Annotated in this window: 48 protein-coding genes and 1 pseudogene (1 of these 49 running past the window's edge); 20 read left to right on the forward strand and 29 right to left on the reverse strand. The window is 69.7% G+C overall.

Translation table 11 applies throughout. The features are described from left to right. Positions 1-379: 379 nt before the first annotated feature. Complete coding sequence (locus ACWDO5_RS03320) at positions 380-1120, reverse strand: Type 1 glutamine amidotransferase-like domain-containing protein (protein WP_450527956.1); 741 nt, start codon at positions 1118-1120, stop codon at positions 380-382. 84 nt (positions 1121-1204) lie between these two features. Here ACWDO5_RS03320 and ACWDO5_RS03325 point away from each other — a divergent pair, with 84 nt between their 5' ends. Together ACWDO5_RS03325 and ACWDO5_RS03330 are read left to right on the forward strand one after the other, a co-directional pair. After that, entirely contained in the window at positions 1205-1450 is a 246-nt protein-coding gene (locus tag ACWDO5_RS03325; RefSeq protein ID WP_450527958.1) for a hypothetical protein, read from the forward strand. 270 nt (positions 1451-1720) lie between these two features. Further along, positions 1721-2110 carry a TraR/DksA family transcriptional regulator gene (locus ACWDO5_RS03330; protein WP_450527959.1) on the forward strand — a complete coding sequence of 130 codons (390 nt, stop codon included), beginning with the start codon at positions 1721-1723 and terminating at the stop codon, positions 2108-2110. A 5-nt stretch (positions 2111-2115) separates the two neighbouring features. Here the strand turns inward: ACWDO5_RS03330 and ACWDO5_RS03335 are convergent, their stop codons facing one another. The 6 genes from ACWDO5_RS03335 to ACWDO5_RS03360 form a co-directional block, all read right to left on the reverse strand. Then, positions 2116-3117 carry a formamidase gene (locus ACWDO5_RS03335; RefSeq protein ID WP_450527960.1) on the reverse strand — a complete coding sequence of 334 codons (1002 nt, stop codon included), beginning with the start codon at positions 3115-3117 and terminating at the stop codon, positions 2116-2118. Further along, entirely contained in the window at positions 3114-3905 is a 792-nt protein-coding gene (gene biuH, locus ACWDO5_RS03340) for a biuret amidohydrolase (RefSeq protein WP_450527962.1), read from the reverse strand. Before biuH ends, ACWDO5_RS03335 begins: the two co-directional genes overlap by 4 nt. Positions 3906-4003: 98 nt before the next feature. Further along, a complete protein-coding gene (locus ACWDO5_RS03345; RefSeq protein WP_450527964.1) occupies positions 4004-5461 on the reverse strand; it encodes an amidase in 1458 nt (485 codons plus the stop codon). A gap of 127 nt (positions 5462-5588) precedes the next feature. After that, positions 5589-6962 (reverse strand): cytosine permease, encoded by a 1374-nt coding sequence (locus tag ACWDO5_RS03350; protein WP_450527965.1) that lies wholly within the window; start codon positions 6960-6962, stop codon positions 5589-5591. A 252-nt stretch (positions 6963-7214) separates the two neighbouring features. Beyond that, positions 7215-8228 (reverse strand): alpha/beta fold hydrolase, encoded by a 1014-nt coding sequence (locus ACWDO5_RS03355; protein WP_450527966.1) that lies wholly within the window; start codon positions 8226-8228, stop codon positions 7215-7217. Between the two features lie 757 nt (positions 8229-8985). Next, the gene (locus tag ACWDO5_RS03360) at positions 8986-9435 is read right to left on the reverse strand and encodes a MarR family winged helix-turn-helix transcriptional regulator (RefSeq protein WP_450527968.1); all 450 of its coding nucleotides are present in this window, start codon (positions 9433-9435) and stop codon (positions 8986-8988) included. Positions 9436-9618: 183 nt separating this feature from the next. Here ACWDO5_RS03360 and ACWDO5_RS03365 point away from each other — a divergent pair, with 183 nt between their 5' ends. From ACWDO5_RS03365 to fmdA, 3 genes are all read left to right on the forward strand, one after another. After that, positions 9619-10755, forward strand: a complete 1137-nt coding sequence (locus ACWDO5_RS03365; RefSeq protein ID WP_450527970.1) for a substrate-binding domain-containing protein — start codon at positions 9619-9621, stop codon at positions 10753-10755. A 99-nt stretch (positions 10756-10854) separates the two neighbouring features. After that, positions 10855-11136: an FmdB family zinc ribbon protein gene (locus tag ACWDO5_RS03370; RefSeq protein WP_450527971.1), complete on the forward strand. Its 282-nt coding sequence runs from the start codon at positions 10855-10857 to the stop codon at positions 11134-11136. Positions 11137-11453: 317 nt separating this feature from the next. Beyond that, positions 11454-12701: a formamidase gene (fmdA, locus tag ACWDO5_RS03375; protein ID WP_450527973.1), complete on the forward strand. Its 1248-nt coding sequence runs from the start codon at positions 11454-11456 to the stop codon at positions 12699-12701. 85 nt (positions 12702-12786) lie between these two features. Here fmdA and ACWDO5_RS03380 read toward each other — a convergent pair whose 3' ends face one another. From ACWDO5_RS03380 to ACWDO5_RS03400, 5 genes are all read right to left on the reverse strand, one after another. Continuing rightward, positions 12787-13797 carry a metallophosphoesterase gene (locus ACWDO5_RS03380; RefSeq protein WP_450527975.1) on the reverse strand — a complete coding sequence of 337 codons (1011 nt, stop codon included), beginning with the start codon at positions 13795-13797 and terminating at the stop codon, positions 12787-12789. Positions 13798-13972: 175 nt separating this feature from the next. Next, complete coding sequence (locus ACWDO5_RS03385) at positions 13973-14446, reverse strand: anthrone oxygenase family protein (RefSeq protein ID WP_450527976.1); 474 nt, start codon at positions 14444-14446, stop codon at positions 13973-13975. A gap of 61 nt (positions 14447-14507) precedes the next feature. After that, positions 14508-16121 (reverse strand): YfbK domain-containing protein, encoded by a 1614-nt coding sequence (locus tag ACWDO5_RS03390; RefSeq protein WP_450527977.1) that lies wholly within the window; start codon positions 16119-16121, stop codon positions 14508-14510. Between the two features lie 158 nt (positions 16122-16279). Beyond that, positions 16280-17137, reverse strand: a complete 858-nt coding sequence (locus ACWDO5_RS03395; RefSeq protein WP_450527979.1) for an ABC transporter permease — start codon at positions 17135-17137, stop codon at positions 16280-16282. Next, a complete protein-coding gene (locus ACWDO5_RS03400; RefSeq protein ID WP_450527980.1) occupies positions 17134-19914 on the reverse strand; it encodes an alpha/beta fold hydrolase in 2781 nt (926 codons plus the stop codon). Before ACWDO5_RS03400 ends, ACWDO5_RS03395 begins: the two co-directional genes overlap by 4 nt. Before the next feature lie 145 nt (positions 19915-20059). Here ACWDO5_RS03400 and ACWDO5_RS03405 point away from each other — a divergent pair, with 145 nt between their 5' ends. Together ACWDO5_RS03405 and ACWDO5_RS03410 are read left to right on the forward strand one after the other, a co-directional pair. After that, entirely contained in the window at positions 20060-20476 is a 417-nt protein-coding gene (locus ACWDO5_RS03405) for an N-acetyltransferase family protein (RefSeq protein ID WP_450527982.1), read from the forward strand. Positions 20477-20667: 191 nt separating this feature from the next. After that, complete coding sequence (locus ACWDO5_RS03410; protein ID WP_450527983.1) at positions 20668-21855, forward strand: S8 family peptidase; 1188 nt, start codon at positions 20668-20670, stop codon at positions 21853-21855. 107 nt (positions 21856-21962) lie between these two features. On the opposite strand, the gene ACWDO5_RS03415 is transcribed toward ACWDO5_RS03410, so the two are convergent. The 7 genes from ACWDO5_RS03415 to iolC all read right to left on the reverse strand — a co-directional run bounded on the left by ACWDO5_RS03415 (position 21963) and on the right by iolC (position 29595). Then, on the reverse strand, positions 21963-22751 hold the full coding sequence (locus tag ACWDO5_RS03415; RefSeq protein WP_450527984.1) for a DUF2637 domain-containing protein: 789 nt from the start codon (positions 22749-22751) through the stop codon (positions 21963-21965). Positions 22752-22842: 91 nt separating this feature from the next. Beyond that, on the reverse strand, positions 22843-23070 hold the full coding sequence (locus ACWDO5_RS03420; protein ID WP_450527986.1) for a hypothetical protein: 228 nt from the start codon (positions 23068-23070) through the stop codon (positions 22843-22845). A gap of 176 nt (positions 23071-23246) precedes the next feature. Further along, positions 23247-24746, reverse strand: coding sequence for a CoA-acylating methylmalonate-semialdehyde dehydrogenase (gene mmsA, locus ACWDO5_RS03425; RefSeq protein WP_450527988.1), 1500 nt, complete (start codon positions 24744-24746; stop codon positions 23247-23249). Between the two features lie 26 nt (positions 24747-24772). Further along, positions 24773-26698 (reverse strand): 3D-(3,5/4)-trihydroxycyclohexane-1,2-dione acylhydrolase (decyclizing), encoded by a 1926-nt coding sequence (gene iolD / locus ACWDO5_RS03430; protein ID WP_450527990.1) that lies wholly within the window; start codon positions 26696-26698, stop codon positions 24773-24775. After that, a complete protein-coding gene (gene iolB, locus ACWDO5_RS03435) occupies positions 26695-27585 on the reverse strand; it encodes a 5-deoxy-glucuronate isomerase (protein ID WP_450527991.1) in 891 nt (296 codons plus the stop codon). Before iolB ends, iolD begins: the two co-directional genes overlap by 4 nt. Before the next feature lie 16 nt (positions 27586-27601). After that, entirely contained in the window at positions 27602-28486 is an 885-nt protein-coding gene (locus ACWDO5_RS03440; RefSeq protein WP_450527993.1) for a Cgl0159 family (beta/alpha)8-fold protein, read from the reverse strand. Then, positions 28483-29595 carry a 5-dehydro-2-deoxygluconokinase gene (gene iolC / locus ACWDO5_RS03445; protein ID WP_450527994.1) on the reverse strand — a complete coding sequence of 371 codons (1113 nt, stop codon included), beginning with the start codon at positions 29593-29595 and terminating at the stop codon, positions 28483-28485. Before iolC ends, ACWDO5_RS03440 begins: the two co-directional genes overlap by 4 nt. A 129-nt stretch (positions 29596-29724) precedes the next feature. Here iolC and ACWDO5_RS03450 point away from each other — a divergent pair, with 129 nt between their 5' ends. The 5 genes from ACWDO5_RS03450 (at position 29725) to ACWDO5_RS03470 (ending at position 34465) form a co-directional block, all read left to right on the forward strand. Then, positions 29725-30636: a sugar phosphate isomerase/epimerase family protein gene (locus ACWDO5_RS03450; protein WP_450527996.1), complete on the forward strand. Its 912-nt coding sequence runs from the start codon at positions 29725-29727 to the stop codon at positions 30634-30636. Between the two features lie 203 nt (positions 30637-30839). Beyond that, positions 30840-31037, forward strand: coding sequence for a helix-turn-helix transcriptional regulator (locus ACWDO5_RS03455; RefSeq protein WP_450527997.1), 198 nt, complete (start codon positions 30840-30842; stop codon positions 31035-31037). A gap of 298 nt (positions 31038-31335) precedes the next feature. Beyond that, positions 31336-31650: a hypothetical protein gene (locus tag ACWDO5_RS03460; protein ID WP_450527999.1), complete on the forward strand. Its 315-nt coding sequence runs from the start codon at positions 31336-31338 to the stop codon at positions 31648-31650. Between the two features lie 121 nt (positions 31651-31771). Then, positions 31772-32083 carry a heavy-metal-associated domain-containing protein gene (locus ACWDO5_RS03465; protein ID WP_450528001.1) on the forward strand — a complete coding sequence of 104 codons (312 nt, stop codon included), beginning with the start codon at positions 31772-31774 and terminating at the stop codon, positions 32081-32083. 180 nt (positions 32084-32263) lie between these two features. Continuing rightward, positions 32264-34465 (forward strand): heavy metal translocating P-type ATPase, encoded by a 2202-nt coding sequence (locus tag ACWDO5_RS03470; protein WP_450528085.1) that lies wholly within the window; start codon positions 32264-32266, stop codon positions 34463-34465. Positions 34466-34872: 407 nt separating this feature from the next. Here ACWDO5_RS03470 and ACWDO5_RS03475 read toward each other — a convergent pair whose 3' ends face one another. The 5 genes from ACWDO5_RS03475 to ACWDO5_RS03495 all read right to left on the reverse strand — a co-directional run bounded on the left by ACWDO5_RS03475 (position 34873) and on the right by ACWDO5_RS03495 (position 42673). Further along, complete coding sequence (locus ACWDO5_RS03475) at positions 34873-36162, reverse strand: citrate synthase (RefSeq protein ID WP_450528002.1); 1290 nt, start codon at positions 36160-36162, stop codon at positions 34873-34875. A 230-nt stretch (positions 36163-36392) separates the two neighbouring features. Further along, entirely contained in the window at positions 36393-38600 is a 2208-nt protein-coding gene (gene recD2 / locus ACWDO5_RS03480) for an SF1B family DNA helicase RecD2 (protein WP_450528004.1), read from the reverse strand. A 946-nt stretch (positions 38601-39546) separates the two neighbouring features. After that, positions 39547-40344: a sugar phosphate isomerase/epimerase family protein gene (locus ACWDO5_RS03485; protein WP_450528087.1), complete on the reverse strand. Its 798-nt coding sequence runs from the start codon at positions 40342-40344 to the stop codon at positions 39547-39549. Between the two features lie 38 nt (positions 40345-40382). Further along, the gene (locus ACWDO5_RS03490; RefSeq protein WP_450528005.1) at positions 40383-41525 is read right to left on the reverse strand and encodes a dihydrodipicolinate synthase family protein; all 1143 of its coding nucleotides are present in this window, start codon (positions 41523-41525) and stop codon (positions 40383-40385) included. After that, complete coding sequence (locus ACWDO5_RS03495) at positions 41522-42673, reverse strand: Gfo/Idh/MocA family protein (RefSeq protein ID WP_450528007.1); 1152 nt, start codon at positions 42671-42673, stop codon at positions 41522-41524. The genes ACWDO5_RS03490 and ACWDO5_RS03495 overlap by 4 nt, the downstream gene beginning before the upstream one ends. 156 nt (positions 42674-42829) lie before the next feature. Here ACWDO5_RS03495 and ACWDO5_RS03500 point away from each other — a divergent pair, with 156 nt between their 5' ends. From ACWDO5_RS03500 to ACWDO5_RS03520, 5 genes and pseudogenes are all read left to right on the forward strand, one after another. After that, entirely contained in the window at positions 42830-43894 is a 1065-nt protein-coding gene (locus tag ACWDO5_RS03500) for a LacI family DNA-binding transcriptional regulator (RefSeq protein WP_450528009.1), read from the forward strand. 103 nt (positions 43895-43997) lie between these two features. Next, positions 43998-44339, forward strand: coding sequence for a hypothetical protein (locus ACWDO5_RS03505; protein WP_450528010.1), 342 nt, complete (start codon positions 43998-44000; stop codon positions 44337-44339). Between the two features lie 141 nt (positions 44340-44480). Beyond that, the gene (locus ACWDO5_RS03510) at positions 44481-45383 is read left to right on the forward strand and encodes a YceI family protein (RefSeq protein ID WP_450528011.1); all 903 of its coding nucleotides are present in this window, start codon (positions 44481-44483) and stop codon (positions 45381-45383) included. 96 nt (positions 45384-45479) lie between these two features. After that, positions 45480-46415, forward strand: coding sequence for a bifunctional helix-turn-helix transcriptional regulator/GNAT family N-acetyltransferase (locus ACWDO5_RS03515; RefSeq protein ID WP_450528013.1), 936 nt, complete (start codon positions 45480-45482; stop codon positions 46413-46415). Next, positions 46412-47185: pseudogene (locus ACWDO5_RS03520) on the forward strand (sugar phosphate isomerase/epimerase family protein); the annotation flags it as partial. The gene ACWDO5_RS03515 and the pseudogene ACWDO5_RS03520, both read left to right, overlap by 4 nt. Here the strand turns inward: ACWDO5_RS03520 and ACWDO5_RS03525 are convergent. Next, the gene (locus ACWDO5_RS03525) at positions 47076-48032 is read right to left on the reverse strand and encodes an EamA family transporter (protein WP_450528014.1); all 957 of its coding nucleotides are present in this window, start codon (positions 48030-48032) and stop codon (positions 47076-47078) included. The pseudogene ACWDO5_RS03520 and the gene ACWDO5_RS03525 sit on opposite strands and share 110 nt — an antisense overlap. 100 nt (positions 48033-48132) lie before the next feature. On the opposite strand from ACWDO5_RS03525, the gene ACWDO5_RS03530 reads away from it, so the two are divergent. The 3 genes from ACWDO5_RS03530 (at position 48133) to ACWDO5_RS03540 (ending at position 51956) form a co-directional block, all read left to right on the forward strand. Further along, positions 48133-49032, forward strand: a complete 900-nt coding sequence (locus tag ACWDO5_RS03530) for a LysR family transcriptional regulator (protein WP_450528089.1) — start codon at positions 48133-48135, stop codon at positions 49030-49032. Positions 49033-49356: 324 nt separating this feature from the next. After that, positions 49357-51174, forward strand: coding sequence for a glycoside hydrolase family 3 protein (locus tag ACWDO5_RS03535; protein ID WP_450528016.1), 1818 nt, complete (start codon positions 49357-49359; stop codon positions 51172-51174). Positions 51175-51308: 134 nt separating this feature from the next. Continuing rightward, complete coding sequence (locus ACWDO5_RS03540; RefSeq protein ID WP_450528018.1) at positions 51309-51956, forward strand: hypothetical protein; 648 nt, start codon at positions 51309-51311, stop codon at positions 51954-51956. Positions 51957-52020: 64 nt separating this feature from the next. On the opposite strand, the gene ACWDO5_RS03545 is transcribed toward ACWDO5_RS03540, so the two are convergent. The 4 genes from ACWDO5_RS03545 to ACWDO5_RS03560 form a co-directional block, all read right to left on the reverse strand. Then, on the reverse strand, positions 52021-53454 hold the full coding sequence (locus ACWDO5_RS03545; protein WP_450528019.1) for a S28 family serine protease: 1434 nt from the start codon (positions 53452-53454) through the stop codon (positions 52021-52023). Between the two features lie 108 nt (positions 53455-53562). After that, on the reverse strand, positions 53563-53973 hold the full coding sequence (locus tag ACWDO5_RS03550; RefSeq protein WP_450528021.1) for a hypothetical protein: 411 nt from the start codon (positions 53971-53973) through the stop codon (positions 53563-53565). A 119-nt stretch (positions 53974-54092) separates the two neighbouring features. Continuing rightward, positions 54093-55703: a hypothetical protein gene (locus ACWDO5_RS03555; RefSeq protein WP_450528023.1), complete on the reverse strand. Its 1611-nt coding sequence runs from the start codon at positions 55701-55703 to the stop codon at positions 54093-54095. Between the two features lie 344 nt (positions 55704-56047). Next, positions 56048-57671: the end of an ABC transporter ATP-binding protein gene (locus tag ACWDO5_RS03560; protein WP_450528024.1), read on the reverse strand. The gene runs 2126 nt beyond the window's last position; the window shows 1624 of its 3750 coding nt (coding positions 2127-3750); its start codon lies off the right edge, out of view; it ends in the stop codon at positions 56048-56050.

Consider the following 57671-nt stretch of genomic DNA (forward strand, 5'->3'; position numbering starts at 1 on the left):
GCGCGGCCGGGAACTGCGCCCGGTCGTCCACCGCCCGGTCCGGCGCGTGCCGCTCCCACAGTGTCACCGACCTTTCCATCTGGGGCACTCTAGCGAGGACGGCGTAGCGGCGGTGTAAGCGCTGGGGCCACTGCTGGCGGCGAGGGCGGCAGTCCGGCCGGCCCGGTTCCGGACGGCTCTCGGCCGCTGCTCCTCCCGAAAACTTCCCGAAGTTTTGGCGCGATCTTCCTGGGCTCCGGTCAGGGCCGACGGAACCTGGGGCTGCGATACCGCGGCTCAGCAATGCCCCAGGGGGGCCGTACGTCGACTCAGGTCGTCGCCTCGCGTGGGCGGGTGTAAGGCCCGGGGCACAGGTCCGGGTACCCGGCTCTTGCCGCTTCTAGCTCCGCTGCTGCGGCAGCAGGCGCGGTTCAATGCGTTCCTCGACGGCCGAGTCGCCCTCGCGCGCAACGAGATAGGCGCCCTTTCCTGCCACCTCCGTGACCGCTTCAACGAGCTCAGTTCCCCGGTAGACCAGGCCGACCCCGTCGTCGGTGCAGTGTGTGGCAGGCAAGGTGCCGTCCGCGACGAGCTGGTGCACCAGCGGACGGCGCCCCTTGTCACTGTCGTAGTGGACACCGTTGCCGTAGGGCAGGAAGCCGAGTGCGTCCGTGAGCGGCCGTAGTTCGGGTCCGAATGAGTCGGTGGCGCCACCCTGGAACCAACAGATCGATCCCGCACTGACACCGCTGAGCACGACACCGCTCTCCCAGGCGCGACGGAAGATCGCGTCAAGCCCGTGGACCCGCCACACCGCCAGAAGGTTCGCCACCGAACCGCCCATCACCCAGACAACGTCCTGATCGAGGACGGCGCCCTCGACGTCCTCCAGGTTCGGCATGGGGAAGAGATGCAGTGGTGTCAGATCGAAACCGGCGACTCGAGCGGCCTCGCTCATGCGTGCGGTGAAGTGCTCGGCGTCGCCGATTGCCGTACCGACGTACATAACCCTTGGCCGACGTCCATTAACCCCGGACAGGTCGACGGCATGGTGCACGAGAGCATCGAAGGCCACCATTGTGCGGTCCCCGACGCGGTGACCACCTGAGGTAGCGAGAATGGTCGGCTCCGAGGCAGTCATGCCTCGCGATCCTACCCGCCCGAACCACGCGGCCATTTGCGCAGTGAACGTCGGGGCACCCAGGTTAGGAGGACACTGAGCGGTATGGCCCTACCCAAAACGCATCATTGCTCGGCCTGCTCGGACGGTGCCGCGCCGGACACAATCCTTCACGAAGACCTCGTCGTCGGAGCACCGCTGTCCATGGAGGATCTCACCGACGCACAGCGCCTCGAGCGGTTCGCCCGCAAGTATGCCCACGACGGTTGCCAGGTCAGAGAAGTCCGGCGGGTCCCGCACGACACCTTGAGCGGCTACGCCTGGTCCGTCCGCTTCACCGAGAGTTCGTGACAAGTTGATCATCGGGCCGCTCCGGGAGGATACCTGCGAGGAGGAGCCCGGCCCGGGCGCTTGAGTAGGTACTGAGCCCCGGGCAGACAGGATGGGAGCAGGGGGAGGTGAGGCAGTCGCAGCAGCACGATCGATCGGCCTGACATCCCTATTCAGCGACCGGCGGCCACTCGCGAGAACCCGCACGTCACAGGCCCTGGACAGGGATTTCGGCACCCACGGCGCGTTGCGCGCGGAATGCGAGACCCGAGTGCCGGTGTTGTCGTATTGGTGAGCGATTCGTCCAATGATGCCGTTTTCCTCCCGACCGAGCGTGAGCCCGTCCGCGAGCGGCTGGCGGTCGAACGTGCAGGCACGAGCGCGCAGATCGCGGCATTGAGCCGTGACTTCGACGGGATCGTCGAGGCGAATGCCCTGGTGGCGGTGGACGACGAGCACGACCCTGAGGGGTCGAGCACCGCCTTCGAGCGGGCGCATGTCGCCGCGTTGCTGGCACAGGCGCGCGATCATCTGGCCGATCTGGATCGGGCGCTGGAACGGCTGGAGCGAGGCGACTACGGGCGGTGCGAGGGGTGCGGCGAGCCGATCCCGGCGGAACGCCTGGAGGTGCGCCCGGCGGCGAGCACCTGCGTACGCTGCGCCGCGGCCCGCCCCCGCTGACCCGCTCATTTCGATCCGGGCCGGTAGGTCCGGGTCGGGGCGGGGAAGCCGCAGCTCGTGCCGTCGGTCACCTGCACCTCGTCCTCCCACGGCAGGCGGTACCGGCCCGCCGCGAGATCCGTCATATAGGTGTAGGGACAGTCCTGCGCGCCGCTGCGAACGGCCGTGAAGCCGCGGTGGCCGAACTGGTAGATGTTGTTCTCCACACCCCACACCCGGCGTGCCTCGTCCGCCAGACGGGGCCGGACTTCGGCGGTGATGATCTCGTCCGGGCGTCCACCACCGATCACGAGTGGGACACCGTCGAATCCGACCACCGTACCCTCGCCCATCGAGTCGAAGGTGCCATCACTGCCCGACATGCACACGTTCGCCGTGTACATCAGATTACAGAAGGAGTTGGACTGGTTGGTGATACTCCAGGCGTGCCGGATCGGCGCGGTGTATCCCGCCGTACGAAGCATCACATTGGCGCCCTTGTAGGCGGCTTCACGTGCCATCTCCGGGAACATGCCGTCGTGGCAGATGATCAGCGCCAGCTTGCTGCCGTTCGGACCGTCGCAGACAGGAATGCCCAGATCGCCCGGTTCCCACGGCTCGACGGGTGTCCAGGGGTGCAACTTGCGGTAGTACAGGCGCAGCTCACCCTGATCGTCGATGATCAGCCCGGAGTTGTACGGATTCCCGCCGGGGTTGCGCTCCATGATGGAGAAGCAGCCCCAGATGTGGTTCTCCCGGCAGGCGTCCCGGAACGCGGCGACTTCCGGTCCTTCGAGGTCGCACATGATCTCGTCGCTGGTGTCCATGGACAATCCGTGCAGCGCGTACTCGGGGAAGACCACGAGATCCATGGTCGCCATGTTGCGCCGCGCCTTGGCCACCATCGAGCAGATCTTCTCGGTCTGCGCCTTGAGGTCTCCTGGCGTGGCCACCACGGGCAGTTGGAGCTGCACCAGTCCGATGACCACGCCGTCGGGTGACTTGTTCAGTCCGCCCAGTCCGCTCATCGCGAGTTGTCCCTTCCTGTCACGCTCTGGGGCGCGGTTTCTGCCGTGCCTCCGGCCGGCGGAGACAGCAGCGCGTCGAGCAGTGCGTCAGAGGTGGCGACAGCGCCGAAGACGCCGCCCTGCATCTTCACCATCTCCAGCGCCGCGAGGTGGTTGTCCGGGTCCGTGGCGCCGGCGCAGTCCGACAGCAGCAGGCACTCGTAGCCGCGGTCGTTCGCCTCACGCATCGTGGTGTGCACGCACACGTCCGTGGTAATGCCCGTGATGATCAAGTGGGTGATACCGCGGGTGCGCAGCAGCAGGTCGAGGTCGGTGGCGTAGAAGGCGCCCTTGCCGGGCTTGTCGACAACAGGCTCCCCGGCCAGTGGCGCCATCTCCGGAACGATCTCCCACCCCGGTTCGCCGCGTACCAGGATGCGGCCGCACGGTCCCTTGTCACCGATCCCGGCGCCGATCCGCCGGGAGCGCCACATCTTGTTGGGAGGGCAGTCGGACAGGTCCGGACGGTGCCCTTCCCTGGTGTGCAGGACCGGGAAGCCGTGTTCGCGCATGGCGGCGAGCACCCGGGCCGCCGGGGCCAGGCCGCCGCGGGTGAGCGCCAGGTCGTAGCCCATGCTGTCCACGTAGCCGCCGGGACCGCAGAAGTCGACCTGCCAGTCGATGCACAGCAACGCCGTGTTCGACGGGCGAAAGGCGTCGTCGTACGGCCAGTCGTAGGGCTCGGCCCCCACCGGCCCGTAGCCGGTGGTGCCGGCCACGGGCCGCGGGGACGGGTTCGGCTCTGTCACTGCTGTTCTCCTTGCTCTCATCGTTTCCGGGGCGTCTTCCGCCGTGCCGTCCGTCGCGCGTCTCCTCGCGAGCCCGGCGCGCCCCGTGTCGGCCCGTGTCAGGACGCCGAGGCGACCAGCGAAGGCCAGCGGTCCGCCCACGGGGCCGCCTTCTCGAAGCACGCCGAGGCCCGCAGCACGGTCGCGTCGTCCAGGTGCCTTCCGATGATCTGCAGGCCCACCGGCAGGCCGTCCGCGGTGAATCCCGCGGGTACGGTCGCGGCGGGCTGGCCTGTCATGTTGATCGGAAGGGTGAAGCTCAGCCAGGCCGTGGTGGGAACGGCGCGGCCATCGATGATCTCGGGCCCCTGCATGTGCACCGGGAAGGGCGGTACGGCCAGCGTGGGGGTCAGCAGCAGGTCGTACCGGCTCATGAACTTCCACATCGCGTTGACCACGCCCTTGCGGGCCATCACCCCGTCGGTGAGCTGCTCGGCGGTCCAGTTCCTGGTCAGGACGTCGACCAGGTGCGGCGACATCCGGTCACCGTAGGTGTCGACCAGCGCCCGCATGCCGGTCAGGTCGGTCTCGTTGATGACCAGCGCCCAGAACGCGTCGAAGGGATCCTCCCATCCGGGGTCGGCCTCCTCCACCGTGCACCCGAGTTCCTTCTCGAAGACGTCCGCGGCGCGCCGGGTGATCTCGCGTACCTGCGGGTCGACGGCGGCATACCCGAGGTCGGCGCTGAAGGCGACCCTGAGTCCGGAGATGTCGCCGCTGGTCGCGGCCAGCCAGTCGACGTCGCCCGCCGGCAGCGAGTGCCGGTCGCGCGGGTCCGGGCCGGCCAGTACGGACATCATCAGGGCGGCGTCGTCCACGGTCCGGCTCAGCGGGCCGATGTGCTCCAGGCTCTCCCAGCCGGACAGGCCCGGGTAACGCTCGTCCCGGCAGCCGGGGTAGAGGGGCACCCGGCCCATCGATCCCTTGTAGCCGTAGACGCCGCAGTGCGCCGCCGGGATACGTACCGAACCGCCGCCGTCGCTGCCGAGCGCGACCGGACCCACTCCGCTTGCCACCGCCGCCCCCGAGCCGGCGCTGGAGCCGCCGGGGGTCATCGCCGTGTTCCAGGGGTTGCGGGTGGCCGGGGCGATCGGGCTGTGTCCGACGCCGCTGTAGCCGAACTCCGGCACATTGGTCTTGCCGATGATCACGGCGCCTGCCGCCTTGATCCGTTCGACCACGATGTCGTCCTCTTCCGGTACGAAGTCCTCGTACGCGGGCGAGCCCATGGCCGTGCGGATGCCCTTGGTGGCGATCAGGTCCTTCACCCCCACAGGTACGCCCGCGAGCGGGCCGACCGGCTCGCCGCGCGCGATGGTGTCGGCGACGCGACGCGCCTGATCCAGGGCGAGTTCGGGGGTGGGGGTACAGAACGCGTGGAGTTCGCCCTCCAGCGACTCCATGCGGCTGAGCACCGCCTCCACCACCTCCACGGGGGAGATTTCCGCGTTGTGGATCCGCGCCGCCAACTGGGTCGCCGGCATGCTGCAGATGGCCACTGCATCGTCCTTGTTCACTGAGGTCTCCTTGTGCCGATTCCCGGTTTGCGGCCGGGTGTTGCGGCCGGGCCTTGCCGCCGCGTGGGAAGTGGTGTTCCGTAGTGGCGCCCCCTCGCCGGAACCGAGGGACGCCATCGGGGATGAACTACTCGCTCTGCGAGGCGAGCTCCGCCCGCGGCACCGTGGCGGACGACGCCACCGGAGCCGACGGGGCGGGGCTCCGCGACCAGAGCTTCTCCGCCACCGCGTAGGCCGCAGCGGCGACCAGGATGCCCACGACCGCCTCCGCGTACGCGGGCGCGTTGTAGTGGATCAGGACGGCGGCGACCGCGCCCGCGGCCCAGCCGACGAACGCGGTCGGGCGGAAGGCCGTCACCTCGCGGTCCGCCGTTCGGCGCCGCATCACCAACTGGTCGACGATGATGACCGCACCGATCGGCGGAACGAAGATGCCCAGCAGGTTCAGCCAGGCGGCGAACAACGTCCACACCCCGGCGACAGCCGCGATGACGCCTATAACGCCGAGAATCAGGGTCAGCAGCCGCATCTTGCTGCCGGTGATGTGGCTCCACCCGACCGCGCCGTTGTAGAGGCAGTGGGTACACACCGACCCGAGGTTGATGAAGACGAAGAGGACCGCGATGGCGGACAGCAGCCAGCCGTGCGAGGACAGCAGACCGACGAAGTCCCCGCCGTTGGCGGCCGGGTTGACCGCGGCGCCGGCCGCGACGATCACACCGCCGACGGCCATCGCGATGAAGTTGGCGACCGGGAAGGCGGTCAGGCCCGCGGTGACGGCCTCCCGGCCGCTGCGGGACCAGCGGGTGAAGTCCGCGGTCATGGTGCCGGAGTCGGCAAAGCCGGCGATGGTGATGGTCACCGCCGCACCGATGGTCAACACGGTTGTATCGGCGGGCCCACCGCTGTAGGAGGTGATCTTCCCCATCGCGCCGTTCTCGGAAGCGAACCAGATGGCGACGATGCCGAGCACGACGAACAGCGGCGCGGAGATCATCCCCAGGATGGCGAGGGCCTTGATGCCGATGTATGTGATGCCGATGTACAGCGCCCCGGCGATCAGGATGACCAGCGTCTGGTTCCAGCCGAAGGTGGAGTTCAGGGTGGCACCGGTGAGGCCGGTCTGGAAGGCGAACCAGCCGATCACGATGGTGGCCAGGAAGCCCGAGGCGATGGTGTATCCGCGCCGGCCGAAGGTGGAGGTGGCCTGCAGGGCGAAGTTCCGGCCGTTGGAACCGGCCAGGTAGCTGAGAGCTCCCACGTACGCGCTCAGGGCGATGTTGCCGAGCGCGATGGCGATGAGCCCACGTACGAAGCCGAGGCCGTAGACGATGATGCCGCCGAAGACCGCATTGGTGATGATCATGGGGAAGCCGAACCACACGGCGGCCACGGATGCCCAACTGCGGCGGTGGCCGGCCGGCACGTCCTCGTGCTCAAACTCTTCTTCGAGTTCGTGCGACGACCCGTTTGGGCCATCCTTCTTCTTGACGGTGGTCATGGTTGTCCTTCTCTGTCTGGGCGCGGCGCGCAGCGCTGCTCGGGCGATCGGCCCCCTGGGGCGGAGGTCCTGGGGAAGCGGACATGGGGGCTGTTCATGACGGTCGTCGTCGGTCCGGTCGCGCCGGTCACGGCAGACGCGGGCGCGCCAAGGGCACTGTGGTGGTGGGCGCCCGAGCGGGACGCGGGCCCACGTCGGGTTCCGTCTTCCGCGAGGCGGTGGTGGCCGGGGGGGCGATGCCGGCCGGGTGCGTCAGTCGGCCAGCAGTTCCTTGAGAGCGGAATCGACGAAGGCGATGTCCACCGGGTTGTTGCCGCCACCCGCGAAGTGGCCCCATACACCCGGTATCACGCGGAACTCGGCGTCAGGGATGAAGCCGCACGCCCACTCCTCGTCCTCCGGCGGGAAGTACAGGTCCTTCTCGCCCGGCATGACAAGCGCCTTGGCCTTGATGGACGCCAGGGCCCGCTCGGTGTCTCCGTCACATCCCGGAGTCAGGCCGACATCGGCCTTCTGCCAGGTCCACAGCATCGTCAAGAGGTTATTGGCATCACGGTCGTTGAGGAAGAAACCCTCCCAGAAGCCGACAAGGAAGTCTTCCAGCGAGGTGTACCCGAGCTGCTTGTAGAGCTGCTGCCAGTAGAAGGCCTGGGAGAACCCCCATCCCGCATACACCCGCCCTGCCGCGCGCAGCCCCTTGGTCGGCTGGGTGTCGTACCAGCCGCCGCGGAAGGCGTCGTCCGCCGTCAGCGCGGCCTTGACGCCTTCGAGGAATACCTGATTGTGCTCGCTGGTGATCGAGGAACCGCAGAACGGGGCGATCCGCTCAACCATCTCCGGGTACGCGACCCCCCACTGATACGTCTGGCCCGCACCCATCGACCACCCGGTCACCAGCACCAGCTTTTCGATGCCGAACTGCTCGGTCACCAGCCGGTGCTGAGCACGCACGTTGTCGTACATGGTTACGTTGGGGAAACGTGCCCGGTCGTAGGGCGGCGGGGTGTTGCTCGGCGAGCTGGACAGGCCGTTGCCGAACATGTTCGGCACGATGATGAAGTACTTCGAGGGGTCCAGGGCCATGCCCTCGCCGATCAGCCATTCGTTGTCCCAATGACGGCCCGAGTACCAGGTGGGGTAGACGATGGCGTTGCTCTTGTCGGCGGCAAGGGTGCCGTAGGTCTGATATGCCAGTTTGGCGCCGCGCAGGGTCGCCCCGTGCTGGAGGGTGAAGTCACCCAGATCGAAGACCTGATAGTCAGTCATATGGAGAACTCCTCATCAACTGTGCTCGGCGCGTGATCCGTTCCACCTGTTTCCGGCCACGGCTGTGTCAGCCACCAGGTGTTGTGGGCGTCGATGCGGACAAGAGCTCGAAAAGGGCACTCGGTGACTTCGTTATCACCGAGTGCGTGTCACACCGTTGTGTCCGTCGGATGGGAACGTGACAGGGGGTGTACCGCTTCCAGGCGGCGCTGCGGGTCACGCATCGCCACGATGGACCGGGGACCGCGACACATCGCGTATTCCTCCGTACGATTTCGCCGGGAGCGACAGCCGCGAAACCGACCACCGCCGAGCGGGGCCGCGCCACAGCCGACGTCCGCGCCGACCTGAACATGTGCAGGCCGACGGACCGGTCGAGAGCCTGAAGCGTCCCGCCGCGAAGGGACTGAAGCGACGCGGCGAACTGCTTGAACAAAGACGTCGGACTGTGCGACCGAGCCTCGACCGGGGTAGGCGGACACGCCCAATCCTGTTGGAGGGGCGTGCCCTTATGGCACTGCCGCCTCGTTTCCGCCTCATTACGTACTGATGGGTTGTCGGTTAAGGGTTGGCCAGTTTCGGTAACGACTGGGCAAGCCGGACCACTACGGGGCGTGGCAGCGGATCATGCGCGTCCTGTGCCGCGATACGCGCGAACCTGGGCGTCCCGCCCCCGCGCGACCGGCACCTCCAGCGCTCGGAGACCACTGCGGAGGGCCCGTCAACGAACGGCCGCAGGGCAAGCGCTGACCCGGGGTCAGGTCAGTCGGCTCTCCACCAGAACGAGCAGTTCACGGAGCCGTGTGGCTTCGTCGGCGCCGACAATGGCGGTCAGGTCCGCCTGCTCACGGGCCACCGCGCGGGCGATGGACCGGTACGCGTTACGCCCGCGTCGTGTGATCAGCGCCAGGACCCTGCGGCGGTCGCTCTCGTCCACCCTGCGGTGGACCAGGTTGGCGGCCACCATGCGGTCGACGACCTTGGTCAGTGTCGGCCCTGGCAGCAGCGCGTGTTCGGCGACCTCCGTCATGGCGTGCCCGCGGCCGTCGGCCAACAGGGAGAGGACCCGCCACTGCTCAACGGTGCTGCCGGCCGACTCGAGAACCGCCGCGAGGCGGCCCGAGACCTTCCGTTCGACGGCGGCGAGCAGCCGTGCGGTATCCGTCGCGACCGTGGTGTCCGTAGTATCCGTGGCGTCCTGAACCATGGGGCCGGACACCTCCGGTGATGTGGTCTCCCTTGATGCCATCACAGCCCCAACGGTATCATTTCCCATTAAAAGTTTTCACGCCCGAAACATTGGAAGTGTGACGCTAGCCGAGAGAGCGCCGTGCGGGACGGGTCGAACCGGTCTCGAAACGCCGGAGCCCACGGCAGCGAAAGGTCGCTCATGATCCCCATCGGTGGCGCGGCTGCCCTCGACTCCGCGGGTGGCGAAACCCGGCCGGAGGCCCGCCCCGGGCGGCCGCCTTGCCGTGCGTCCGATCCGGTCCGGGTGGCGCTGGTCGTCCCCCTGCAGGGGCCGGCCGGGATCTTCGGGCCGTCCTGCGAGTCGTGCGCCCTGTTGGCGGCGGAGGAGGCGAACGCGGCCGACGGCGTGCTCGGCAGGTCGATCGAGTTCGTGGTCGTCGACGGCGGAGCGGCTCCGTCCGCCGTCGCAGCCGAGATCGACCGTCTGATCACGCTGGGCGCGGTGGACGCCGTCACCGGATGGCACATCTCCGCGGTGCGGCAGGCCGTGGCACCGCGCATCGCCGACCGGGTGCCGTACGTCTACACGCCGTTGTACGAGGGCGGTGAGCGCTCGCCATGGGTGTTCCTGGCGGGTGAGACACCGGGACGGCAACTGCGGCCGGGACTGGCCTGGTTCGCGGAGCACTTCGGCGTGCGCCGCTGGGCCGTGGTCGGGGACGACTACGTCTGGCCCCGGCGCACCGCGCTGGCCGCGCGCCGCTATCTCGCGGAGAGCGGCGGCACGGTCTGCGAGGAGGTGTTCGTCGCGCTCGGTACGGAGGGATACGACGAGGTGGTGCGGCGCCTGCGCGCGGCGGAGCCCGAGGCGGTACTGATGCTGCTCGTCGGAGCCGACGCGGTCGCCTTCAACCGGGCCTTCGCCGCGGCGGGCCTGCACGAGAGCTGTCTCCGCTTCTCCCCGCTGATGGACGAGAACATGCTGGTGGGCAGCGGAGCCGCGGCCACGCGGGGACTGTATGCCGCAGCGGGTTTCTTCGAGACCCTGAGCACCGCGGACAGTCTCGACTTCAGCGCTCGCTACCACGGACGGTTCGGGCCCTACGCACCGTTGCTCAACAGCATGGGCGAATCCTGTTACGAGGGCGTACGCCTGCTCACGGAGCTGTTCACCCGAGCCGGGAGCACGGACATGCGGGCCGTCCACCGGGTGGCGGACGGCCTGGCCTACGACAGCCCGCGCGGAGTCGTGCAGCTGCGCGGCCGCCACCTCGACCAGAGAGTCTTCCTGGCCGCCGCGGACGGTCTGCAGTTCGACGTGTTGCACCGCTTCTGACCTACGCGGATCCCGCCGTCCAGCCCTCCTCCAATCACACCCTTGACACATGTTTCCCGTAGAAATATCTTCTGTGTGAAGTAATAGAAGGGAGGTCCCGTGGCGACGTATCCCTACCTGTGCGAGGCATGCGGCCCGTTCGAGGTGGTCCGCCCGATCGGCACCGCGGAGTCCGCCGCCGGCTGCAACGGCTGTGGCGGCTCGGCACGCCGGGTCTACACACCCCCGCTGCTCGGCAAGACCCCGGCTCCAACGAAGTGGTTGCGGGACGCCGCTGCGCGCAGTGCCGACCAGCCGTCGGTCGTGAACCGCGTGCCCGCGGCGCGTGGCAAGCCACGTCCCGTGGCCGACCCTCGACAGGCCGGACTGCCGCGCCCCTGAGCACCGGCCGTGTCCAGAAACTAGCGCCGTCCGTCCCAACGACGGGCCCGGCGGCGCCCATTGCATGCAATCGCCGGCCGACGGCATCCCGCCGAGGGCTGGAAAGGATCGTCCCTGTCGATGGACTGACGTACTCGGACGACTCCGACAGCGCGGCAAGTGCCCGCCGGTAGCAAGCAGTTGATGTCAACCCGGTGTCATGGGGCTGAGGACACCTCCGGCCGAAGGCGGGGGAAGGGCCTCTCGAACACGGCCCGAGTCCATCCGACCCGAGCGATCACACCCCCAAGCCCCACCAGAACCCCCAGGAGGCACTCGTGCCCGACGTCGTATTCAGCGTCGACCAAGCCCGCTCCATGGCCAACCAGAAGGTCCCCGGCCACAACCGCTGGCACCCCGACATCCCCCCGGCCGCCAGCGTGCGGCCCGGGCAGGACTTCCGTATGGAGTGCCGCGAGTGGACGGACGGTCAGATCGGCAACAACGATTCGGCCAACGACGTCCGGGACGTCGATCTCAGCTGCGCCCACATGCTCAGCGGTCCCATCGCGGTCGAGGGCGCCGAGCCCGGCGACCTGCTGGTCCTGGACATCCTCGACCTCGGCCCGATCCCGCAGGAGCAGGGCGACGTCCCCGGCCAGGGCTGGGGCTATACAGGCATCTTCGCCCGCGAGAACGCCGGCGGATTCCTGACGGACTATTACCCGGACGCCTACAAGGCCGTCTGGGACTTCCACGGACAGCAGGCGACCTCCCGGCACATCCCGGGGGTCCGGTACACCGGCATCACGCACCCCGGGCTGTTCGGCACCGCGCCGTCCGCCGAACTGCTCGCCCGCTGGAACGCCCGCGAGCGGGCGCTGATCGCGACCGACCCGGACCGGGTCCCGCCGCTCGCCTATCCCCCGCTCGCCGAAAGCGTCCTCGCCGGTGTGCTCGACGGCGAGGACCTGGCCAGGGTCGGTGCCGAGGGCGCCCGTACGGTCCCCGCCCGCGAGAACGGCGGCAACCACGACATCAAGAACTTCACCCGCGGCGCCCGGGTCTTCTATCCGGTACACGTGGACGGAGCCATGCTCTCCGGCGGAGACCTGCACTTCAGCCAGGGCGACGGCGAGATCACCTTCTGTGGTGCCATCGAGATGGGCGGCTTCATCGACTTCCACGTCGACCTCATCAAGGGCGGCATGGAAAAGTACGGCGTCAAGACCAACCCGATTTTCATGCCGGGCAACGTGGAGCCCCGTTACTCCGAATTCATCTCCTTCATCGGAATTTCGGTCGACCACGAAACCGACACCAATTTCTACAACGACGCCACGATGGCCTACCGAAATGCCTGCCTGAACGCCGTCGAGTACCTGAAGGGCTTCGGCTATTCCGGTGAACAGGCGTACCTGCTGCTCGGGTCGGCCCCGATCGAGGGCCGGGTCAGCGGCGTCGTCGACGTCCCCAACGCCTGCTGCTCGCTCTACATCCCCACCGCCATCTTCGACTTCGACGTCCGGCCCACGGCGGAAGGACCGCGATGGGCGGACCGTGGTAGCTGCGCGGTCACCAGCTGACGGACCATCCGGTCCACCGCCCATCAAGGCATTCGGACCCGCGCGCCTGGCCGGAATCCACAATCCCGGCCAGGCGCTTGACGCTTCACGCGGTGATGGGCACCCGGGTCCACCGCAGCACCTGCTTGCTGCCCGGATCGACGGTCACCTTCAGCCAGTTGCCCACGTCGGTCGAGCCGTCAATGGTGACCCGGGTCAGGTTCGCCGCGGGGGCCGGGACACCGTAGAAGGACAGCCACTTGGACCCGGTGGCCAGTGGCTTGTCCTCGTTGTAGACATGGCTGTCGCCATTGATCAGGTACACCGGTCCGTCGAACTTCGCCGACAGGCGGGCGATCTCCTTCACGATCGGCTGGAAGGCGAAGTAGTCGGCGAACGACGGGGCGCTGACGGTCGGATCGAACATGTCCGCCTGCGTCAGCAGGACGACCGACTTGTTGTGGTTACGCTCCGCGGACTGGAAGGTGTCGCGGATCGACTCCAGCCCGGCCGCCGTACGCCCCAGCACCTCGGAGGTCTGTTCCGGGGTCGGCGCGGTCTTGCCCGTCCACGGGGCGAGGCTGTTGTTGCTGCCCACGATGTGCACGGCCGCGAAGGCCACATTCGCCCGGGTGTACCGGACGTTCTCCGGGTAGCCCGCGTCGGCCTGCGACTCGACTCGCACGGGGTCCTCGCCCAGCGTCCGGCCCGGGCCGGCAAAGAAGATCTTCCGGATCGCGTCCAGCCGCTCGAGCGGGTTGTAGCCGCCGTTGTTCGGCCGGTGGCAATCGGTCCACTCGTTGTCGCCCATGGTGTAGACGAGCGGGTCCCGGAACGTGTCGAAGTCGGACTTGATCTGCTGGAAGTAGCTGTCGCTGCAGACCGTCGAACCGTTCTTGATGTCACCGACGTGGTCGACGAGCCGGACGTCGGGGTCGGCGTTGATCTGGTCGATGACGGCCGGGAAGTGGGAGATCTGGGCATCGCCGTACGGGATGTCGCCGATCACCGCGAAGGTGTACTTCCCGTCTCCGGCGGCCGCGGGCCCGGTCGAAGCACCTGTGACCAATCCGCTCAGTGCGAGCAGAGCGAGTGCCGCACGATGCCACGACTTCATCGGTCCTCCTGGTGTGTTGGGTGCCGATCACTCTGACGGATCTTGGTGAACCGGCATCCAGCACAAGGCGGAACAGGGGTAAACACCCCACGAGATCCTCTGGCGGTACGGGCTGACGCTGCACACGGCCTGACGTGCGCGGAATGCGCCTCTCGCCGTCGGCGGGAGTTCACGGTCACTGCAGCGCGGCGCTGACCAGCAGGGCGAACGACGCGAGTGTGAAGAGGGTGCGGATCAGGTGCAGGAGGTTCCAGCGGGCCTCGAAGGCCGCGCGGACCTCGGTGTCGGGGGCTGCCGGGGAGGCGTTCTGTGCCGCGGCGAGGGCGTTGTTCAGCGGGATGTTGCCGGCGATGGTGATCAGGTGGTTGATGACCGCGCACACCAGGCCCGCGACGATCAGCCATCGCTGGGTGTCCGTGCGCCCGTCGACGGGCACGGCGAGTGCCGCGGCGGGGAACGCGATGATCCCGAGGAAGAGGAGAAGGAAGACGGGTCGCGGTACGACCTCGTTGATACGGCGCATGGCCGCCAGGAACTGATCATCCGACAGCCGGGCGAGCGCGGGCATGATCGAGATCTGGAAGGTCAGCATGAAGCCCGCGTACAGCCCCGTGAAGATGATGGCGAGGGCGAGGAGAAGGGTGGCCATGGCGCACATCATGACGCGAGGGGACGGGCGACGCAGCGCCGCGCCGCCCGTCCCCCTCCCCTCAGTCCCGTACCCGCTGCGCCTGAGCGATCGACTCCGCCAGCTCACGCACCGCGCCGTCCTCCGTCGAGCTCGCCAGTTTCCTCGCCCGGCCCGCCAGTTCGCCCAGCCCCGGCGCCCCGGGCATCGAGCCGCCCCGCAGTGACTCCGCGAAGTACGCCGCGACCGCCGTGACTTGGAGCCGCTTCGACGTCTCGTCCCACAGCGCGCCGTCGACCGCGTCCGTCTCGACCGAGCCCGTCTGTTCGTGCGGCGCCCGCGTACTCGGGTCGAGCCAGCGGACGGTCGCCGTCGCGACGTGACCGCTCGCGCCTTCCCTGAGCCGTACGGCATACAGCGCCGTCACCGTATGGCCCGGGCCGACCTCGCCGCCGTCCACCGCGTCGTTACGGAAGTCCTCGTCCGCGACCGCGCGGTTCTCGTATCCGATCAGCCGGAACTGCTGGACGGTCTCCGGGTCGAAGGCCACCTGCGCCTTGGCCTCCCGTGCGCGCAGCTCGACATGCGTGGGCAGCTCGTCGCAGAAGACCTTCCTGGCCTGCTCGCTGGTGGAGACATATGTGGTGTGCCCGTCGCCCTTGTCGGCGAGCCGCTCCATCAGCGCATCGCCGTACTGACTGCCGACGCCCACGCCGAAGAGGGTGATGCCGTACGAGCGGCGGGCCTCGTCGATCCGGTCGAGGATCGCGTCGGCCCTGGTCTCGCCGGTGTTGGCGAGCGCGTCGGAGAGGAGGACGACGCGGTTGGTGGCCCCGCGGCGACGGCCCTCGACCGCCTCGTCGTAGCCCTGCCGCACGCCTGCCTCGACATTGGTGGAGTCCGTCGGCTCCAGGCTGTCGATCACCTCGTGGATACGGTCGCGGCTGTCGTCGACCCTGGTCATCGGGAGCCGCGTCCTGGCCTCGTCGCTGAAGGTGACCAGCGCGATCGAGTCGTCGTCACGCAGTTCGTCGGTGAGGATGCCCAGCGACTCCTTGACCAGGTCGAGCCGGCCCGGCTCCGCCATGGAGCCGGAGATGTCGATGACGAAGGTGAGGGCGGCCGACGGCCGTTCACCCTTGCGGTCGGAGGGGCGGGTGGAGAGGCCCACGCGCACCAACGACCAGTCCCCGCCGCCCGCTCCGTCATCGCCCTGGCCTCGGATCTCGCCCTCCGCGCTGCCGGGCCGCGCCCCGTCAACCGTCACCGAGAAGCCGTTGCCCTTCGGCCGCGGGTAGTCCTGCCGGAAGCTGTTGACGAACTCCTCGGGCCGGATCTGACCGGGCTGCGGCCGCCGCCCGTCGGCGAGGGTGCGGCGGGCATAGCCGTACGAGGCGGTGTCCACGTCGAGCGCGAAGGTCGACAAAAAGTCGGGAGCCCGCTCGGGCTCCCGGAACGCGTCGCCCTTCTCCGCCCCGTCAGCCCCGCCGTCCACTCCCGTGGCGGGCGCGCCTCCTCCCCCGTCCGGCGCTACCGGCGCGGGACCGGGCATCGCGCCGTCGTTCGCCCGCTCCTTGGCGCTGTCCTGGGAGGTCCGGTCGGCGTGGCTGCCACCGCCGCAGCCGGCGGTCAGCAGCATGCCGCCGGCCAGCACCACGGCCAGCACTCCCCTGTACGTCCGTGCGCTGAGCTTCATCTGGGCTCCCCTGGATCGTCAGCACTTGTGAATGTGACGTCCGAGGCGGCCCCGGGGAGCAGTCGAAGGAGTTGCGGATGAATCTCAATGCGGCAACGACAGACGGGAATCGGGTCTGGGTGTAGCCAGGCCTACCCCCCAGAGGCCTACGCCGTCGGCTACGACACGATGTCCTTGCGGGAGAAGTTCCGGAAGGCGAGCGCGAACAGCACCAGGGCGTATGTCACCGAGACGGCCGCGCCCTTCACCATGCCGCTCCACTCAAGCTGCGGCTGCAGTGCGTCGATCCATGCGAACTGCCAGTGCGCCGGCAGCGCCTCACGCCACGACCCGAGCGCCGTGACCGCGTCCAGCACATTCCCGATGATCGTCAGTCCGACCGCTCCGCCGACCGCGCCCAGCGGGGCGTCGGTCTTGGTGGAGAGCCAGAACGCAAGCCCTGCGGTGACCAGTTGGGAGAAGAAGATGAACGCCACGACCAGCGCCAGCCGCGACATCGTGTCGCCGGCGGCCAGGGAGCCGCCCGTGGGCAGCTTCAGCGGCCCCCAGCCGTATGCCGCGGTGCCCACCGCCAGGCCCACCAGCGGCAGAAGCACCATCGCCGCCGCGCTGAAGCCGAGCGCCACTGCCAGCTTGGACCACAGCAGTCGGGTGCGCGGAACGGGGGCTGCCAGCAGATAACGCAGCGAGGACCAGCTGGCCTCCGAGGCCACGGTGTCTCCGTGGAAGAGAGCCACCGGCACCACCAGCAGGAAGCCGGCCGAGACGAACAGACAGGTGGCGGCGAAGTTCGCGCCCGATGCGGTGGCCGTGTCGATCAGACTGATCCGGTCGTTCCTCCCACCGTCCCCCGTGCCGCCGATCGCGAAGGCGGCGACCAGAATGAGGGGCAGCGCGGCCAGCGCCCCGGCCATCACCAGCGTCCGCCTGCGCTTCAGCTGCCTTACCGCCTCGACACGCAGCGGCAGGGTGTGCCGTGCCCGGTAGCCCGGGGCCGAATCGACCAGCGTGCTCATGCGGATCCTCCGATCAGGTTGAGGAAGGCATCCTCCAGGCGGCGGTGCGGACCGACGCCCGTCAACGGCACGTCCAGCCGGACGAGTTCGGTGATCATGCCGGTGGCGGTGGCCCCGTCGAGCCGTACGAGCAGTCCTTCGTCCGTGCGGGTCGCCGAACCGATCCCCGGCAGCGCGGCGATCTTCTCGACCACCGGCTCCGGCACCTCCTCCGCGGTGGTGACGAGCAGCGTGTCACTCTCGCCGGTGATCTCGGCGACCGGTCCTGCCTGCACCAGCCGGCCGCGGTCCATGACCACCAGATGGGTGCAGGTCTGCTCGACCTCGGAAAGGAGGTGACTGGAGACGATGACAGTCCGGCCCCCGGCCGCGTACCGGATCATCACGTCCCGCATTTCGCGGATCTGGGGCGGGTCGAGTCCGTTCGTCGGCTCGTCGAGGATCAGCAGATCCGGCATGCCGAGCATGGCCTGGGCGATGGCGAGTCGCTGCCGCATGCCCTGGGAGTAGGTGCGTACGGCGCGGGCGATGGCGTCACCGAGACCCGCGATCTCCAGGGCCTCCTCGATGTGCGCGTCGCTCGCGGGCCGGCCGGTGGCCCGCCAGTACAGCTCCAGGTTGTCCCGGCCCGACAGATGCGGCAGGGAGCCGGCGCCCTCGACGAACGCGCCGACCCGGGAGAGCACGGGTGCGCCCGGCCGGATGGCGTGGCCGAATACGCGGATCTCGCCGTCGTCGGGCCGGATGAGCCCCATCAGCATGCGAAGGGTGGTGGTCTTGCCCGCGCCGTTGGGGCCGAGGAGGCCGAGCACCTGGCCCTTCTCGACGCGGAAGGACAGCTCGCGTACGGCGTAGCGGTCGGCGGACTTGGCGTACCGCTTGGTCAACCCGGTGATCTCCAGGGGCACTTCGGCGAGCTCAGGGTCGGGCGCCGGGGCGACCGCCCGGCGGCGGGCGGTAATCAGCAGACCCGCTGCCAGCAATGCGCCCGCGACCGGGAGCCCCCAGGTCCACCAGGGCAGTCCCGCGGACTGGGTCTTCACAGCGGGCGCGGTGGGCACGGCGAGCGCGCCCGCATCCAGGAGAGAGACGGTGTACGTGGCGGGGGCGGCCGGTGAGGCATAGCCGAGGTCGGTCGCCGAGAGGACAAGACGCAGCCGGTGTCCGGCGTCGACGTTGTGGTCCACGGCGGGCAGGGTCAGTGTGACGTCCTTGCCCTGCTTGGTGTTCTCGACGCGGACCGGCGCGACGAGCTGGGAAGGCAGCACCTGTTGGCGGCCATCGGGCCCGACGTCGTACACCTTCCCGAACAGGACGGCTTCGCCGCTGCTGGAAGCGACCTTGACCCGGACGGTCGGCGAGCCCGTGATCCGCAGCGGCTGGGCCAGCGGCGCGGAGTCGAAGCGTGCGAACTGGCCGGGGAAGTCGAGCGAGAGGCCGACACCGAGAGAGGAGAGCTGGCCGAGTCCGCCGCCGAGGCCCGGGACGGCGGAGACGGCCGGCGGGGTGGCGCCGGCCGGGTTGGCGAAGCGCTGCTCGGGGCCGGTGAGCGGGATCGGCTGTGCGCCGCTCGCGAGACCCGGGTAGCTGTCGCCGGTCGCACCGCGTAGCAGGGCCTGGCCGTCGGTGGAATCGACGCCTCCGGTCCGGCTGACGCGGAAGGCGGGTCCGGTGTCCGCGCCCTTGTCTTCCTTGAGATACCGGGCGAACCAGTCCCCGATGCGGCCCTCGACGCGGCCGGTCTCCCGGTCGCCGCCGTCGTGCCCGCCGGCGATCCAGTCGACCGAAACGGGTGCGCCATTGGCGCTGATCTGCTTGGCCATGGCGTCGGCCTGCGAGAGCGGGAAGAGGGAGTCGGCCTGGCCCTGCACGATGAGCGCGGGCACCTTGATGCGGTCGCCGACGGCGGAGGGACTGCGGCTTTCGAGGAGCGTACGGGCTGCGGCGTCGGGCTTTCCGGCGACGGCGACGCGCTCGTACATGGCGCACAGCGCGGGCTCGTAGCGCCCGCAGCCGACCGGGTTCGCGGGGCCCGCGGCCGCGTCGGCCTTGGCCGCCCCGTTGGCTGTGGCCGCGTCGCCGGCAGTCGCGGGACCGGCCGGGGCGTCTCCTGCCGGGGCGTCTCCGGCGGGCGCGTCGGCGGGGGCAGCCCCGTCCGTGGCACCCACGGAGCCGGTCGAGAAGAAGATTCCGGCCCAGAGCTTCTTGAAGACGCCGTTCGGGAAGAGGGCGTCGGCCAGGTTCCAGTAAGTGATCTGCGGGGCGATCGCGTCGACGCGCTTGTCGTATCCGGCGGCGAGCAACGAGATCGCACCGCCGTAGGAGGCACCGGTGATGCCGACACGCGGATCGCCTTCCGCGTCCAGTTGAACCTCGGGCCGTTTCGCCAGCCAGTCGATCAGCCGGGAGACGTCCTTGACCTCGAAGGCGGGATCGTTGAGCCCGATCTGCCCGGTGGACGTGCCGAAGCCGCGGGCGGACCAGGTCAGCACGGCGTATCCGTCGCGGGCCAGCTTCTCGGCCTGGGCGCGTACATCGTCCTTGCTGCCGCCGAAGCCGTGCCCGATGAGCACGGCGGGCCGGCGCTCCGTGCCGCCCGTCGTGAAGAAGGAGGTGTCGATCTTCGCCCCGGGCACCTCCTGCACCCGGTCCTCACGGTGTACGGCCGGTGCGCTGTCGTCGGCGACCGCGGTCCAGGTACCCGCGCCGGCGAGGACAGCGAAGGCGGCGACGCCTGCGAGCCATCGGCCGCGCGGCCGGGGAAGTCGGATCTGCATGCTTGAACCTTAATCGGCTTCCCTGTGACCTCTCGGCTGCCGCCAGGCGGAACTCATGAGCCTCCGCAAGTAGTACGGAGTACGGTCGCCCTACACCAGACGCGGTACACACCCCCTTAGGGAAGGCGCCGGGAAAAGGACCCGTATGGACATCCGGCGCGCGACGACCGTGGCCGAGCTCACCGCGGCCGAGCACCTCTACGACGGCCCGGCGCGCGCGGAGTGGGCCGAGCGCTTCCTGTCCGCCGCAGGGCATCTGATGCTGATCGCATACGTGGACGGGGCGCCTGCAGGAATGATCTCGGGCATCGAGATGCTCCACCCCGACAAGGGCTCGGAAATGTGCCTGTACGAGCTGTCGGTGGACGAGGCGTACCGCAGGCGCGGCATCGGACGGGCGCTGGTCGAGGCGTTGCTGGAGGTCGCGCGGGAGCGGGGCTGCTACGACATGTGGGTCGGCGTGGACACGGACAACGACCCGGCGCTCGCGACGTACCGCTCGGCGGGGGCTCAGGACGACGGCGTGTTCGCGATGCTCACCTGGGAGTTCCCGGACTCATAACCTCCACAACCCGGCATTCGTGGCGTTCCACGCCCCGGCCTGACGGGTGCTCAGAGTCCGGTGGCCCGTCATGTCTTGCCCGACGCCCTCTTGTGTCGCACGTCACGTCACGAAACCCTGGTCAGTGCATATGCAACTCCTGACACCATGCACGACCGTACTTGCCCGTCCTCCGGTCAACGAAAGGTCAGGTGCACGAGATGAGAAGCACTGCCCGCCGCTTTGGGGCGCTGATACCCGCAGTCGCCCTTGCGGCCGGTCTCCAGTTCGCCGCCTCCCCCACCGCGCAGAGCGCGTCCATCGGCGATCTCCGTCTCGCTCCCACTGCAACTGCCATACAGAACAGCTGGATTGTCGTCCTGAAGGACGGCTCGACGCGCGCCGCCGATCTGGGCGTCACGCCGAAGCACACCTACCGCAACGCCCTTGAGGGCTTCTCCACGACCATGTCCCGCGCGAGGGCGGCAGAGCTTGCCGCCGATCCGCGTGTGGCGTACGTCGAGCAGAACGCCACGGTCCGCATCAACGAAACCCAGCCCAACGCGACTTGGGGCCTCGACCGCGTCGATCAGCGGGATCTGCCGCTGTCGAAGTCGTACACATACAACACATCCGCGTCGAATGTGAACGCCTACATCATCGACACCGGGATCCGCACGTCCCACAGCGAGTTCGGCGGCCGCGCGAGCGTCGGCACGGACACGGTGGGCGGCGGCCAGAACGGCCAGGACTGTCAGGGCCACGGCACGCATGTCGCGGGCACGGTCGGCGGCAAGACGTACGGCGTCGCCAAGGGCGTCAATCTCATCGCCGTACGAGTCCTGGACTGCAACGGCTCCGGCACGACGGCGGGGGTCATCGCCGGCGTCGACTGGGTGACGGCCAACGCGAAGAAGCCGGCCGTGGCGAACATGAGCCTGGGCGGCAGCGCGAACACGTCGCTGGACAACGCGGTGAAGAAGTCCATCGCCTCGGGCGTCAGCTACTCGATCGCCGCGGGCAACGGCAACATCATCGGCCTTCCGGCGAACGCCTGTAACTACTCGCCGGCCCGCGTCCCAGAGGCGATCACGGTCGGCGCGACGGACAGCGCCGACCGGCGGGCGTCGTTCTCGAACTACGGGACGTGCCTCGACTTGTTCGCGCCCGGCGTGAACATCACCTCGGCATGGAAGGACAACGACACGGCGACGAACACGATCTCGGGCACGTCGATGGCCACCCCGCACACGGTGGGCGTCGCGGCGCTCTATCTGTCGACGCACCCCACCGCCACCCCGGCGCAGGTCCGGGACGCAGTGGTGAACAACGCGACGAACGGCAAGGTCCAGGACCCGCGGACCGGGTCACCGAACAAGCTGTTGCACTCGCTCTTCTAGATCCGCTCTTCCGGTAGACCCGCTCTTCCGGCCGAGCAACTGTCCGAGGAGCGCCTTCCCCGCCGGGTACGGGCGCTCCTCGGGCACCACTCTGCTGCCGGCTTCACCTACTGCGACTCCGAATGCTCATGACCCATGCAAGCGCGCGCGGCTTTGCAGCAGCCGCCCACCCGGTCGTGTGCCGGTCGCGTGAGGGTGATGTGTCGTACGAGTTGATGGAAACAAACCATGGCCGCGACGGCGGGGAGACCGGCGACGGCCACTCCGCTGATGGTCCTGGGGGCCTCGGCCATGCACGTAATAACGGCGACAGCGCAGAAGAGTACGGCGAAGGCCCAGGAGTGCGGAGCGCTGCGGCGGTGCAGCGCGGCGCGCAGGATCGAAAGGGATGCGACCATCCAGGGTCCGTACACCAGCATCGGCCACCAGGGCGCCAGTCCGTGGGCGGCAGCACCAGGGGCGGCACCAGGGGCAGCGACGTGTCGCAGGATGTCGTGGGTGAACAGGCCCCCGAGGACGCTAACCACGGCAATGATGACCACGCTCACCGCTGCGATTGCGTAGCTGAGGGACTGGTTGCGAGTAAGCGTCCACGCTCTCGCCTTCATCCTGTGCATCGGGCGCCGGCGGTGGCAGGACGGGCCGACCGTCGGTGGCCGGGGATCCATGACAGGCTTCGGCAGGTCCAGGGGTTCGGGAGCTTCCTGCAGCAGCTGTGTCAGTTCGACGTCCGGTTCCCAGCGCCCCTGCAGAACATCGAGGTCCGGAGCGGAGATTGGTTCCTGCCCGAACGCGGAAGGGTAGCCGTCCCACTGGCCGGGGAGGGTGGCGTACGCCTCGCCGTATTGCTCAGCAGCAGTTCCGTACGCCCCGAAGTGGTCATATCTGTCATGCATGTGGTTCCTGCCGTGGACGATGTCGGTAGTAGAGGCTGTGGCCGCTCCCGCAGCGGACCGCAGCTGTAGCGTGCGAGCGCACGCTCGGCGGTCACGTGGTGCAGCGACGGGCGTAATCGGCCTCGATCTGTTCCATGGCCGCCATGAAGTCCGCCAGTTCCGGGTTCCACGGCCTGACCAGGGCGGCGGCACCTTGCGCGCTGGTGTTCATGCGCCGCAGCGGCGATACATCGGAATGCCGGTTGAGCAATTCGGGCTGTGCGATAGGCGTTTTCACAGACCTCTCAACGACAACCGTCCCCTTCCAGCTGTCGGCCACCTGGATGACAGATAAGTAGGAATTAGGGGAAATCAGCTCTCCCGATCGGCGAGGCCCTGCCCCCGGCGCGCCGGACATGAACTGCGTTCACTTGTCAGTGAGTTGGGTGAGCAGCCCAGAAACAGGCGCGGCCCGTACGGATGAAGGTTCCGTACGGGCCGGGTGCCTGGTGTCGGTCAGTGGTTGCGCGGGAAGCCCAGGTCCACGCCCGCCGGGGCCTCCGAGGGGTCCGGCCAGCGGGTGGTGACGACCTTGCCGCGGGTGTAGAAGTGCACGCCGTCGTTGCCATAGATGTGGTGGTCGCCGAAGAGCGAGTCCTTCCAGCCGCCGAAGGAGTGGTAGCCCACCGGGACCGGGATCGGGACGTTCACGCCGACCATGCCGGCCTCGATCTCCAGCTGGAAGCGGCGGGCCGCGCCGCCGTCGCGGGTGAAGATGGCCGTGCCGTTGCCAAACGGGGATGCGTTGATCAGAGCCACGCCGTCCTCGTACGTCTCCGCGCGCAGCACGCACAGCACCGGGCCGAAGATCTCGTCGCGGTAGGCGTCCGAGTCGGTCGAGACGCGGTCCAGGAGCGACAGGCCGATCCAGTGGCCGTCCTCGAAGCCGTCGACCGTGTAGCCGGTGCCGTCCAGGACGACCTCCGCGCCCTGGGCCGCCGCGCCCGTGACGTAGGAGGCGACCTTGTCGCGGTGGGCCTTGGTGATCAGCGGGCCCATCTCGGACTCCGGGTCGTTGCCGGGGCCGATCTTGATCTTCTCGGCGCGCTCGCGGATCTTCTGGACCAGCTCGTCGGCGATAGAACTGACCGCGACGACCGCGGAGATCGCCATGCAGCGCTCACCCGCGGAACCGTACGCCGCGGAGACCGCCGCGTCCGCGGCCGCGTCCAGGTCCGCGTCCGGGAGGACCAGCATGTGGTTCTTCGCGCCGCCGAGCGCCTGGACGCGCTTGTGGTTGGCGGAGGCGGTGGTGTGGATGTAGCGGGCGATCGGGGTGGAGCCGACGAAGGAGACCGCGGCGACGTCCGGGTGGGCGAGCAGCGCGTCGACCGCGACCTTGTCGCCGTGGACGACATTGAGCACGCCGTCGGGCAGGCCCGCCTCGGCGGCCAGCTCCGCGAGCAGGTTGGATGCCGACGGGTCCTTCTCGCTCGGCTTCAGTACGAACGTGTTTCCGCAGGCGATGGCCAGCGGGAACATCCACATCGGGACCATCGCCGGGAAGTTGAACGGCGTGATGCCCGCGACGACGCCGAGCGGCTGGCGGATCGCGGACACGTCGACCCGGTTGGAGACCTGGGTGGACAGTTCACCCTTGAGCTGGGTGGTGATGCCGCAGGCCAGCTCCACGATCTCGAGGCCGCGGGCGACCTCGCCGAGCGCGTCGGAGTGGACCTTGCCGTGCTCGGCGGTGATCAGCGCGGCGATATCGTCGCGGTGCGCGTCGAGGAGCGCGCGATAGCGGAAGAGGATGCCGGTGCGCTGCGCGAGCGAGGACGTGCCCCAGGTGGCGTATGCCTCCTTCGCCGTCGTGACGGCCGCGTCGACCTCCTCGGCCGAGGCCAGCGCGACCTGGGTGGTGACGGCGCCGGTCGCCGGGTCGGTGACCGGGCCCCAGTTGCCGGACGCGCCCTCGACGGTCTTGCCACCGATCCAGTGGTTGACGGTCTTCATTTCGTGCTCCTTCACAGATGGGGGCGTCACAGATGGCGGCGTCGGGCTGCGACCTGCCGGTCGTACTCCTCCCGGGCCTTGACCGCCGACGGCCGGGTCGCGGTCTCGGCCACCGGAACATCCCACCACGCCTGCGCGGGAGGCGCGCCCGACACAGTGTCTGCCGTTTCGGTCTCGACGTAGACACCTGTGGGAACGTCTGCCGCCCGCGCCTCGGCGAGCGCTTCGCGCAGGTCACGCACCGTCCTGGCGCGGATCACGCGCATCCCCAGCGAGGCGGCGTTGGCGGCCAGGTCGACGGGGAGCGGGGCGCCGGTGTACGTACCGTCGCCGACCCGGTGGCGGTAGGCGGTGCCGAAGCGCTCCGCGCCCACCGACTCGGAAAGGCCTCCGATGGAGGCGTACCCATGGTTCTGCAGGATGACCACTTTGATCGGGATGTTCTCCTGGACGGCTGTGACGATTTCGGTGGGGTTCATCAAATACGTACCGTCGCCGACGAGCGCCCAGACAGGCCGTCCGGGCGCGGCCATCCCGACGCCGATGGCCGCGGGGATCTCGTATCCCATGCAGGAGTAGCCGTACTCGACGTGGTACTGGTCGGCGGAACGGGCCCGCCACAGCTTGTGCAGGTCGCCCGGGAGCGAGCCCGCGGCGTTGATCACGATGTCGTCGCCGGTGACCAGAGCGTCGAGGGCGCCGAGCACCTGGGGCTGGGTGGGGCGGGTGTCAGGGTCCTCGGCCTCGTACGCGGCGTCGACGCGGTGCTCCCAGCGCTCCTTGTCGTCGGCGTACTCCGTCTCGTACGCGGGTTCCACGCGGAAGCGCGTGCCCAGCGCGCCGGCCAGCTCGTCAAGGGCGGTGCGGGCGTCCGCGACGAGTGAGAGTCCGGACATCTTGTGGGCGTCGAAGGTGGTGATGTTGATGTTCAGGAACCGGACGGCCGGGTTCTGGAAGAGGGTCGCGGAGGCGGTGGTGAAGTCGGACCAGCGAGTGCCGACGCCGATCACCAGATCTGCGGTACGGGCCAGTTCGTCGGCCGTGGCGGTGCCGGTGTGACCGATGCCGCCGACGTCGCAGGGGTGGTCGTGGGGCAGCGAGCCCTTACCTGCCTGGGTGGAGGCGACCGGGATGCCGGTCGCCCCGGCGAAGGACCGCAGGGCTTCCTCGGCCTCGCTGTGGTGGACGCCGCCGCCCACCACGATCAGAGGGCGGCGGGCCGCGGTCAGCGCGCGGCGCGCCGCGTCGAGGGCGTCCAGGTCGGGCCGGGGCCGGCGCACCTGCCAGACGCGCTCGGCGAAGAACTCCTCCGGCCAGTCGTACGCCTCGGCCTGCACGTCCTGCGGCAGCGCGAGCGTGACCGCGCCGGTGGCGGCGGGGTCGGCGAGCACGCGCATGGCCTGAAGGGCGGCCGGGATCAGCGCCTCGGGGCGGGTGACGCGGTCGAAGTAGCGAGAGACCGGGCGCAGCGCGTCGTTGACCGACACATCGCCTGCGTACGGGACTTCGAGCTGCTGGAGGACCGGGTCGGCGGGGCGGGTCGCGAACACGTCGCCGGGCAGCAGCAGGACCGGCAGCCGGTTGATGGTGGCGAGCGCGGCGCCGGTGACGAGATTGGTCGCGCCGGGGCCGATGGAGGTGGTGACGGCGTGGGCGGAGAGGCGGCGGGACTGGCGGGCGTAGCCGACGGCGGCGTGCACCATGGCCTGTTCGTTGCGGCCCTGGAAGTACGGCATGCCGGTGGCGGACGTGCCTGACATGCCTGAGATACCTGATGCCCCGGCCGCGCCGGACTCGAGGAGCGCCTGGCCGAGTCCGGCTACATTGCCGTGGCCGAAGATGCCCCAGGTGGCGTTGATCAGGCGGTGGCGGCTGCCGTCACGCTCGGTGAACTGGCGGGCGAGGAAGGCGACGAGGGCTTGGGCGACGGTGAGTCGGCGCGTAGTGCTCATCGGGGGCCTTCCTGGGCGTCGGCTTCGTACAGGGGCAGGCGGGGGTCGACGGGCTGGGTCGGCCAGGTGTCGCGGATCCAGCCGTGGTCCGGGTGGTCGCAGATCAGCCACTCGCGCTCGTCGCCCGGGCCGGCCATGACGTTCAGGTAGTACATATTGCGGCCGGGCGCGGCGATGGACGGGCCGTGCCAGCCGTCGGGGATCAGGACGGCGTCGCCGGTGCGGACTTCGGCGAGGACGTCGCTGCCGCCGGGCCGGGACGGGGAGACCCGGTGGTAGCCCATGCCGCCGCGGTCGATCTCGAAATAGTAGATCTCCTCGAGCTCGGACTCGATGCCTGGGCGGTGCTCGTCGTGCTTGTGCGGCGGGTACGAGGACCAGTTGCCACCAGGGGTGAGCACCTCGACCGCGATCAGCTTGTCGCAGTCGAAGGTGTCCGCGGCCGCGAAATTGTTGACCTGGCGCGAGCAGTTGCCCGAGCCACGCAGCTCGACCGGTACCTCCGGCGCGGGGCCGTAGCGAGCGGGGAGTCGTCGCTCGCACTTCGCTCCTGCCAGGGCGAAGCGGCCTCCCGCACCGGAGGCGATCTGTGCATGGGCATCGCGCGGTACGTAGGCGAAGTCCGTCACTCCGCCGAACACGCTTTCTCTGCCCTGCAGTTCAAAGATCTCGCCTTGCGTCTGCACCGTGCAACCGCCGGTGAGCGGCAGCACGATCCACTCGCTTTCCCCGGCGGCCAGGGAGTGTGAGCCGCCGGGCTCCAGCTCCAGTACACGGAGGCTGGAGTACCCCCAGCCGGCCTGCTCGGGTTCGATCCGGAGGGCGTAGGGACCACTCGCCGCGCTCCCCGCCGGCACGTACTGCTTCTGGTCGTCGGTCTCGCTCATGACTTCTCCGTACCCCCTACAGCAGTCCTACGGCCGCATCGACCGCCCCGGCAACGTCTCCGTCGACCGGATACAGCAGCGAGCGTCCCACCACCAGCCCCTGCACGGTGGGCAGTTGCAGCGCACCACGCCATTTCTCGTACGCGCCGTGCTGGTCGTCGCCGATCTCGCCTCCGAGGAGGACCGCGGGCAGGGTCGAGGTCTCCATCACGGCCGCCATGTCGTCGGGGTCGTCGGTGACGGGGACCTTCAGCCAGGAGTACGCGGAGGTGCCGGCAAGCCCGGACGCGATGGCGATCGACCGGGTGACTGCTTCGGCGCTGAGATCGTTGCGGAGCAGGCCGTCGATCCGGTGACAGATGAACGGCTCTATGAAGACGGGAAGCTGACGCGCGGCCATCTCGTCGACGGCGCGGGCGGTGGCGTGCAGCGTGTCGAGGGAGGCGGGGTCCTGGTAGTCGATACGGAGCAGCAGCTTGCCCGCGTCGAAGCCGAGCCGGTCCAGGTCCTGGGCACGGTGTCCGGTGAACCGGTCGTCGAGCTCGAACGCGGCGCCCGCGAGCCCCCCGCGGTTCATCGAACCCATGACGACCTTGTCGTCGAGGGCGCCGAGGAGGAGCAGGTCGTCGAGGATGTCGGCGGTGGCGAGCACGCCGTCGACGCCGGGGCGGGAGAGGGCCAGGCAGAGCCGTTCGAGCAGATCGAGTCGGTTTGCCATGGCGAGGCGGCGGTCCCCGACTGCGAGGGCGCCGCGGGCGGGGTGGTCGGCGGCGATGATCATCAGGCGCCCGCTGTCGCCGATGAGCCCAGGTCGCCTGCGGCGCCGGGTGGCGGCCTCGGCGACGGCCTCGGGATGGCGGGTGCGGATCCCGACGAGCTCGGCGATGTCGACGCGGCTCACGAAGCGGCTCCGGGCGGGTGTGTGTCGCCGGGCCGGTAGGGCGCGGCGGATGTCTGGGCCGGGGACGGCGGGGGCGGTGCGCTGGACGGCGGGGGCGGCGGGGTCGGGGATTGCGCGGGCGGGGTCGGTGCGCTGGGCGGCGGGGTCGGGGACGGCGGGACCGGGCCGCCGGTCAGGACCTGGTCGACCTCGGCGGCGTACGGCATCGCGGTGGAGCAGGCGAGGCGGGCGGCGACGATGGCCCCGGCGGCGTTGGCGTACCGCATGATGCGCTCCAACTCCCAGCCGGAGAGCAGCCCGTGGCACAGCGCCCCGCCGAACGCGTCCCCGGCACCAAGCCCGTTGACCACCTCGACGGGGACGGGCGGCACCTCGGCCTGCGTCCCGTCCCGGTGTACGGCGAGGACACCTTTGGGGCCCTGCTTGACGACGGCGAGCTCGATCCCGGCGGCAAGGAGCGCGCGGGCCGCGGCGTACGGCTCGCGCTCGCCGGTGGCGATTTCACACTCCTCCAGGTTGCCGACGGCGACGGTGGCGTGCGCCAGCGCCTCGGCGTAGTACCGTCGCGCCTCGGCCGGGTCCCCCCAGAACATCGGCCGCCAGTCGAGGTCGACGACGGTGATGCCGGACCGGTCCCGGTGGGCGAGTGCGGCCAGCGTCGCCGTACGGCTCGGCTCCGTGCACAGGCCGGTGCCGGTCATCCAGAAGACGCGCGCCGCGCGGATCTCCGCGAGGTCCAGCTCGTGCTCGTGAATTTCGAGGTCGGGAGCTTTCGGCTGCCGGTAGAAGTAGAGCGGGAAGTCGTCCGGCGGGAAGATCTCGCAGAAGGTGACCGGGGTCGGATAGGCGGCGACCGCGGTCACCCAGCGGTCGTCGACCCCGAACTCCCCCAGCGCCTGGTGGAGATAGTCCCCGAAGGCGTCCTGGCCGGTGCGGGTGATCACCGCCGTCCGCCGGCCGAGCCGGGCTGCCCCGACCGCGACATTCGTGGCCGAGCCGCCGAGGAACTTTCCGAACGTGTCGACCTGCGCCAACGGGACCCCGATCCGCAGCGGATACAGGTCCACCCCGATCCGGCCCATCGTGATCACGTCGTACGGCTGAGGCATGCGCGTCCCTTCGGTTCGACGCCGGCTGCCCCCAGGTCTAGTGCTCCCTCCTGAACCCTGTCAACATTTTGTCCTTACATTCGGACGAAGGCTTGACACCCTTCCGCGGCGGCCGGAAAGCTCGTCCGCATGACCTCATCCGTCCCCTCCCTGAAACGCATCCGGGTCGGCTCAGCCCCCGACTCCTGGGGGGTGTGGTTCCCCGACGACCCTCAGCAGGTTCCCTGGCAGCGCTTCCTCGACGAGGTCGCGAGTGCCGGTTACGAATGGATCGAGCTCGGTCCGTACGGCTATCTCCCGAGCGAACCCGCCCTCCTCACCGAGGAGACCGCCCGGCGCGGCCTGAAGGTCTCGGCGGGAACGGTCTTCACCGGGCTGCACCACGGGCCGGCCGTCTGGGACAGGACCTGGGCACACGTCTCCGACATCGCGGCGCTGACCCGGGCCATGGGCGCGGAGCATCTGGTCGTCATCCCCTCCTTCTGGCGCGACGACAAAACGGGCCAGGTACTGGAGGACCGCACCCTGACCCCCGCGCAGTGGCGCGATCTCACCACCCAGACCGAACGGCTGGGCCATGAGGTGCGCGAGCGGTACGGACTGAAGATCGTCGTCCATCCGCACGCGGACACCCATATCGACAGCGAGGAGAACGTCAGCCGGTTCCTCGACGGCACCGATCCCGAACTGGTCTCCCTGTGCCTGGACACCGGGCACTACGCCTACTGCGGCGGCGACAGCGTCAAGCTGATCGAGACCTACGGGGAGCGGATCGGCTACCTCCATCTCAAGCAGGTGGACCCGGAGATCCTCGCCGAAGTCGTCGCGGACGAGGTGCCCTTCGGTCCTGCGGTCGGCCGGGGCGTGATGTGCGAACCTCCCGCCGGGGTACCCGCGCTGGAGCCGGTACTGGCCGCGGCCCAGGCGCTGGACGTCGAACTCTTCGCCATCGTCGAGCAGGACATGTACCCCTGCCCGCCGGACAAACCCTTCCCGATCGCCCGGCGGACCCGCGGTTTCCTGCGCTCTTGTGGCGCCTGACGCGAACACGCCACCAGCGTTGTTGCCTCCTCGTCACGCATGTCTCCGTTCTGCGAGCCTTCCGTCACAGTCGATCAACAGCCCTCCCCTCAATCCCCTCGCAGTCGTTCAACGGGTAGCTCAGTGATCGCCAGCGTCCGCGCTGCAGCTCCCGACGGCCCCCCGCGCCGCCGCTGCCGCGCACGCACGGAGGTGCCACACAGATGACGGACAGAAGACTCTGGTCCTACAAGGACATCGCCGCGCACATCCGGGTGCAGCCGGACACAGTCCGCTCCTACCGCAAGCACGGCCTTCTCCCGCCGCCCGACCATGTGGAGGCCGGGAAGCCCTACTGGTACGCGGACACGATCCGCGTCTGGGTGGCCAATCGCCCCGGGAACAGACGCCGCAGGGAGTGAGCACCGCGCGAGACGTGCCCGGGATTGGGCGGTCCGCCGCGGTATCAGGCCCTGACGCTGTCCCGTGCCCCATCCGCGTCCGGCTCCGGCTCCGAGTCCGGCATCGGCTCCGAGTCCGGCCGGCACGGGCTGCGGTATCTCCCCCTCGCTCAGCCCGAATCGCCGATGGAACCGGCGCAGCGGCCCGGGCGCCCACCAGGCGCCGCGATCCTCGACCTCCCGCTCGACGAGCTGCTGGACGCGGTCCTCGACCCACTCTTCGCGTTCAACCACGAGAACCCGGCCTTCGCCGTCCTGAATGCACGGCCCCGACATCCCCGGCCGGATCACCCAGGAGTTCAACGCCCTGCACGCGGGGCTGCTCACCCGGATCGAGGAGATCATCGCGGGCTACCTCCCCGACGCCCCGCCCGCCGAGCTCTCCCGCACCGCCGCCACGATCTTCGCCATCGTCAAGGCCGGTCTGGATCTGGTCCTCACCCACGAGGACGAGGAGCGAGAGGCGTACATCACCGAGATCAAGAAGGTCATGTTCGGGTACCTGAACCCGCTCCTCGGCGAAGCCGTGCTCCCCATGACGGAGCGGCGAGACACGGCGCCAGGTTCACATTAATACCCCCTAGGGGTATAGTCTGGTGAGCGTCGGGGAGCCAAGGCATCCCCCCGCCTCTCCGGCACACCACGACCTCGTACGTGCACCCAGTACGTGTTGCACCCTCGAAGAGGAGAACGCCATGACCGCCGAGACGAAGACCGAGACCGCCCGGGCGACCGGCTCCTGCTGCTCGTCCACCGGCTCCTGCCACGACGGCGCGGCCGATGTCCGGATCGGCGGCGTCACCACGGTCTACCAGGTCACAGGCATGACCTGTGGCCACTGCGAGGGCGCGGTCACCGGCGAGCTCTCCGAGCTGCCGGGCGTCACTTCGGTGAAGGCGGTCGCCGCAAGCGGCCAGGTGACGGTGGTCTCCGATGCCCCGCTCGACGAGACGGCCGTGCGCGAGGCCGTGGACGAGGCGGGATACGAGCTCGTCGGCCAGGCCTGAGACCGGGCACCGAGCGCCGCACCGCTCGGCCGGCACCGGACACCGAGCGCCCCCTTCTGCCAAACCCTCCCGCCAGGCCTGCCCGACCAGTCCGATGCTGGTCGGGCACGGCCCGGCGCCCATTGTGGAGATGGAGTACTGAACGTGGAAACTTCCCAGGTCGAGCTCACCATCGGCGGGATGACCTGCGCCTCTTGCGCCGCCCGCGTCGAGAAGAAGCTCAACCGCATGGACGGCGTCAGCGCCACGGTCAACTACGCCACCGAGAAGGCGAAGATCTCCTACCCGCACGGGCTTGAGGTCGCCGACCTCATCGCCACCGTCGTCAAGACCGGCTACACGGCCGAGCAGCCCCCGCCGCGCGAGCCGGAGCCGGACCCCACTCCCGGCGCGACTTCCGACGCGGCCCCCGCGGCACACGTCGAACCGGAGTCCGCCGCCCTCCGTCAGCGCCTCACCGTTTCAGCCCTGCTCGCGATACCCGTCGTCCTCATGGCGATGATCCCCGCCCTCCAGTTCGACAACTGGCAGTGGCTCTCCCTCACCCTCGCCGCCCCCGTCGTCGTCTGGGGTGCGCTCCCCTTCCACCGGGCCGCCTGGACCAACCTCCGGCACGGCGCGGCCACCATGGACACCCTCATCTCCGTCGGCACGCTCGCCGCCTTCGGCTGGTCGCTCTGGGCTCTCTTCCTCGGCCATGCGGGCATGCCCGGTATGCGGCACGGCTTCGACCTCACCGTCTCGCGCACCGACGCCTCCTCCACGATCTATCTCGAAGTCGCAGCGGGCGTCACCACCTTCCTCCTCCTCGGCCGCTATCTGGAGGCCCGCTCCAAGCGGAAGGCGGGCGCGGCCCTGCGCGCCCTGATGGAGCTGGGCGCCAAGGACGTCGCCGTGTTGCGCGACGGAACGGAGGTACGGATTCCGGTGGGTCGGCTCGCGGTCGGCGACCGGTTCGTCGTACGCCCCGGAGAGAAGGTCGCCACCGACGGCACGGTCGTCGAGGGCGCCTCCGCCGTCGACGCCTCGATGCTGACGGGTGAGTCCGTGCCGCTGGATGTGGCCGCGGGTGACCCGGTCACCGGCGGCTGCGTCAACGCCGGCGGCCGTCTCGTCGTCGAGGCCACCCGGGTCGGCGCGGACACCCAGCTCGCCCGGATCGCCCGGCTGGTCGAGGACGCTCAGAACGGCAAGGCCGACGTGCAGCGCCTCGCCGACCGGATCTCGGCCGTCTTCGTACCCGTCGTCCTGGTGATCGCCCTCGGCACCCTGGCCGGCTGGCTGCTGACCACCGCAGACGCGACCGCGGCCTTCACCGCCGCTGTCGCCGTACTGATCATCGCCTGCCCCTGCGCGCTCGGCCTGGCGACGCCGACCGCCCTCATGGTGGGCACCGGTCGCGGCGCCCAGCTCGGCATCCTCATCAAGGGCCCCGAGGTGCTGGAGTCCACCCGCAGGGTCGACACCATCGTCCTGGACAAGACGGGGACGGTCACCACGGGCCGGATGAGCCTTCAGGGCGTGTACGTCTCCGAAACCGCCGATGAGGATGAACTGCTGCGTTTCGCGGGCGCATTGGAGCACGCGTCGGAGCATCCGATCGCCCGCGCTCTCGCGGCGGGAGCCGAGGAGCGCGTCGGCGCCCTGCCCGTGCCGACGGCTTTCGAGAACGTCCCGGGCCTCGGCGTACGAGGCGACGTCGACGGGCACCAGGTGCTGGTCGGGCGCGCGCAACTGCTCGAGAACGCCGGGGTGGAGCTGACCCGCGAGCTGAAGGCCGCTGCGGGAGAGGGACGTACCGCCGTCTTCGTCGCCCGGGACGGCAAGGCGCTGGGCGTGCTCAGCGTCGCCGACGCGGTCAAGGACACCAGCGCCGAGGCGGTGGCGCGGCTGCGCGACCTCGGTCTCACTCCGGTGCTGCTGACCGGCGACAGCAAGGCGGTCGCCGACGCGGTCGCTGCCGAGGTCGGCATCGACGAGGTGTACGCCGAGGTCATGCCCGAGGAGAAAGTGGCTGTGGTCCGTCGTCTCCAGGCGCAGGGCCGCAGCGTCGCAATGGTGGGTGACGGGGTCAATGACGCGGCCGCACTGGCCGTCGCCGACCTGGGTCTGGCGATGGGCACGGGCACGGACGCGGCGATAGAGGCCGGTGATCTGACGCTCGTACGAGGGGATCTGAGGACTGCGGCCGACGCGATCCGTCTCGCCCGTCGGACACTGATGTCAATCAAGGGCAATATTTTCTGGGCTTTCGGCTACAACGTCGCCGCACTGCCCCTGGCGGCATCAGGCCTGCTCAACCCCATGATCGCCGGTTTCGCCATGGCCTTTTCATCCGTATTTGTGGTAGCCAACAGCCTGCGGCTGCGCTCCTTCAGGTGACTACAAGTAGGCCACAAGACCTTCACAAAGAGACCTAGATCACAGATATTTAGGGGTAACCATTCAGGCTCCTCGCGAGTCTAAATTGGCGATGCCGAGAACGTCTTGGGGGACGTTCATGGGATGTCTTGGGGGACGTCCCAGGCAAGCGTTGGCCGGGGCACGTGCCCGGGGAGCTTTGAGCGGCCCTCCCGTGCGTACGTACCCCGGCAGACCGCATGAGGAGCTTCTGCGGCCAGCAGACGCCCGGCCGGATCCCGTGGGGGGAATCCGCTCCGGGGATATGGGAAGCGCCCCGCCCGCCGACCCGTGGGGGGATCGGCAGCGGGGCGCTTTCCGCTGTCTGCGCGCCTGCGACGGGACCGGTTACGAGGCGCGGACGCGCACCACGTGCCGGAGTCCTGGTGTCAGCGGGCCTCGACCGGGACGAAGTCGCGCAGGACCTCGCCGGTGTAGATCTGGCGCGGACGGCCGATGCGGGAACCCGGCTCCTTGATCATCTCGTGCCACTGGGCGATCCAGCCGGGCAGTCGGCCGATCGCGAAGAGCACGGTGAACATCTCGGTCGGGAAGCCCATGGCCCGGTAGATCAGGCCCGTGTAGAAGTCCACGTTCGGATAGAGGTTGCGCGAGACGAAGTAGTCGTCGGAGAGCGCGTGCTCCTCCAGCTTGAGCGCGATGTCGAGCAGCTCGTCGGACTTGCCGAGCGCCGAGAGGACATCGTGCGCCGCGGCCTTGATGATCTTCGCGCGCGGGTCGAAGCTCTTGTAGACGCGGTGGCCGAAGCCCATCAGGCGGACGCCGTCCTCCTTGTTCTTCACCTTGCGGATGAAGGAGTCGACGTCGCCGCCGTTGGCCTTGATGCCCTCGAGCATCTCCAGGACCGACTGATTGGCGCCACCGTGGAGCGGGCCCCACAGGGCACTGATGCCGGCGGAGATCGAGGCGAACATGTTCGCCTGCGAGGAGCCGACCAGACGCACGGTGGAGGTCGAACAGTTCTGCTCGTGGTCCGCGTGCAGGATCAGCAGCTTGTCGAGTGCGGAGACCACGACAGGGTCCAGGTCGTACTCCTGGGCGGGGACCGAGAAGGTCATCCGCAGGAAGTTCTCCACGTACCCGAGGTCGTTGCGCGGGTAGACGAAGGGGTGGCCGATCGACTTCTTGTAGGCGTACGCCGCGATCGTCGGCAGCTTGGCCAGCAGCCGGACCGTGGAGAGGTGGCGCTGCTTCTCATCGAACGGGTTATGGCTGTCCTGGTAGAACGTCGAAAGAGCGCTGACCACGGAGGACAGCATCGCCATCGGGTGCGCGTCGCGCGGGAATCCGCCATAAAACCGCTTGACGTCCTCGTGCAGCAGCGTGTGCTGGGTGATCTCACCCCGGAAGCTGGAAAGCTCGTCGACCGTCGGAAGCTCGCCGTTGATCAGCAGGTACGCCACCTCAAGGAAAGTGGAGCGCTCGGCCAGCTGCTCAATGGGGTAACCGCGGTACCGCAGGATGCCCTGCTCGCCGTCGAGATATGTGATCGAGGATTTATAGGCGGCGGTATTGCCGTATCCACTGTCCAGGGTCACCAAACCGGTCTGGGCTCGGAGCTTGCCGATGTCGAAGCCCTTGTCACCGACGGTGCTCTCGACCACCGGGTAGGTGTATTCACCGTCCGCGTACCGCAGTACTACAGAGTTGTCGCTCACGTCATCCCTCACCGACGTAGTGCCTCTTCTTCGAGGTGCCCTGACTGTCTCTACCATCCCCCATTTGGCTGTGGAGAGTGCACTCGGGGTCGACCATTGGGCCTATCGGCGGCACTCAGTGCCGCCAACCTGCTCATCTTGCCCCGTTCGCCCAGGTTCCGGAAGCCGGGGTGGCTTATCCCACTCCGCGGGGCCGGGAGGGCTTCCCCCGCGCGGCGGAGCCCTCCGCGTCAGCCGCCGGCCAGCCGGTGGTCCACCGCGGTGAAACGTCTGCCCGCGGAAACAGTGCGTACTGCCTGCCCTATCGCCTTGCGGGAGCCCACCAGCACGACGAGCTTCTTGGCCCGGGTCACCGCCGTGTAGAGAAGGTTCCGCTGGAGCATCATCCAGGCTCCGGTGGTGACCGGAATCACCACCGCGGGGTACTCGCTGCCCTGCGAGCGGTGGATGGTGACGGCGTACGCGTGTGCCAGCTCGTCCAGCTCGTCGAAGTCGTACGGAACCTCCTCGTCCTCGTCCGTCAGCACCGTCAGCCGCTGATCGTCCAGCTGGAGCGAGGTGACCACGCCGACCGTGCCGTTGAAGACGCCGTTCTTGCCTTTCTCGTAATTGTTGCGAATCTGGGTGACCTTGTCGCCGACGCGGAAGACCCGGCCGCCGAATCGCTTCTCCGGGAGGTCGGGCCGCGCGGGCGTAATCGCCTGTTGGAGCAAGCCGTTGAGGGTGCCGGCACCGGCCGGGCCTCGGTGCATGGGTGCGAGTACCTGCACATCGCGCCGCGGATCCAAGCCGAATTTGGCGGGGATTCGGCGGGCCGCCACGTCCACAGTGAGCTTTCCCGCGTCCTCCGTCTCCTCCTCCACGAAGAGAAAGAAGTCGGGGAGACCGGAAGTGATGGGCTGCACACCGGAGTTGATGCGGTGGGCGTTGGTGACGACGCCGGACTGCTGAGCCTGCCGGAAGATGCGGGTCAGCCGGACATTCGGCACCGGGCCGCCGTCCGCGAGCAGATCGCGCAGCACCTCGCCGGCGCCGACGCTCGGCAGCTGGTCCACGTCCCCCACCAGCAGCAGATGCGCGCCGGGGGCGACCGCCTTGACCAGCTTGTTGGCCAGCAGCAGATCGAGCATGGATGCCTCGTCGACCACCACCAGGTCCGCCTCCAGCGGTCTGTCCCGGTCGTACGCCGCGTCCCCGCCGGGCCTCAGCTCCAGCAGCCGGTGCACGGTGGACGCCTCCGCGCCAGTGAGCTCGGCGAGCCGCTTGGCCGCGCGCCCGGTGGGGGCAGCGAGCACGACCCTCGCCTTCTTGGCGCGGGCCAGCTCCACGATGGAGCGGACCGTGAACGACTTGCCGCAGCCGGGGCCGCCGGTCAGCACCGCGACCTTCCGGGTGAGGGCCAGCTTGACCGCCTGCTCCTGTTCGGGCGCCAACTCCGCGCCCGTACGGTCCGCCAGCCACGCCAGTGCCTTGTCCCACGCGACGTCCTGGAAGGCGGGCATCCGGTCCTGCTCGGCCCGCAGCAGTCTGTTCAGCTGGGCGGCGAGTGAGATTTCGGCACGGTGGAAGGGCACGAGATAGATGGCGGTCAGGGGGTCTCCTCCGTCCGGGGCCGGGACCTGTTCCCGTACGACACCCTCCTCCTCGCCCGCGAGTTCGGCGAGGCACTCGATGACAAGGCCGGTGTCGACCTGGAGCAGCTTCACCGCGGCCGCGATCACCTGCTCCTCGGGCAGGAAGCAGTGCCCCTGGTCGGTGGACTGCGACAGGGCGTACTGCAGGCCCGCCTTGACCCGCTCCGGGCTGTCGTGCGGTATGCCGACCGCCTGGGCGATCTTGTCAGCGGTGAGGAAGCCGATGCCCCAGACGTCGGCGGCCAGGCGGTACGGCTGGTTCTTGACGACCGAGATCGAGGCGTCGCCGTACTTCTTGTAGATGCGCACCGCGATGGACGTCGAGACGCCGACGCCCTGGAGGAAGATCATGACCTCCTTGATGGCCTTCTGCTCCTCCCAGGCGACACCGATCAACTTCGTCCGCTTCGGGCCGAGTCCTGGGACCTCGATGAGCTTCTTCGGCTGCTGCTCGATGATGTCGAGGGTGTCGATCCCGAAGTGTTCGACGATGCGCTCGGCGATTCTGGGGCCGATGCCCTTGATCAGGCCCGAGCCGAGATAGCGGCGTATGCCCTGGATCGTGGCCGGCAGGACCGTGGTGTAGTTCTCCACCGTGAACTGCTTGCCGTACTGGGCGTGGGAGCCCCAGCGGCCCTCCATACGCAGGGACTCGCCCGGCTGCGCGCCGAGCAGCGAGCCGACCACTGTGAGGAGATCGGCTCCGCCGCGGCCGGTGTCGACACGGGCGACGGTGTAGCCGGTCTCGTCGTTGGCGTATGTGATCCGCTCGAGGACGCCTTCGACCACTGCGAGATTGGACATGATCCGACGCTACCGCCGGGGTCCGACAGTACGGGTGGCCTGTGGACAACTCCGGGTCGGGCTGTGTCGGGGAGGCCTGCGGGGTGACCGGGAACTGTCGAGGGGGCCCGGTCCGACGACCGGGCCCCTCCTGTTCCCCTCCGTCAAGGGCACCCTGATCCCCCCAGATCCCCTCCCCGGGAGCCTTGACGACAGGTACGACCCTCGTCACCCGGAAAGGGTTGCACGACAGCGGGGAGTTGTTTTCTTGCGGCTCGTGCGGGGGTCCGCGAGTTCGGGTCTTGGCCGACCCGGGGCGCGGGGGTCCGCGAGTTCGGGTCTTGGCCGTCCCCGGCGTCCGGGTGCGCGGTGCTGGGTCCTTGGGCCGTCCCGGCGTCCGGGTCTCCGCAGTGCGGGTCCTTGGGCTGTCCCGGGCCCGGGACCGTGGGGTGGCCGTTTGGGGCCGCTCCGGGGCTCGTATCCGGGACTGCTTTCCTCACCGCGCTTCGCGCGAGCTGCGCCGCTTTACGTCCCGGACACGACCCCTGCGCGTCCCCTTGCCCACTGAACGATCCGGGTGGCCCCGTGTGCCGCACATGGTCCGCGTGAGGGGGGACGGGGTCGTAGGAGGGGGAAAGCCCGGACGTAAAGCGGCGCAGCCGGGACCGCAGCGAGGAACGAGCGGAGGTCCCGCGAGGAAAGCAGTCCGGGCGCGCCCTCCGGAGGCCCCGGCACCCGCCACCCCACGGCCCCGGGTCCCCGGGACAGCCCCGAGGCCCGCGCCCCGGGCCCCCCGCCCGAGGCGACCCGCACACCGGAACAGCCCAAAGACCCGCACCGCGGACCCCCGCCCGAGGCGACCCGCACACCGGAACAGCCAAACCCCGCACCGCGAACCCCGCCCGAGGCGACCCCGCACCCCGGACAGCCAAACCCCGCACGCAAACGCCAATACCCGCCGGAACAGCTACGCCGCGAACTCCTCGTACCGCGTCAGCACCTCCCCCAGGACCTCCTCCCCGTCCCGCGCCCACAGCCCCTCGTTGAACAGCTCCACCTCGATCGCGCCCCCGTACCCCGCCGCCTCCACCCGTTCCCTCCACTCGCGCATGTCGATCGCACCGTCCCCGAGTTGGCCCCGGCCGTTCAGCACCCCCGCCGGCAACGGCGTTGTCCAGTCCGCCAGTTGGAACGCGTGGATACGGCCCGACGCGCCCGCCCTCGCCACCGCGGCCGGCGCCGAGTCGTCCCACCAGATGTGGTACGTGTCCACCACCACGCCGACCTGCGACGCCGGGAAGCGCTCGGCGAGGTCCAGCGCCTGCGTCAGCGTCGAGACCACACACCGGTCCGCCGCGTACATCGGGTGGAGCGGCTCGATCGCCAGCCGCACACCCCGTTCTCCCGCGTAGGGAGCCAGTACGGACAGCGCGTCCGCGATGCGTTCCCGCGCGGCCGGCAGGTCGCGGCTGCCCGCCGGGAGGCCGCCCGAGACCAGGACCAGGGTGTCCGTGCCGAGCGCCGCCGCCTCGTCGATCGCCGTGCGGTTGTCGGCCAGGGCGCGGGCCCGCTCCGCCGGGTCGATCGCGGTGAAGAAGCCTCCGCGGCACAGGCTGGTCACCGTCAGCCCCGCGTCGCGTACGAGCTTCGCCGCCGCGTCGACTCCGTACGCCCGGACCGGTTCGCGCCACAGGCCCACCCCCGAGACGCCCAGGCGTACGCATGCCTCGGTGAGTTCGGGGAGGGTGAGCTGCTTCACGGTCATCTGGTTGATGCTGAAGCGGGTCAGGTCGGCTGAATCGGTCACTGGTTGACTCCGTACATCGCCAGCAGGGACTTCATACGCGCCTCGGCCAGGCCCGGGTCGGGGAACAGGCCGAGGCCGTCAGCCAGTTCGTAAGCCCGGCACAAGTGCGGCAGCGAGCGGGCCGACTGCAGGCCGCCCACCATCGTGAAGTGCGACTGGTGCCCGGCCAGCCAGGCGAGCAGCACCACGCCCGTCTTGTAGAAGCGGGTCGGTGCCTCGAACAGATGGCGGGACAGCTCGACCGTCGGGTCGAGGAGTTTGCGGAACCCTGCGACATCGCCGGTGTCGAGGATCCGTACCGCCTCCGCGGCCAGCGGGCCGAGCGGGTCGAAGATGCCGAGCAGCGCGTGGCTGAAGCCCCGCTCGTCGCCCGCGATCAGTTCCGGGTAGTTGAAGTCGTCGCCGGTGTAGCAGCGGACGCCCTGAGGGAGGCGGCGGCGCAGGTCGATCTCGCGCTGCGCGTCCAGCAGCGAGATCTTGATGCCGTCGACCTTGTCGGGGTGGGCGGCGATGACGTCGAGCAGGACCGAGGTGGCCGCGTCGAGATCGCCGGAACCCCAGTAGCCCTCCAGCGCCGGGTCGAACATCGGGCCCAGCCAGTGCAGGATCACCGGTTCGCTCGCCTGCCGCAGGAGGTGGGAGTAGACGGAGAGGTAGTCGTCGGACGTCCGGGCCGCCGAGGCCAGTGCGCGCGACGCCATCAGGATCGCCTGCGCGCCGGTGTCCTCGACGAGCGCCAGTTGTTCCTCGTACGCCACGCGCACCTGCGTCAGCGAACCGCCGCCGGAGCCGAGTTGGTCCGTGCCCACTCCGCACGCGATCCGGCCGCCCACCGCCTTCGCTTCCGCCGCCGAGCGCCGGATCAGCTCCGCCGCGCCCGCCCAGTCCAGGCCCATCCCGCGCTGTGCCGTATCCATCGCCTCCGCGACGCCGAGGCCGTGCGACCACAGATGGCGGCGGAAGGCGAGTGTGGCGTCCCAGTCGACGGCGGCGGGCGAGTCGGGGCTCGCATCGGCGTACGGGTCGGCCACGACATGCGCCGCGGAGAGGACCGTACGAGAGGCGAGTGCGGCCCCACGTGCGAACACGGCCGGTTCGGTGCGGGGTTCGTACATCCCGTGCGGGAGCCTGATCGTCACAGCGACAGCTCCGGCACCTCGAAGCGGCGGCCCTCGGCCGAGGACTTCAGGCCCAGCTCGGCGAGTTGCACGCCGCGCGCGCCCGCCAGCAGGTCCCAGTGGTACGGCTCGCCGAGCGCGACATGGCGCAGGAACAGCTCCCACTGCGCCTTGAAGCCGTTCTCGAACTCCCCGTTGTCCGGCACCTCCTGCCACTGGTCGCGAAAGGACTCGGTGGCGGGCAGATCCGGGTTCCACACCGGTTTGGGGGTGGCGGAGCGGTGCTGGGCGCGGCAGCGCCGCAGGCCCGCGACCGCGGAGCCGTGGGTGCCGTCGACCTGGAACTCCACGAGTTCGTCGCGCATCACCCGTACCGCCCAGGAGGAGTTGATCTGGGCGACGGCGCCGCCCTCCAGCTGGAAGATGCCGTAGGCGGCGTCGTCGGCGGTCGCGGCATACGGTTTGCCGCTTTCGTCCCAGCGCTGCGGAATGTGCGTGGCGGCCTGCGCGGTGACGGACGTGACCCGGCCGAACAGCTCGTGCAGTACGTACTCCCAGTGCGGAAACATGTCGACGACGATGCCGCCGCCGTCCTCGGCGCGGTAGTTCCAGCTCGGGCGCTGCGCCTCCTGCCAGTGGCCCTCGAAGACCCAGTAGCCGAACTCCCCGCGCACGGACAGGATCTGACCGAAGAAGCCGCCGACGACGAGGCGCTTCAGCTTCAGCAGGCCCGGCAGGAAGATCTTGTCCTGGACGACTCCGTGCTTGATGCCGGCGGACTCGGCGAGGCGTGCGAGCTCCAGCGCGCCGGCGAGGTCGGTCGCGGTCGGCTTCTCGGTGTAGACGTGCTTGCCGGCGGCGATGGCCTGCTTGATCGCGGCGACGCGGGCGGAGGTGACCTGCGCGTCGAAGTAGATGTCGATGCTGTCGTCGGCGAGCACGGCGTCGAGGTCGGTGGAGATGTGCGCCAGGCCGTGCCGCTCCGCGATCTCGCGCAGCGCGTGCTCGCGGCGGCCGACGAGGACGGGCTCGGGCCACAGGACTTCGCCGCCCCCGAGGTCGAGGCCGCCCTGTTCGCGGATCGCGAGGAGGGAGCGCACCAGGTGCTGGCGATACCCCATCCGCCCCGTGACGCCGTTCATGGCGATCCGCACTGTCCTGCGTGTCACGAAGGTGCCTCCATGTGCCCTCGATGCTTCTTGGTCCCTCATCACGGCCGTGTTCCCTCGATACGGCAGTAGCAAGCGCTTTCTAAGCGGTATGACGCTAGCCTGCCGACAGTGGCCCGGACAAGGGCCCTGCCCCATCTCCCGTGGAGGAAAGCGATGACAGTCACCCTGGCGGATGTGGCGGCGCGCGCCCGGGTGTCCCCGGCCACCGTCTCCCGTGTGCTCAACGGCAACTACCCGGTCGCAGCGTCGACGCGGGAGCGGGTGCTGCGGGCGGTCGACGAGCTCGACTACGTACTGAACGGGCCCGCGAGCTCGCTCGCGGCCGCAACCTCCGACCTGGTCGGCATCCTCGTCAACGACATCGCCGACCCCTTCTTCGGGATCATGGCCGGGGCGGCGCAGACGGAGATCGGCGGACAGGAGGGCTCGGGGCGGGCAGGCGGCGAGAAGCTGGCCATCGTCTGCAACACCGGCGGCTCGCCGGAGCGCGAGCTCACCTATCTCACCCTGCTGCAGCGGCAGCGGGCTGCGGCCGTCGTACTGACCGGCGGTGCGCTCGAGGACCCGGACCATATCGCCGCGATGGCCGCCAAGCTGGCGAAGCTCGCGGACGCGGGGACGCGGGTGGTGCTGTGCGGCCGGCCCCCGCTGCCCGGCAGTGAGGCGATCGTCGCGGCGCTCGCCTTCGACAACCGGGGCGGCGGGCGGCGCCTCACCGAGCATCTGCTGGCGCTCGGACACCGCCGGATCGGTTACGTCGCCGGGCCGCCGGAGCGCACGACGACCCGGCACCGGCTGGAGGGCCACCGGGCGGCGCTGGCAGCGGCGGGGTTCGACGAAGACCAGTCACACGTGACCGTGCACGGGCCTTACGCACGCCGCTCCGGCTACGACGCGACGCTCGAACTCCTGCGTCGCGACCCGGGCTTGACGGCGATCGTGGCAGCGAACGACACGGTGGCGCTGGGCGCGTGCGCGGCTCTGCGCGACCAGGGGCTGCGCATCCCCGAGGACATCTCGGTGGCGGGCTTCGACGACCTCCCCTTCTCGGTGGACGCGGTCCCGGCGCTGACGACCGTCCGGCTGCCGCTGCACGAGGCGGGCGCGCGGGCCGGCCGCCTGGCGATGGGCAACGAGGCCCCGCCGCCCGGGGGGATCGCGACGATCGGCGCGGAGTTGATGGCGCGGGCGTCGACGGCGCCGCCGCGAAAGGGGTGAGCGGGGGCGATTCCGGCACGAGGGCGTAGTCCTGCCCGGGCACGGCGACTCTTCGTGCTCTTCGACAGGCGGGGCGGGCAGCGCGACCCGGGCGGCTGGCGGCGTGTTCCGTATCGTCGCGACAGCCGACGGCGATCTGGATGTACTCCGGGACGGCACGGCGCGGTACCGCGTCGGAACGCGGCCACGCGTCCTCGCCGGTCTCGCGGCCGGGGCCTGGTACCGCCGCACCCCGCCGTCCTCGCACTTCACCGGCTCGCCCGTCCGCTCCCGGCTACCGAGGACGGCCGGGTCACCCCCGGCCGGCGACCGGCTCGGCCCCCTGCGCGGCGACCGTCGGGAACGCACGCCGGCCGGCGAGATCCTGGCCGCCTACCGCGACCATTTCGGGCTGATGCTCGACCAGGTGCCGGTCCCCCGGCCACCGTTCCGTACCGGCGGCTGATGCCGGAGCCGCTACCTGCCGGTAGTTTGCATGGAACGGGCAAGAGTGATCGAATGCGTATCCGTCATGGGTCGCGGTCCCGACGACGGCGTCGCGCTACGCGCGGCCCGCGGAGCGCGACCACATAGGGGTACGCACACCATGATCAGCCGCCTTCTCGGCCGACGGACGGCCTCGCAGCAGACGGGCAACCCACTCACCGGACTCTCCGTACCGGCCGGCGCGGGTCTTCTCACCTGCCGAGTCCTCGACCCCGTCAACGAGCCCGTGGGCCGGGCCGAGTTCACGGTGACCGACAGCCACGGTCGCAAGATAGTGAGTGGTGAGACCGATCCCTTCGGCTTGGTCGTGGCAATGGTTCCCTTCGGGGAGTACCGACTGGCCGTCTCCGCCGACAGTTTCACCCCTTACCGGGGCAGCGTGTCAGTCAACGATGGCGGGGGGCCGGCCGGCCTCGGGGACATCACGCTCCAGATAGCCCCGTCGCTCCCGCTGCCCGACCCCGGCGAATGGGAGATCGAACAGGCCCACACCCGGATCGGGTTCGTCGCACGCCACATCGGCCTCGCCCGGGTCTACGGCCGCTTCAACAACTTCGCCGGCGCGATCCGGATCGGCAACACCGTCGAGGACTCGGCGATGCACGTCATCATCGACGCCGCTTCGATCGACACCAATGTGCAGATGCGCGACGACCATCTGCGGTCCGCGGACTTCCTCAACGTGGAGAACTACCCCACCATGGAGTTCTACGGCGACCGCTTCGTGCACCGCGGCGGGAACACCTGGGCGATCACCGGCGGGCTCACACTGCACGGCGTCACCCGGACGGTGACCCTCGACGCCAACTATGGCGGTATGCGCGTCGGCATGGAGGGTGAGACCCGCGTGGCCGTCACCGCCACCACCGAGTTGCACCGTGAGGACTACACCGTCAACTGGCAGTCGATGCTGGCCCGTGGCATCGCCGTCGTCGGCTCCAACATCAAGATCGAGCTCGATATCCAGATCGTGCCCAAGGGCACGCAACTGCAATACAAGTGACAGCAGTGCGGTCCGTGAGCGACTTGCCGGGGCCCGAACCCCGTCATACCGTTGACCCAGTCAAAGGTGACGGCTCGGAGTAGCCCGGAGTAGCTCATGCCGATCAATGAAGTCCGCGCGTTCAACCGCTTCTACACCAACCTCATCGGCGCGCTCGACTACAGCAAGCACCGCTACACCCCGTACACCCTCACCGAGTCGCGCGTCCTGTACGAACTCGCCCACAGCCCCCGCACCGACGCCGCCGACCTGCGCGCCGAACTCTCCCTCGACGCCGGGTACTTGAGCAGGATGCTCGCCAAGTTCGAGCGGGACGGGCTGGTCGGGCGGGCTCCGTCCGAGGTGGATCCGCGGCGGCAGCGGATCACCCTCACCCCCCGCGGGCGCGAGGCCGCCGCGCTGCTGGACGAGCGGTCGCGGGAGGCCGTCGGGGCGCTGCTGGAGAACGTGGCGACGGATGAGCGCCCGCGGCTGGTCGAGGCGATGCGGACCGTGCGTCAGATCCTCTCCCGGGCCCGGACTGCGCACCGCGAGGGACCGGTGCTGCGCGAGCCCGGGCCCGGTGATCTGGGGTGGGTCGTGCAGCGGCACGGTGCGCTGTACGCCGCCGAGTACGGCTGGAACGCCGACTTCGAAGGGCTCGCCGCCCGGATCGTCGCGGACTTCGCGCAAAACCACGACCCCCATCTGGAGCGGGTGTGGATCGCCGAGCTGGACGGGCGGCCGGTCGGGTCGGTGATGTGTGTACGGGACGACGCCCCGGCGACCGCGCGGCTGCGGCTCCTGCTCGTCGAACCAGAGGCACGTGGGCACGGACTCGGCGACCGGCTCGTGAGCGCTGTCGTGGATTTCGCGCGCGATGTGGGGTACCGGGAAGTGGTGCTGTGGACCAATGACGTACTGACCGGGGCCCGCCGGATCTATCAGCGGGCCGGGTTCACCCTCGTCGCCGAGAAACCGCACCGCTCGTACGGAGCGGATCTGGTCGGCCAGGACTGGCGGCTCCCCCTGCAGGAAGGAACGGTCAAATGAGGTTCGCCTTCTCGACGCTCGGCGTGCCGGGCATGCCGGTCCCCGACGTGGTCGCGCTCGCCGCGGATACCGGCTACCAGGGGGTCGAGCTGCGCGCCCACCCCGAGGAGCCGGTGCATCCGGAGATCGGCAAGCGGGAACGGGCCACTGTGGTGGCGGAGTTCCAACGCGCGGGCGTAGAGATTCTCACCGTGTGCGGGTACACCGGTGTCGCGGCTCCCGGTGACGACGCTCCGGTGTACGAGGAGCTCGACGAACTGCTGTGGCTGGCCAAGGACCTGGGCGCGCCGAATGTGCGCGTCTTCCCCGGCGGGGGCGACGAGGACCCGGCGGAGGCGGAGGCCACGGCCGCCCGCCGGCTCGGAGCCGCCGCCGAGACCGCGGCAGGACTCGGCGTACGGATCCTGCTGGAGACCCACGACTCGCACCGTACCGGCGCCGATGTATCCCGCATCCTGGGCCCGGTCGGCCACAAGCACGCGGGCGCGATCTGGGACGTGGTGCACCCGTGGCTCGACGGCGAGGAACCGGCGGCGGCGCATGCGGCGCTCGCTCCCTTCCTCGGCTATGTCCAGGTCAAGGACGTCGCATCGCGCGACGACCTCGCGCCGCTGCCCCTCGGTGCGGGCGTACTGCCGCTGGCCGAGTGCCTGGCCACGCTCACCGAGGAGACGTGGCTGTGCTGGGAGTACGAGAAGCGCTGGCATCCGGAGGCAGCTGACCTGCCGGGGCTGCTGGCTCCGGGACGGCAGCACCTGGAGCGCCTGCTCGCGGCAGTGAGGTGAGCGCCACCCCGCCGACCAGCAGCACTGCCGCGCCCCAGCGCAGCGGGCTCACCGACTCGTCCAGCAGCAGGGCCGCGGACGACATGCCGAAGACCGGCACGAGCAGTGAGAAGGGGGCAACGGCGGAGGCGGGGTAGCGGCGCAGCAGGAAGCCCCAGGCGCCGAAGCCGAAGACCGTCGCGCCCCAGGCGACGTAGACGATCGCGGCGGTGCCGCTCCAGTCCAGGGCGCGCAGCGCGTCCAGATCGGCCCGCGGTCCTTCGAAGAGCAGGGAGAGCGCGAGCAGCGGCAGTACGGGGACCGTCGAGACCCAGATCATGAAGTTCAGTGCGTCCGGCGGGGACGCCTTGCGGGTCAGTACATTGGACACGCCCCAGCAGGCCGCCGCCGCGACCACGAGCAGGAAGGCGAGGACCGGTCCCGACGCGCCTTCGTCGTACGCCGCGACCGCGATGCCGCACAGCGCGACCGCCATGCCCGACATCCGTACCCTTCCCGGACGTTCGCTGAGGACGAAGGCGGCGAAGAGAGCGGTGAAGACCGCCTGGATCTGCAGGACGAGCGAGGAGAGACCTGCCGGCATGCCACGGTCCATGCCGATGAAGAGCAGCCCGAACTTGGCCACGCCCAGGGCGAGTCCGACGCCGATCACCCACTTCCAGGCGACCTTCGGACGGCCCACGAAGAAGACCGCGGGCAGCGCCGCCACCAAGAAGCGCAGGGCGGAGAAGAGCAGCGGCGGGAAGTGGCCGAGCCCGAGCTCGATGACGACGAAGTTCACTCCCCAGACCGCGGCGACCACGACGGCGAGTGCGATGTGTACGGGACGCATGCACCGAGGATCACCGGCCCCGACCATGTAGCACCAGCGCGGGTCTCTTCATGGTGGAATTGAGCATTGCTTACGAATGCCCGAAGAAGAGAGGCTGGCCATGCTCGATCTGGGGCGACTGCGCGCACTGCACGCCGTCTCCGTCCACGGTTCCGTGGCCGCCGCGGCCATCGCCCTCGGGTACACCCCGTCCGCCGTGTCGCAGCAGATCACCAAGCTGGAGCGGGAGACGCGTACGACCCTGCTGGAACGGCGGGGACGGGGCGTCGCGCTCACCGACGAGGCGCGTCATCTGGCCGCCACCGCACAGGAGTTGCTCACCATCGTCGAGCGGGCCGAGACCACCCTGGAGGAGCGCAGGGGGCAGCCGACCGGCCGGCTCACCATCGGCGCGTTCGCCTCGGCGGCCCGCGGACTGCTGCCCGGCGTGCTGGCCGAACTCGGCCGCAGGCATCCGGGGCTCGACGCCCGGATGACGGAGGTCGATCCGCATCTCTCCATCGACCTGGTGGCCCGCGGGATGATCGACCTGGCCGTGGCGCACGACTGGGACATCGCTCCGCTGCCCGCTCCCGAGGGCGTGGAACAGGCCGTCATCGGCGACGACCTGTGCGATCTCCTGGTGCCGGAGGGGCATCCGCTGGCGTCGCGCGCGTCCGTGCGTCGCGAGGATCTGGCGGGGCAGCGGTGGATCTGCCAGCCGCCGGGCACGGTCTGCCACGACTGGCTGGTCCGTACGCTGCGCGCGGCGGGCTGCGAGCCCGATCTCGCCCACCGGGCCGAGGAGAACCACACGCAGATCGCGCTGGTCGCGGCGGGGCTCGGGATCGCGATGATGCCGCGGCTGGGGCGGGGGGCGCTGCCGGCGGGGGTGTGGGCGCTGGACCTGGATCCCGTGCCGAAGCGACGGCTGTACGCGTTGTGGCGCACGGGCGCGGCGCGCCGCCCCGCGATCACGGCGACGGTGGAATCGCTCCAGCGCCACTGGCCGGGCGCGTGAGCCGCGCGGCGGATGCGGGGCGCGGGTCCGTACGGGCCGCTCGGGACCGGTGCGCCGCCGGGGTCCGGGGCGCGGGTCGCCTCCGGCGCGGGGGACCGGGACCGGTACGCCGCCGGGATCCGGGGCGCGGTCTTGGGCCTGTCCGCTTGGCCCGGGGCCGAGTTGAGCCGGGCGCGCCGGGCAGTGGGGTGTCCGGGTGACCTTTCGCGTGCCGTGCGTGCTTTCTGTTGCCACACCCTTGACCTGGCAGTAACTTTCCGGCTATCCGTGATCCTTGGAAGTTTCCTTCAACTCCCTTGTCGAGCAAGGCCGGAAGGAGCACCAATGCACGACCGGAGCCTCTCCAGACGTACCCTCCTCACCGCGACCGCCGCCACCGCCGTCGCGGCCGGCGTCGTAGCCACCGCATCCCCCGCCCTCGCCCGCCCCTCCTACCACGACCGTCTCAAACGGCTGATCTCCCGGATGAGCCTGGAGGAGAAGGTCGGCCAGCTCTTCGTGATGCGGGTGTACGGGCACTCCGCCACCGCCCCCGACCAGGCCGACATCGAGCTCAACCTCAAGGAGATGGGCGTCCGCACGGCCGCCGAGCTGGTCGCGGCGTACCACGTCGGCGGGATCATCTACTTCTCCTGGGCACACAACACCCGCGACCCGCACCAGATCGCCGATCTGTCCAACGGCATCCAGCGCGCCGGGCTCGCCCAGCCCACTCCCGTACCGCTGCTGATCTCCACCGATCAGGAGCACGGCATCGTCGCCCGGGTCGGCAAGCCCGCCACCCTGGTACCGGGCGCGATGGCGCTGGGGGCGGGCGGATCACGGTCCGACGCCCGTACGGCCGCGCAGATCGCCGGGGCCGAACTGGCCGCGATGGGCATCCTGCAGAACTACGCCCCGGTCGCCGACGTCAATGTCAATCCCGCCAACCCGGTCATCGGCGTACGGTCCTTCGGCGCCGACCCGGAGGCGGTCGCCCGCCTGGTCGCCGCGCAGGTCAAGGGTTACCAGGGCGCGGGCATCGCGGCGACCTCCAAGCACTTCCCGGGGCACGGTGACACCACTGTGGACAGTCACACCGGCATCCCGGTCATCACCCACACCCGTGCGCAGTGGGAGGAGATCGACGCCCCGCCGTTCCGGGCCGCGATCGCCGCCGGCATCGACTCGATCATGACGGCGCACATCCAGTTCCCGGCGCTGGACCCGAGCAATGACCCGGCCACGCTGTCGCGCCCCATCCTCACCGGCATCCTGCGCGAGGCGCTCGGCTACGACGGGCTGGTCGTCACCGACGCGCTCAATATGCAGGGCGTGCGTGACAAGTACGGAGACCACCGGGTGCCGGTGCTCGCGCTGAAGGCGGGTGTGGACCAGCTGCTCAACCCGCCGGACCTGGCCGTCGCCTGGAACGGCGTGCTCAGCGCCGTCAAGAGCGGCGAGATCAGCGTGTCACGCATCGACGAATCGATCCTGCGCATCCTCTCCCTCAAGGAGCGACTGGGCCTGTTCCGCGACCCGTTCGTCTCCCGCCAGCGCCTCGATCGCACCGTCGGCGTCGGCACGCATCTCGCCGCCGCCGACCGGATCGCGGAGCGGACGACGACCCTGCTGGTCAACGAGGGCGGGCTGCTGCCGCTGAGCCGCAGTCGGCAGCCGGAGCTCCTGGTGGTCGGCGCCGACCCGGCCTCGCCGACCGGGACGACCGGACCGCCGACCGCCGTACTGGCCAAGGCCTTCACCGAACTGGGCTTCACCACGACCGCGCTGTCCACCGGCATCACCCCCACTGCCGCGAAGATCGAGGAAGCGGTGGCGGCGGCGAGCGGCAAGGACGCGGTGATCGTCGGAACGTACAACGTCTCGGCGACCAGCCCTCAACGCACCCTGGTGGCACGTCTCGCCGCGACGGGGGTGCCGGTCGTCGCTCTCGCCATCCGCAATCCGTACGACATCGCACGGCTCGACGGCGTACGGGCGGCGCTCGCCGCGTACTCCTGGACCGATGTCGAACTGCGCGCCGCGGCACGGGTGATCGCGGGCCGTGCCGAGCCCGAGGGGAGGCTGCCCGTGCCCGTGCAGCGGGCGGACGATCCGGCCCAGGTGCTGTATCCCATCGGCCACGGTCTCTCGCTCGACTGACGTAACCGACCAGTCCCGCGCCACCGGCGCACTCCCCCCAATTGTCCCGAAACACTCCGCGCGTCTGGCGTGTGCCCGCCCCGGCGGGCCACGCTGGACCAACCGGCCGGGGGGCCGGGGTTCGGGGGGTCTGGATGGGCGCAGAGCAACGGTCCGCGGGGGCGGTGAGCGCCCTGGCACTTGCAATCGCGCTGGCGTCGGCGCTCACCGCCGGATGCCAGCAGGCGACGGGACGGGGCACAGCGGCCGGCAGCAGCGCCGGGAGCCCCACCGCCACGCCCTCCGGATACGGCCTGGTCTTTCTCGGCCCCGGCGACTGCGGCTCACACGGCCGCGACGTCCAGGAAGTGCCCTGCACCGGCGACAAGGCGGCGGCCCGGGTGATCGCCCGCTACGACGGGCGGTACGAGGGGCCGCCGGCGAGCGACCCCGCCTGCCCCGCGGCCACCGACTTCGTGCTGCACATTTCCGAGAGCCGTCCGGCCGCCGACGAGGACGGCGACGGCCAGGTGGGCCGTGGGTACGCCTGTATGCGCAATCTTAAGCCGCCGCATCCGGGCGACCCGGGCGAGGGCGGCGGCCCGCAGACCGTCGTCGGCGACTGCGTGTACAGCGCGAGCAAGGGGCAGGTGAAGGAGACGGCCTGCGACAAATCAGGCGCGTCGGCACCGGAGTTCGAGGTGGCGTCGGCGGTGCGGAGCAGGGCGCAGTGCCCGCCGTCGACGGCGCTCTATGTGCGGCTGGGCGGTGACAAGCCGGTGGGCTGTGCCCGCCGTGTATGAGGATCACTCAACGGCGGGCACAGCCCACTCACCTCCGTGCCAGGAGTGCCAGGAGTGCCAGGAGTTACGGCCGCAGAGCCGGCTCCCGCTCGATGTCCCGCTTGTCGAGCTTCGCGTCGTACTTCGTCAGCGGCTTCGCCTTCTCGGCGTCCTGCTGGACGGCGGCCGGGGCGACGCCCGCCCACTTCAGGATCGCGGCGGTGGCCTTCGCCTTCTGGTCCGGCACCAGGCCGGCGACGTTGGACCCGTGGTTTCCGCCGGGCGCGACGTACACATAGCTGTCGCGGCTGCCCTTGCCGACCTGGAAGGGCTCGGCGCCCCACGGGTCGTTCTCGCCGTAGACGAACATCATCTGGTGGGCGTTGCGACGGACCCACTTGTCGACGTCGGTCATCACCCACGGCTTGAAGCGCATGGGGATGTCACGAGGCACGAAGTTCCGCGGCGGCTGGTACCCGTACCGGCTCAGCCCGTCCAGATGCGGCTGCTTGATGTCGGGCGAGCCCAGCTCGGTGCCTGCCTGGTAGTAGTACGGCGTGTATGTGCCCAGGCCCTGGTCCGTGTAGAAGGAGAAGCCGGAGATCGCGTCGATGGAGTCGTAGATCTCCTGGTCGGTGGCGGTCGCGGCGGCCGGGATCGACTCGCAGTCGGCGAGCAGGCTGTACTGCCAGAACGCCCAGACGTAGTCGAGGACCACGGCCTCGTACGCCTTGTCGAGGCTGCCGATGGTCTTGAAGGTGTAGCCCTCGGCGGTCGCGGCCTCCTGGTACTTGGCCTCCAGCGGCGCGCGGCGCACGAGAGCCTCGCGCTGGACCGCGTTCAGCCTGTCCCTGCACTCCTTGGTGCCGACCTTCTCGAAGAACTGGTCGTACGCCGAGTCCTCGTTGTTCACCACGTCGTTGGGGGCGACGTACGCGACGACGCCGTCCATGTCCCGGGGGTAGAAGCGCTCGAAGTAGGTGGCGGTCATGCCGCCCTTGGAGCCGCCGGTGGAGAGCCACTTCTTGGCGTAGATCTTCTTCAGCGCCGTGAAGACGCGGTGCTGATCGCTGGCGGCCTGCCAGATGTCCAGCTTGGACCAGTTGGCCGGATCGGGCCGGGACGGGGTGAAGAACCGGTACTCCAGGGAGACCTGGTTGCCGTCGATGATCGCCGTCGGCTCACTGCGGCGCGGCGTGGTGCTCACGTTGTAGCCGGAGGTGAAGAAGACGGTGGGGCGGTTGGTGTCCTTGTGCAGCAGGGTGATCCGCTGCTTGAAGGTGCCCTTGTCCGGGTGCCGGTGGTCGACCGGCTGCGTGTAGTTGAGGACGAAGAAGCGGTAACCCGGGTACGGCTTCTCCTCGATGAGACTCATACCCGGTATCGCAAGGATCCGGTCCTTGATGTCCGTGCCGGTCGTCGGCTCTGCGGCGGTAGCCGCACCGGCCGTCGTGCCGGCCGCGCTCACGGTGCCAATGAGCACCACGAGCGACAACAGCCATCTGAGCGCCTTGCCCATTCACCCTCCTCTTGATTCACCAGCGGTCGCGGTGAACCTAGCGGGGGCAATGCCCAACCCGCCAGCCCCAGTTGGCCCGGGTCTCGGCCAAGTGGGCGCAAGTCTCGGTCAGCAGAGGATCCAGCCGGTCGCGCGCGCGACGCCTGAGACGGCGCCGGTGGCCCGTACGCAACGGTTGAGGGCGTGGACGGTGACGGGGCCGGCGTGACGGGTGAAGGTGCCCTTGTCCCCGGCGGGGTGGCCGCCGCGCGCCTGGAGGGAGACGGACATGGCGCGCCGGGTGCCGGGCCTGTTGGAGACGGTGATGGCGCAGGCGTACTGCCGCTTCTTGTAGACGCGCAGCTCGCCGGTGGCGAACTTGACGGTCTTCAGCGGCCGCCCGCTGCAGGCGGAGACGACAGCGTCGGCGCGCTGTGTGCCCGGGCCTGCCAGGGTGAGGGCGGCCACGGCCATGAGCATGGCGAGGCCCTGCGCGAGCAGCCGCCGCCCGTGTCGTCTGTTCCCCGCCCCACCGAACACTTTCGCGCCCCCTTGTCACAGCTCCGTACATGCGTACGACGCAGCCGGGGGCGGAATGGTTGCGGCGCTCAGGAATCCGTCACCCGGTGGCGGGCGCGCGCCGGACCTGGGGCGCCCGGTCAGCCCACCACCTTGTAAAGCATCTGGCCGTCGGGCCCGACGTCGACCAGGCGCAGCGCCGGGTCCTTCGAGGGCGGACCGCCCTCGAAGTCCCACCGCAGGAGCCACTTGGCGTTGTACCTGTGCAGGATGTCGAGCTGGTCCTTGCGTGACGTGTCGCGCGCGAAAAAGCGCTGAACGGCGGCGTGACGCTCCTTCTGGTCCGGCAGGAAGATGTCGTCGAAGCCGGGGGCGACGGTATAGATGCCGTACGCCGGAAGCATCAGACTGGGGCGGTGCGTCGTCATGACGGTGTCGCCGCGCTTCACCGCCCGGGCCACCCACTCGGGGCCCTGCCAGGACTGCCAGGACTTCTCCCGTACGGCCTGGGGCAGCGCTTCACCGGCGATGACATAGCCGACGGCAGTGGACTGGGTCCATGCCCCGAACAGCAGCGCGGCGCCGGTGACCGCCGCGAGGGCATTGCGGGCGAGCCTGCTCCCGGCTTCCGCGATCGCGAGGGCGATGGCCAACTGCGCGGGGATGACCGCCGCGGGCAGCGCCCTGCCCCACGACCAGTGGCCGGTGAGACCGCCGGCCGCGACCGTCAGCGTGCCCAGCGCGAAGAGGATCACCAGCGGGTCGCGCTTGTCCCGCCGCCACCGGAACAGCAGAGCGACGACCCCGAGGAGGGCGAGGCCGAAGCGTGCCGGCATGTCGCTGTACAGCGAGTGGTGGATCTCCTCCAGCCCGTCGAAGGCGAACAGCGAGAAGAACGAGTAGTACGGCCATACGGCCATCACCGCGACGCCGAGCACGATGCCCCATCCCAGCTGCAGCCAGGTCTCCTTGGCAGGCCACGGCCGTGCGGAGAGCAGCACGGCCAGAGCCCCGAAGGTCGCGACGACCCCCGAGAACTGGTGGCTCAGCATGATCACCGCCCACATCAGGCCGAGCCCGAGGAATGCCTTCCATGACGCCGCCGTGCGAAGGGCCTTGGTGAGCAGTGCCCAGAAGTGGAAGGAGAGCGCGACGACAAAGGTGCTCGGGTACGAGATGACGAGCGCGAGCGAGCCGAGCTCCAGGAAACCGCTCCACGCGAGCAGCGGCGGGCCCCAGAGCAGCAGCAGGCAGAGCACGGCCAGCGGCGGCGCGAGGCGGCGCGTGCTGAGCGTCCGGGTGAAGTGCCGGATACCGGTGAGCAGCAGAGGGAGCGTGATCAGGGCCGCGATCCGCAGCACCGTGAAGGAGTTCGCTTCGGTCGCCTTGGCCACCAGGGCGAGCAGCACGGTCCACGGTGAGTAATACGGGCTGTCGGTGTCGGCATCGACCTGCGGGCTGCCCGGATGGAGCAGATCGGCGCGCAGACGCTCGATCGTCGCGGCGTGGAGGCCGAGGTCGCCGTTCCACGGCAATCGCTGGATCAGCAGCAGCAGAACCACGATCAGCAGCAGCACCGCCGAATGTACGACGGCTCGCGCGGCCGCGTCGGCGCGCGGGCGGACGGGTTCGGAGGAGGGACGGACAGCGGCAGGGTGGGGGGTGACGGCATCGTGGGAGCGCTGTCGCCATCCCACGGCGGAGGACGCGGTTGGCGGCGCCAACGCGTCATCGGTCTTGGGGGTGTTCACGTGCCTGCCCTTCACCGGATTCAGAGCCGCTGTCAGCTTTATCCTGGTTTATCAGGCATTCGGCTCCTCCCGGCGGCGCGGAAGGCGTGTCGCGGGTACGCGCCTCGATCAGGCGTAACTGCGTTCACTGTCCGCGAGGTTGAGGCACGCCGGGTCACACCGGCGCGGGCTCGTCCTCCCCTATGAAGGTCCGCCACAGCATCGCGACCCCTCCCCTTTGTCGCCCTCGCATTGCTGGCCCCTGGGGGCCTCACAAGCCTCCGCCGACTGGCCGGACTCCGTCCTGCCGCCGCATCGCATCCCTCACACGGTGGCGGGCTCGTCCTGCCGCCGCATCGCGCCCCTCACACGGTGGCGGGCTCGTCCTCCCCCATGAAGGTCCGCCACAGCATCGCGTACGTGCCGCCCAGCGCCAGCAGTTCGTCGTGGGTGCCGTCCTCGGCGACCCGGCCGCCATCCATCACGATCACCCGGTCCGCGCGCGCCGCCGTCGTCAGGCGGTGGGCGACGACCAGCGTGGTGCGGCGGCCGGTGAGGCGATCCGTGGCCTGGTTGACCTGGGCCTCGGTGGCCAGGTCGAGGGCCGCGGTCGCCTCGTCGAGCAGCAGGATGTCCGGGTCGACAAGCTCGCCGCGGGCCAGGGCGATCAGCTGGCGCTGGCCCGCCGAGAGGTTGCGGCCGCGCTCGGAGACCTCGTGGAGGTAGCCGCCGTCGAGAGTGGCGATCATGTCGTGCGCGCCGACGGCCCGGGCTGCGGCCTCCACCTCGGCGTCGCTCGCGCCGGGGCGGCCGTAAGCGATGGCGTCCCGGACCGTGCCCGCGAAGAGGTACGCCTCCTGCGGGACGACGCCGAGCCGGTGCCGGTACGCCGTCAGGTCCAGCTCGCGCAGATCGGCGCCGTCGGCGGTGACCCGGCCGCTCGTCGGGTCGTAGAACCGCGCGACCAGCTTGACCAGTGTCGACTTGCCCGCGCCGGTCTCGCCGACGAAGGCGACGGTCTGGCCGGCCGGGATGCGCAGATCAATGCCGGTGAGGGCCTCTTCCTCGTCGCCGTAGGCGAAGTTCACGTCATCGAAGGCGATCTCGCCGCGCAGCGACAGCACATCGAGGGGCTCCTTCGCGGCGGCGGTCGACGTCGGCTCCCGGAGCAGTTCCTGGATGCGCCTGAGCGACACCGTCGCCTGCTGGTAGCCGTCGAAGACCTGGGACAGCTGCTGCACCGGCGCGAAGAACAGGTCGATGTACAGCAGATACGCGACGAGCGCGCCGGCGGTCAGGGTGCCCGCCTCGATCCGGCCGGCACCGACGATCATCACGGCCGCCGCGGCCACAGAGGACAGCAGCTGGACGAAGGGGAAATAGACCGAGATCAGCCACTGGCCGCGGACCCGCGCCTGGCGGTAGCTGTCGCTGCGGGCGGCGAACCGGTCCGCGCCGTCGCGCTCGCGCCGGAACGCCTGGACGATCCGCAGTCCGGACACGGACTCCTGAAGGTCGCCGTTGACGACGCTGATGCGCTCACGGGCCAGCTCGTACGCCTTCACGCTCTGCTTGCGGAAGAAGTACGTGCCGAAGATCAGTACCGGCAGGGTCGCGAAGACCACCAGCGCCAGCTGTACGTCGATGACGAGCAGGGCGACCATGATGCCGAAGAAGGTGACCACCGAGACGAACGCGGTGACCAGTCCGGTCTGCAGGAACGTGGACAGGGCGTCCACGTCCGTCGTCATCCGCGTCATGATCCGGCCGGTCAACTCGCGCTCGTAGTAGTCGAGTCCGAGCCGCTGGAGCTGCGCGAAGATCTTCAGGCGCAGGGAGTAGAGGATCCGCTCGCCGGTGCGGCCCGTCATCCGGGTCTCGCCGATCTGCGCGGCCCACTGCACGATCACGCTCACCAGCGCGAGCGCGGAGGCCGCCCACACCGCGCCGAGCGCCAGCTGGGTGACGCCCTTGTCGATGCCGTGCCTG

The organism is Streptomyces sp. NPDC000880 (assembly GCF_053599675.1).

Excerpts from the sequence above, each read along its gene's own strand:
- ACWDO5_RS03360 (WP_450527968.1), bottom strand. The coding sequence starts at position 9,435 with ATGGTTCAGGACGCCACGGATACTACGGACACCACGGTCGCGACGGAT.
- ACWDO5_RS03540 (WP_450528018.1), top strand. The coding sequence starts at position 51,309 with ATGGGCGCAGAGCAACGGTCCGCGGGGGCGGTGAGCGCCCTGGCACTT.
- ACWDO5_RS03460 (WP_450527999.1), top strand. The coding sequence starts at position 31,336 with ATGCACGGCCCCGACATCCCCGGCCGGATCACCCAGGAGTTCAACGCC.
- ACWDO5_RS03485 (WP_450528087.1), bottom strand. The coding sequence starts at position 40,344 with ATGACCGTGAAGCAGCTCACCCTCCCCGAACTCACCGAGGCATGCGTA.
- ACWDO5_RS03545 (WP_450528019.1), bottom strand. The coding sequence starts at position 53,454 with ATGGGCAAGGCGCTCAGATGGCTGTTGTCGCTCGTGGTGCTCATTGGC.
- ACWDO5_RS03470 (WP_450528085.1), top strand. The coding sequence starts at position 32,264 with ATGACCTGCGCCTCTTGCGCCGCCCGCGTCGAGAAGAAGCTCAACCGC.
- ACWDO5_RS03385 (WP_450527976.1), bottom strand. The coding sequence starts at position 14,446 with ATGGCCACCCTTCTCCTCGCCCTCGCCATCATCTTCACGGGGCTGTAC.
- ACWDO5_RS03355 (WP_450527966.1), bottom strand. The coding sequence starts at position 8,228 with ATGACTGACTATCAGGTCTTCGATCTGGGTGACTTCACCCTCCAGCAC.
- ACWDO5_RS03395 (WP_450527979.1), bottom strand. The coding sequence starts at position 17,137 with ATGAGCACGCTGGTCGATTCGGCCCCGGGCTACCGGGCACGGCACACC.
- ACWDO5_RS03380 (WP_450527975.1), bottom strand. The coding sequence starts at position 13,797 with ATGAAGTCGTGGCATCGTGCGGCACTCGCTCTGCTCGCACTGAGCGGA.
- ACWDO5_RS03450 (WP_450527996.1), top strand. The coding sequence starts at position 29,725 with ATGACCTCATCCGTCCCCTCCCTGAAACGCATCCGGGTCGGCTCAGCC.
- ACWDO5_RS03350 (WP_450527965.1), bottom strand. The coding sequence starts at position 6,962 with ATGACCACCGTCAAGAAGAAGGATGGCCCAAACGGGTCGTCGCACGAA.
- ACWDO5_RS03510 (WP_450528011.1), top strand. The coding sequence starts at position 44,481 with ATGATCAGCCGCCTTCTCGGCCGACGGACGGCCTCGCAGCAGACGGGC.
- ACWDO5_RS03390 (WP_450527977.1), bottom strand. The coding sequence starts at position 16,121 with ATGAAGCTCAGCGCACGGACGTACAGGGGAGTGCTGGCCGTGGTGCTG.
- ACWDO5_RS03535 (WP_450528016.1), top strand. The coding sequence starts at position 49,357 with ATGCACGACCGGAGCCTCTCCAGACGTACCCTCCTCACCGCGACCGCC.
- ACWDO5_RS03335 (WP_450527960.1), bottom strand. The coding sequence starts at position 3,117 with ATGAGCGGACTGGGCGGACTGAACAAGTCACCCGACGGCGTGGTCATC.
- iolD (WP_450527990.1), bottom strand. The coding sequence starts at position 26,698 with ATGAGCACTACGCGCCGACTCACCGTCGCCCAAGCCCTCGTCGCCTTC.
- ACWDO5_RS03525 (WP_450528014.1), bottom strand. The coding sequence starts at position 48,032 with ATGCGTCCCGTACACATCGCACTCGCCGTCGTGGTCGCCGCGGTCTGG.
- ACWDO5_RS03465 (WP_450528001.1), top strand. The coding sequence starts at position 31,772 with ATGACCGCCGAGACGAAGACCGAGACCGCCCGGGCGACCGGCTCCTGC.
- mmsA (WP_450527988.1), bottom strand. The coding sequence starts at position 24,746 with ATGAAGACCGTCAACCACTGGATCGGTGGCAAGACCGTCGAGGGCGCG.
- iolC (WP_450527994.1), bottom strand. The coding sequence starts at position 29,595 with ATGCCTCAGCCGTACGACGTGATCACGATGGGCCGGATCGGGGTGGAC.
- ACWDO5_RS03415 (WP_450527984.1), bottom strand. The coding sequence starts at position 22,751 with ATGCATGACAGATATGACCACTTCGGGGCGTACGGAACTGCTGCTGAG.
- ACWDO5_RS03500 (WP_450528009.1), top strand. The coding sequence starts at position 42,830 with ATGACAGTCACCCTGGCGGATGTGGCGGCGCGCGCCCGGGTGTCCCCG.
- ACWDO5_RS03455 (WP_450527997.1), top strand. The coding sequence starts at position 30,840 with ATGACGGACAGAAGACTCTGGTCCTACAAGGACATCGCCGCGCACATC.
- ACWDO5_RS03400 (WP_450527980.1), bottom strand. The coding sequence starts at position 19,914 with ATGCAGATCCGACTTCCCCGGCCGCGCGGCCGATGGCTCGCAGGCGTC.
- ACWDO5_RS03320 (WP_450527956.1), bottom strand. The coding sequence starts at position 1,120 with ATGACTGCCTCGGAGCCGACCATTCTCGCTACCTCAGGTGGTCACCGC.
- iolB (WP_450527991.1), bottom strand. The coding sequence starts at position 27,585 with ATGAGCGAGACCGACGACCAGAAGCAGTACGTGCCGGCGGGGAGCGCG.
- ACWDO5_RS03405 (WP_450527982.1), top strand. The coding sequence starts at position 20,060 with ATGGACATCCGGCGCGCGACGACCGTGGCCGAGCTCACCGCGGCCGAG.
- ACWDO5_RS03515 (WP_450528013.1), top strand. The coding sequence starts at position 45,480 with ATGCCGATCAATGAAGTCCGCGCGTTCAACCGCTTCTACACCAACCTC.
- ACWDO5_RS03325 (WP_450527958.1), top strand. The coding sequence starts at position 1,205 with ATGGCCCTACCCAAAACGCATCATTGCTCGGCCTGCTCGGACGGTGCC.
- ACWDO5_RS03365 (WP_450527970.1), top strand. The coding sequence starts at position 9,619 with ATGATCCCCATCGGTGGCGCGGCTGCCCTCGACTCCGCGGGTGGCGAA.
- ACWDO5_RS03530 (WP_450528089.1), top strand. The coding sequence starts at position 48,133 with ATGCTCGATCTGGGGCGACTGCGCGCACTGCACGCCGTCTCCGTCCAC.
- recD2 (WP_450528004.1), bottom strand. The coding sequence starts at position 38,600 with ATGTCCAATCTCGCAGTGGTCGAAGGCGTCCTCGAGCGGATCACATAC.